This window comes from Streptomyces sp. NPDC001828 (assembly GCF_042892175.1).
In the GTDB taxonomy this organism is placed as follows: Bacteria; Actinomycetota; Actinomycetes; order Streptomycetales; family Streptomycetaceae; genus Streptomyces.
On record NZ_JBIATV010000012.1, the window covers coordinates 56,387 to 111,752 of the forward strand.

Genomic DNA, 55,366 nt, shown 5'->3' on the forward strand with positions numbered 1-55,366 from the left:
TCAACCAGAGTTGACAGATTCCGCGCGCGAAAGGCCGTTGTCCCGCGCGGCCCTGCGCGCGGGACAACGGCCCCGAAGCTCAGCGGAAGCGGACGCGCCGCCTCATCCCACCGTGAGGACCACCTTCCCGAACAGGTCGCCCGACGCCACCTTCTCGAAGCCCTCGCGCGCCCGGTCGAGCGGGAGCACCTCGTCGATGACGGGGCGTACGCCGGTCGCCGAGCAGAACGCCAGCAGGTCCTCCAGCTCGTCCTTCGTGCCCATCGTCGAGCCCACGACCTTGAGTTCGAGGAAGAAGATGCGGGTCAGTTCGGCGTGCGCGGGGCGGTCGCCGCTGGTCGCGCCGGAGATGACCAAAGTGCCGCCCGGGCGAAGGGACTTGACCGAGTGGGACCAGGTCGCGGCGCCCACTGTCTCGATCACCGCGTCCACCCGCTGCGGCAGCCGCGCCCCGGGCTCGTACGCCTCGACCGCACCCAGTTCCACCGCCCGCACGCGCTTGTGCTCGTCGCGGCTGGTCGCGAAGACCCGCAGGCCCGCGGCCTTGCCCAGCACGATCGCGGCAGTGGCGACGCCGCCTCCCGCGCCCTGCACCAGGACCGAATCCCCGGGCCGCACACCGGCGTTGGTGAACAGCATCCGGTACGCCGTCAGCCACGCGGTCGGCAGGCAAGCGGCCTCCGCGAAGCTCAGGTCCTTGGGCTTGGGCAGCACGTTCCAGGTCGGCACGGCGACCTGTTCGGCGAAGGTGCCCTGGTACTTCTCGGTGAGGATCGAGCGGCCCTCGGCGGGGCCGACGCCGTGGCCGGTCTGGCCGATCACCGAGTGCAGGACGACCTCGTTGCCGTCCTGGTCCACTCCGGCCGCGTCGCAGCCGAGGATCATCGGCAGCTTGTCCTCGGAGAGCCCGACCCCGCGCAGCGACCAGACGTCATGGTGATTGAGGGAGGCGGCCCGTACGTCGACGAGGGTCCAGCCGGGGCGTACCTCGGGGGCCGGCCGCTCCCCCAACTCGAGGCCGCTGAGCGGCTGGTCACGGTCGATGCGGGCGGCGTATGCGGCGAACATGGCCCTGACCCTAGGGCGCCCGGCCCGGCCGCCGGAACCTCCCACGGCTGTGACGCCCCGCACGCCGCGAGGAGCGGGCGGAAAGCAGTCGTGCCGGGCTCCCCCGAAGGGGAGCCCGGCACGTCGGCGAGAAGAAGCCGGCCGGTCAGCGGCGGGCCACGCCCTCGGCGCGGGCGGCGGCCGCCACCGCCGCCGTGACGGCGGGGGCGACCCGCTCGTCGAACGGGGACGGGATGACGTAGTCGGCGGCGAGCTGGTCGCCCACGACGTCGGCCAGCGCGTTCGCCGCGGCGATCTTCATGCCCTCGGTGATCCGGGAGGCCCGGACCTGGAGGGCGCCCGCGAAGATGCCGGGGAAGGCGAGCACGTTGTTGATCTGGTTCGGGTAGTCCGAGCGGCCGGTGGCCACGACGGCCGCGTACTTGTGCGCGATGTCGGGGTGCACCTCGGGGTTCGGGTTGGCCATCGCGAAGACGAAGGCGCCCGGCGCCATGGAGGCGACCGCGGGCTCGGGGACCGTACCGCCGGAGACGCCGATGAAGACGTCGGCGCCGGCGAGCGCGGTCTCCAGGGAGCCGGAGAGGCCCGCCTTGTTGGTGAGCTCGGCGAGCTCGCGCTTGACGTCCGTCAGGTCCGTGCGGTCGCTGCTGACGATGCCCTTGCGGTCCGCGACCGCCACATCGCCGAGGCCCGCTTCGAGCAGGAACTTGGCGATGGCGACACCGGCCGCGCCGGCGCCGGAGATGACCGCGCGCAGGTCGCCCAGGGTGCGTCCGGTGAGCTTCGCGGCGTTGCGCAGGGCGGCCAGGGTGACCACGGCCGTGCCGTGCTGGTCGTCGTGGAAGACCGGAATGTCCAGGGCCTCCTGGAGCCGGCGCTCGATCTCGAAGCAGCGGGGGGCGGAGATGTCCTCCAGGTTCACCCCGCCGAAGGACGGGGCGAGCCGGACCACGGTCTCGATGATCTCGTCCGTGTCCGTGGTCGCGAGCGCGATCGGAACCGCGTCGACGCCGCCGAACTGCTTGAAGAGGATGGCCTTCCCCTCCATGACCGGGAGGGACGCCTCCGGGCCGATGTCACCGAGCCCGAGCACCGCCGTACCGTCCGTCACGACGGCGACCACCTGTGACTTCCAGGTGTAGTCGTGGACCAGCTCCGGGTTCTCCGCGATCGCGCTGCACACCTTCGCGACGCCGGGCGTGTACGCGAGGGACAGGTCGTCCCGGTCCCGGATCGGCACGGTGGCCTGCACGGCCATCTTGCCGCCGCGGTGGAGCGCGAAGGCCGGGTCGAAGGGCTCGTCCGAACCCTCCGTGCTGCTGTCGCTGCGAGGATTGACGATCTCCGCTGCCATTGTGTTTTACCCCTTAAGTCTTCATCAGTTGAGGGTGGCCACTCCTTGTTGAGGAGGGGTGGGCGGACCCGCGTACGTTCCCCGCTGAGGGCGGTTGGCCCGCCCCGCGGGGAGGAGGTACGTACGCGCGGGCGCGCCGCACACGCGCCCTGAGCCCCGGATGAGGGGTGTAAGGATCCTTCTTACCGGACAGAAGCGTCCGCCGACGAGTCCATATTGGCTCAGCGCCGACGCTGCGTCGCAAGCGGCCTCCGTACCGTGACACGACTCTTGGTGGGATGTCACGACAAGTCGGCTACGCGGCACGAAACATGTCCACAACGCGAGATGAACCGGAGGATCTCCGGCCTGCGCAGACGCATTCCGCACATGGTCCGGCCGGGTGTGCCTTGGTGTACCGGCCTTGTCGGCTTCGGGGGGTGACCCGTTATCCGATTTTGACATGGCTGCGACCCTGATTTCCGGGGTCCGAATGGCAAGATGCGACTTCACACGCGGTTCACACCGCGGTCGCGACACCCGAGGATGCGTGCACGACCACCGCCCAGGACCTGTGCGTTCGTTGTCCGTACGCACTCCATGGCCACTCCACTCAACACCTGCCGGAGGAACCCGACCATGACCGCAAGCACCACCCGCCGTACGACCGCCTCCAAGTCCCGGATTGCCGCGGTCGGCGCGATCGCGGTCGCGGGCGCCCTGCTGGTGACCGGCTGCGGTGACCAGACGAAGAAGGGCTCGGCCCCCGAGTCCTCGGGCTCCAGCTCCGCCCCGCTCTTCTCCAAGCTCCCCGCGAACATCCAGAAGGCCGGCGTCATCAAGGTCGGTACGGACGCCACGTACGCGCCCATGGAGTTCAAGCAGGGCGAGACCATCGTCGGCATCGACCCGGACATCGCCGCGGCCCTCGGCAAGCAGCTCGGCGTGAAGTTCGAGTTCACCAGCGGCACCTTCGACACCCTCCTGGGCGCCCTGCCGACCGGCCGCTACGACGCGGTCATGTCCTCGGTGAGCGACACCAAGGCCCGCCAGGAAGGCCTTGACAAGGACGGCAAGAAGACCGGTACGGGCGTCGACTTCGTCGACTACTACACGGCCAGCACCGGCATCCTGGTCAAGAAGGGCAACCCGCAGGGCATCAAGTCCACCGACGACCTGTGCGGCAAGACCATCGCCGTGCAGCGCGGCACCACCTACGAGCAGGCCGCCAAGGACCTCGCCGCCAAGTGCGAGAAGGACGGCAAGGGCAAGCTGGCCTTCGAGCCCTTCGCCACCGACGCCGAGGCGCAGACCCGCGTCAAGGCCGGCGGCGCCGTGGCCGACCTGAACGACTCCCCCGTCGCCGCGTACATCGCGAAGACCGCTGGCGGCGGCGCCGACTTCGAGTCGGTCGCCAACCCCTCGGACGCGGGCCCGTTCGGCATCGCGGTGGACAAGAAGAACACCCAGCTGCGCGACGCCCTCTCGGCCGCACTGGACGCGATCATCAAGGACGGCTCGTACAAGACGGCCATCGACAAGTGGGGCGGCGCACAGGGCGCCGTCACCAAGGCAGCCATCAACGGCGGCTCCTGACCCGCGCACCACTGAAGGGCAGTCGCTGTGACTGACAAGCTCGACAAGACTCCGGGCCCGGCGGAAGCCGCCCCGGAGCAGGTCCCGCCGGACATCATCCGCGCCATCCCGGTGCGCCACTACGGCCGCTGGATCAGCGCCGTGGCCGTCGTCGCCGTGCTCGGCGCGCTCGGGTACGCGTTCGCCCAGGGCAACGTGCGCTGGGCGACCGTCACGGACAAGCTGTTCGACTCCAGCATCCTGGCCGGCCTGTGGCACACCGTGCTGATCAGCGTCGTCTCGATGGCGGTGGGTCTGATCCTCGGCGTGCTGTTCGCCGTGATGCGGCTCTCGAAGAACCCGGTGACCAGCTCGGTCGCCTGGCTGTACATCTGGTTCTTCCGCGGCACCCCGGTCTACGTGCAGCTGTTGATCTGGTTCAACCTGGCGCTGATCTTCCCGATCCTCAACCTCGGGTTCTACAAGGACTACATGACCGCGGTCATGACTCCGTTCCTCGCCGCGCTGCTCGGCCTCGGCCTCAACGAGGGCGCGTACATGGCGGAGATCGTCCGGGCCGGCATCCAGTCGGTGGACGAGGGCCAGACCGAGGCCTCGCACGCGCTCGGCATGACCCAGATGCAGACGATGCGCCGCGTGGTGCTCCCCCAGTCGATGCGGGTGATCATCCCGCCGACGGGCAACGAGTTCATCAACATGCTGAAGACCTCGTCCCTGGTCGTCGCCGTCCAGTACCAGGATCTGCTGCGCAGCGCCCAGGACGTGGCCGCGACGTCGTTCGCGGTGATGGAGATGCTCTTCGTCGCCTCGATCTGGTACCTGGCCCTGACCAGCGTGTTCAGCGTCGGCCAGTACTACCTGGAGCGCCGCTTCGCCCGAGGTTCGCTGCGCGCCCTGCCGCCCACGCCGCTGGAGCGCATCAAGTCGAACCTGCTGTCCCTCTCCCACTGGCGGCGGTGACCCCATGACTGCACAACCGATGGTCAAGGCGGAGGGCGTCCACAAGTCGTTCGGCCCCGCCCACATCCTCAAGGGCATCGACCTGGAGGTGGCCGAGGGCGAGGTGTTCTGCCTCATCGGGCCCTCCGGCTCCGGCAAGTCGACGTTCCTGCGGTGCATCAACCACCTGGAACAGATCAACGCCGGGCGTCTTTACGTCGACGGCGAGCTGGTCGGGTACCGCCAGAAGGGCGACAAGCTCTACGAGCTGAAGGACAGCGAAGTCGCCCTGAAGCGGCGGGACATCGGCATGGTCTTCCAGCGCTTCAACCTGTTCCCGCACATGACGGCGGCCGAAAACGTCATGGAGGCGCCGGTCCAGGTCAAGCGGGAGTCCAAGGCGGTGGCCCGCGAGCGGGCCCTGAAGCTGCTCGACCGGGTCGGCCTCGCCGACAAGGCGGGCAACTACCCCTCGCAGCTCTCCGGCGGCCAGCAGCAGCGCGTGGCGATCGCCCGGGCGCTGGCGATGGAGCCGAAGCTGATGCTCTTCGACGAGCCGACGTCCGCGCTCGACCCCGAGCTGGTGGGCGACGTCCTGGACGTCATGCGCGGTCTCGCGGAGGACGGCATGACGATGATCGTGGTCACCCACGAGATGGGCTTCGCCCGCGAGGTCGGCGACTCGCTGGTCTTCATGGACGACGGCGTGGTGGTCGAAGCGGGCCACCCGCGCGATGTTCTGACGAACCCTCAGCACGACCGGACGAAGTCGTTCCTGTCGAAGGTGCTGTAAGCAGGCATACGCGGAAGGGGGGTTACGGGCACCAGCCCGTAACCCCCCTTCCGCGTGCGCCGGTTGACGCGCTACTTGAGCGCGAGCAGCAGCGTGTCGGAGGGCGAGGCCCAGACGGGCCGGGCCTCGGCGAAGCCGGCCGCGCGCAGGGTCTCGGCGTGCCAGCTCGCGGCGGGCATGTCGCCGTCGGCGTGCTCGCCGTAGATCTCGTACCGCTTCGCGGTGGGCCCGGCGAGCACCGGGTCCTGGGCGGCCAGCGCCCACCAGTCGGCCCAGTCGAGGGCGCCGTTGGCCTTGGCGCGGTCCATCTGGGCGTGCCGGTGGGCGCGTTCGGCGGCGTTGATGCGCGGGGTGGCGGGGTCGATCATGTGGTCGGCGTTCATGAACACGCCCCCGTCCCGGACCAGCCCGGCGACCTGCCCGTAGAGCGCGGCGAGCGGTTCGGCGTGCAGCCAGTGCAGGGCGGTCGCCGTGAGCACCGCGTCGTAGGTGTCGTACGGGAGCGGCTCGGCCCAGTGCGGGTCCTTCAGGTCGGCGGACACGAAGCTCACGCGCTCGTCCCCGGCGAAGGTGCCCTCGGCGATGGCGAGGAGCGCGGGGTCGAGATCCACCCCGGTACTGACCGCGTCCGGGAACCTCTTGAGGAGCCGGTCCGTAATACTCCCCGTACCGCACGCGAGGTCCAGCACGCGCGGCGCGGGACCGACGCAGGCCTCGACCATGTCGAGCATGACCCGGAAGCGCTCCTCGCGGTCCGGCATGTACCACTCCTGCTGCCGGTCCCAGCTGTCCTGCCAGCCCCGCCAGTCGGTGCCCGTACCGGCCCCAGTGACAGTCTCCGACACCGCGATCCCTCCTACACAGCCAGTCTGTAATACCCTCGATGGGTATCCAGCCGTTACTTGTGAACACCTCAGACCATAGACCGCCGCCGTAAGGACTACAAGTGGAACTGGCCTATTACTCGGACTACGCCGTGCGCCTGGTCAACACCGAGGAGCCGGCCCGCAACAAGGACGCCCTGACGTCGGTCGACGCGGTCCGGGACCTGTTCGGCGGGAACCAGTCGGCGGCCCGCCGGGCGACGGACGCGGACGTGACGCGCTTCCGTTCGGTACGGGCCCGGCTGCGGGCGGTCTTCGAGGCGGCGGACCGGGGCGAAGAGGTCCAGGCGGTGGACCTGCTCAACTCGCTGCTGCTCGAATTCCCGGTCAGCCCGCAGGTGTCGGGCCATGAGCACCGCGACGAGGACGACCGCCCGCTGTGGCACATGCACCTCGCCGACCACCCCTCGAACGCGACGGCGGGCTATGCCGCGATCGCCTCCATGGGGCTCGCCTTCCACCTCACGGAGTACGGCGTCGACCGGCTCGGCCTGTGCCAGGCGGCGCCCTGCCGCAACGCCTACCTGGACACCTCGACCAACCGCTCGCGCCGCTACTGCTCGGACCGCTGCGCGACCCGCGCCAACGTGGCCGCCTACCGGGCCCGCAAGCGTCTGGAGACCGAGCGGTCGGACAGCACCGGCCGCACCGAGGAGACGGCCCAGGACGCCAGGTAGCCGACCGTGCGCCGGCGCCCCGCCGTCATCGGCCGGTAGCGCCCGCGCACCCGGCCGAGCACGAGGTCGACCGGCACCGCGCCGAAGGCCCGGCTGTCCACGACCTCGTCGTCCGTGTTGTCGCCGAGCACCCACCAGCCGCTCTCGCGCAGCTCCATGAGCCGCTTGACGATCAGCAGGTCCTGCTGCAAGGGGTGCCGCAGCACGGCCACATCGCCGGTCCGCAGCTCCGCGCCGTAGTGCACGAGCAGCTGATCCCCGTGCAGCAGCGTGGGAACCATCGAGGTCCCGAGCACCTCGGCGATCCCCAACGGAACCCTCGGCTCCCGCCCCTCATCCGTCATACGTCACCCACCTCCCGGCCACCGGCACCCCGCCGCCACTCCCACGGTACGTTCCGCCACGAGTCCCGGGGTGCCCCTGGACTTTTGACCTAAGCCCATGGGGGCACCCGCGAAATCCCGTCTCTCACCGAGTAATGTCCCACCTGAGAAGACGATCACGAGGAAGGACAGCTCAATGCTTTCCCGCCTGTTTGCCCCCAAGGTGAAGGTCAGCGCGCACTGCGACCTGCCCTGCGGTGTGTACGACCCGGCCCAGGCCCGCATCGAGGCGGAGTCGGTCAAGGCCGTACAGGAGAAGTTCCAGGCCAACGAGGACGCGCACTTCCGTGCCCGTGCCGTGGTCATCAAGGAGCAGCGCGCCGAGCTCGCGAAGCACCACGTTTCGGTGCTGTGGAGCGACTACTTCAAGCCGCCGCACTTCGAGAAGTACCCGGAGCTGCACCAGCTGGTCAACGACACCCTGAAGGCCCTCTCGGCCGCCAAGGCGTCGACCGACCCGGCGACCGGCCAGAAGGCGCTCGACCTCATCGCCGAGATCGACCGCATCTTCTGGGAGACCAAGAAGGCCTGATCCAGGCCGAGTTCGCGGGCCGGGCGCTTTCGGGCGTCCGAACACCGGCGAATCGAGAAGGGCCCGTCCGGGGTTGCCCGGCCGGGCCCTTTCGGTGTCTGCCGCCCGGTGGGGGGGCGCTGTGTGAAGGGGCGGGGCGGCCGGATTCGAACCGGCGTCCTCCTCCATGTTGTGTAGGCGCACTACCTCTGTGCTACGACCCCGCCTTGATCGGCATCGTAGGCGACACGCGGCGGCACGCCTAGCGGTTTTCGAGCGTCCGCAGCCACCTCCGGGCCTCGCGCGGCGCCGTGAAGCGCAGGGTGCGCAGCGGGGCGTGCGCGGGGTCGGCGGTGAGGGCGGTGAGCGCCGCCCGGCGCGGGGCGTACTGGGACCAGGCCCAGCGGGCCGGGTGGTCGCGGCGGAACCACTCCGTCAGGGTCTCGCGGTTGCCGTTGAAGATCCGCTCGCGCAGCACGGTCCTGCGCAGCGAGCGGCGCAGCACGCGGGGCATGACGACGCGCCTGGGGTAGTCCAGCCAGACCACGGTGTCGGCACGCCGCCACAGCAGGGGCCGGACGTCGGGCGAACCGTACGAATCGAGGACCCACGCGGGCGTGGCCGCGATCTCGGCCACCCGGGCGGCGAAGTCCGGATCCTCCGCCCAGCCCGGGCCCGCGAAGTGCAGGGCGTCCAGCTCGTGGTACGGCACCCCGAGCCGCTCGCCCAGTGCGCGCGCCAGGGTGGACTTCCCGGCTCCGGTACTGCCGACCACGAGAACGCGCTTCATCGGGGCAGGTTATCCCGCGCGGAATTCGGTTGGCCGGGCAAGAGCCGGCGCCTACCGTGGCGCGCGTGACGGATCAGACGCGTACGCCCCGGTGTCAGGTGATCGTGCTCAACGGCGGGTCCAGCTCCGGCAAGTCCGGCATCGTCCGGTGCCTCCAGGCCGTGCTGCCCGGGGCCTGGCTCGCCTTCGGGGTCGACTCGTTGGACGCGGCCATGCCCGCCTCCCTCCGGGGCGGCGAGGGCGGCCTCGAACTCGGGGCGGACGGGACGGTGACCGTGGGACCGGAGTACCGGCGGCTCTCGGACGCCTGGGCGCGCGGAGTGGCCGCGATGGTGCGGGCCGGCGCCCAGGTGGTGCTCGACGAGGTGTTCCTTGACGGCGCCGACGGCCAGAAGCGCTGGCAGCACGCCCTCGACGGGCTCGACGTCCTCTGGGTCGGGGTGCGCTGCGACCCCGACACGGCCGCGGGCCGCGAGACGGCCCGTGGCGACCGGATCCCCGGCATGGCCCGCGCCCAGGCCGAGTCCGTACACCGGGGGATGCGGTACGACGTCGAGGTGGACTCGGCGGGTACGGAGTCCATGGCCTGCGCCCTGCTGATCGCCGAGCGGTACGCATCGCGGACCTGAGGCGCGGCACGGGAACGGCCCCCCCGGCGGAAGGTCATCTTCCGGGTCAGGTTCGAGGGCCTTCCGGGTTAGATTCGACGGCATGGAACCTCTGGAGCCTCCGTACCCCCGGCTTCTCGTCGACCGCTACGAACCGGCGTTCCGCTTCTACGACGCCGTGCTGCCGGACCTCACCGGCTGCACCCTCGCGCGCGGCAACTCCTCTTCGGGATACGCCAGTTGGGACACATCTGACGGCCGGACCGCGCTCGCGCTGTTCGCCCGGTCCGCGATGGTCGCCGCGCTCGGTGAGGACCGGGTGCCGAGCGGGGGCGCGTCCCTGGTGATCCACGTGGCCACCCGCGACGCCCTCGACGCCGCGGTCTCCCTGTGCGCGAAGGCGGGCGGCACGGTGGCCGCGCCCGCGCGGGACCTGCCGGAGTGGGGGCCGGGGATGCGGGCCGCACACGTCCTGGACCCGGCCGGGAACCTGGTCGAGCTCCAGACGTACTGACGGCCGACGGGCCCTCTCGCGACGCAGAGCGGCCGCCGTGCACCGGGGAGTCGGACGGACTCCCCGATGCGCGACGGCCGCGGGGTGGACGAGCGAGCAGGGAGCTAGATGGCGTCCAGGGCGGACGGCTGGAGGCTTGAGCCGGAGGGGAGTTGGCGCCGGATGTCGGCCAGCACCGAGCCGAAGTCGAGTTCGGCCCGCCCGCTGGCGTACACCGCTCCCCCGAAGTGCAGGGCGACCCCGAGATCGGGCTCCGGCGGTTTCAGGGAGAGCAGGCAGCTGAGGGTGGCCTCCTGGACGGCGCCGTCGTCCGAGGCGATGGGCACGGGCATGTCCCATTCGAGTACGAAGTCACGGAGGTTCCCGCCGTCGAGCGCGAACGAGCCGCTCTCCGTCGGTATCCCCGGTACCGGGCCGAGCGAGTCGAAGTTCGCTCCGGCGAAGTCGACCCCCCTGATCCGGGTCCGCAGTTGCGTCCCGTCAGTGGTGATCGTCAGCGCTTCTGATCCTAGGCGGTCTCGATACCAACCCGCCCATGACTGTGGTGTCATGGGCGGAGATTAGCGGCGCACCCTGCCGTTCGTCACAGGGGGTGACCGAAATGGGTGTTACCGCTTCCTTGCGCGCTTCGGCACGACCGCCCCGATGTCGAACGATCGGCGCCCCTCAACTCGACGCGGCCAAGGGCGAATTCACCACCGGTACGGAGCGGGACCGCTCGGCCCGACGGACCGCCGGCCCGAGTGCGAGGCCGGCGCCCAGGAAGAGGGCGCCGAGCAGCAGCCAGCCGGGCACTCCCCAGTCGATGACGAGCGCGGTGAGCAGCAGCGGTCCGAGCATCCTGGCCAGCGGCACGCCCATGCCGAAGAAGCCCTGGTACTGTCCCTGTTGGTCGGCCGGTGCCAGATCGAAGGCGATCTGCCAGGCGCCCGCGGACTGCATCATCTCGCCCGCCACCTGGAGCCCGCCCGCGACGAGCAGCACGGCCACGGAGACCCAGGCGGACGCCCCGGCGGCGCTGAGCGCGAACACCGCGCAGGAGGCCAGCATCAGGACCCCGCCGCGCGCCACGGTCCGCCGGGCGCCGGCCAGGTCGCGGACGGCGGAGGCGGTACGGACCTGGAAGAGCATCACGGCGCCGGTGTTGAGCACGAGCAGCGCGGACACCAGCCAGCCCGGGGCGTCGGTGCGGGTGACGGTCCACAGCGGTACGGCGAGGCTGATGAGCGGCATCCGCAGCAGGAGCAGGGTGTTGAGGAGGGTGATCACGGCGTAGGGGCGGTCGCGCAGCACGGCGAACCGCGGGCCCGCGCCGGGCGCGACGGCTCTGGGCGGCACCTGGGGCAGCCGGAGCAGGGCGAGCGCGCAGAGCAGGAAGGCCGCCGCGTCCAGGGCGAACACGGCGAGGTAGGCGGTGCGGGTGCCGTAGTGCAGGGCGACCCCGCCGAACGCCGCGCCGACGGCGAGCCCGGCGTTCAGCGTGGACTGGAGGTGCGCGAGGACGTGGGTGCGGTCCCGGCGGTCGACGAGCGCGGACAGGAGCGCCTGGCGGGCGGCGGAGAGCCCGGTCTGCGCGGTCGCGTAGCAGCAGGCGGCGAGGACGAAGGGGAGGAAGCCGCGGACGAACAGGAAGGACGCGACGGAGGCGCCCGTGGCCGCGGCGAGCAGGACGGCCACGGTGCGCGGGCCGCGCCGGTCGGCGAGCTGTCCGAGCGGGACCCCCGCCAGCGCGCCGACCGCCCAGGCGAGGGTCAGGCCGAGGCCGATGCGGGTGGCCGGCAGGCCGACGACGCGGCTGAAGTACAGCGCCGAGGTGACCAGGAAGGCCCCGTCGCCAAGGGAGTTGACGAGCTGGGCGGCGGCGAGTCCGCGAGCGGGGCCGGCGGGCGGCAGGAGGCGGGAGGTCATGTGCCCATCCAACCAAGCCGAATGGCCCAGGACTGGGGCCACTTGGACTCCCATTCGCTGGGCCACTTCGGGGTCCGTTCGGCGCTGCCGCCCGGCCCCTCGGCGGGCAGGCACGACCAGCCGCACTCGCCCGCCCTGCGCCTCTGCGGGCAGGCACGACCAGCCACGCGGCGTACCCACACCTCGGCGGGTACGGCTCAGCGGTTCCGGCGGGTCACGAACTCGGCCAGGGCGAGCAGTTCGCCCGCCGCTGCGAGGTCGGGCACGGCCCGCGAGAGGTGGTCGACGGCACGGGCCATCCGGTCCGCCGCGTGCATCTGGGCCCAGTCGCGGCCGCCCGCACGCTCCACCGCGTCCGCCGCCCTGCGGACCGCGTCGGCCCCCATCGGGCCCCGGTACAGCTCGGCCAGCTCGGTCGCCGCCGGGGTGCCCGAGTTGAGGGCGGCGACGACGGGCAGCGACTTCTTGTGCGCGGCGAGATCGGCGCCGGCGGGTTTGCCGGTGCGTCCCGGGTCGCCCCAGATCCCGATGAGGTCGTCGATGAGCTGGAAGGCGAGCCCGGCCTCCCGGCCGAACGCGTCCATCGCGGCCACCTCCTCCGGCCCCGCGCCCGCGTACAGCGCGCCGAGCGCGCAGGCGCAGCCCAGCAGGGCGCCGGTCTTCGCCATCGCCATGGCGAGGCACTCGTCGAGCGAGACGTCCTCGGGGCCGCGCCGCTCGAAGGCACAGTCGGCCTGCTGGCCCGCGCAGAGCTCGATGACACAGGCAGCGAGCCGGGCGGAGGCCGCGCCCGACGCCCGGTGGCCGTCCTCGGCGATCAGCCGCAGGGCGAGGGCGAACAGCGCGTCGCCGACGATGATGGCGTCCGGGGTGCCGAAGACGGTCCAGGCGGTCGGCCGGTGCCGCCGCGTGGCGTCCTCGTCGATGACGTCGTCGTGCAACAGCGTGAAGTTGTGGACGAGTTCGACGGCCGAGGCCGCCCGCACCGCGGCCTCCGGCCGGCCCCCGAGCGCCGTGCTGGCGGCGAGGACGAGGGCGGGGCGGATCGCCTTGCCCGACTGTCCGCCGGCCGGGGTCCCGTCCGCGTGCTCCCAGCCGAAGTGGTACATCGCCACCCGCCGCATGGACCCGGGCAACGACTCGACTGTGGAGCGTAGTTGGGGGTTGACGACGGTACGCGCCCGCTCAAGGAGGTCGCCGGCCTCGCGGCCCTCCATGGCTTCCGGCATGGCCAACTAGGGTGCCTTTCCTGAGAGTTGACGGCGGCTCCGGACGCGCCGGAAGGGGCGCGCCCGGACCGGAAGCTCACCGCCAGCGGCTGACCTCGACGTTCTCCAGGACGCCGAGCGCGTCGGGTACCAGGATCGCGGCCGAGTAGTAGGCCGTGACCAGGTACGAGATGATCGCCTGCTCGTCGATCCCCATGAAGCGGACCGACAGGCTCGGCTCGATCTCGTCCGGGATGCCGGACTGCTGGAGCCCGATCACACCCTGCTCGGCCTCGCCGGTACGCATGCAGATGATCGAGGTCGTCCGGGCGTCGCTGACCGGGATCTTGTTGCACGGGAAGATCGGCACCCCGCGCCAGGCGGGCACGTGGTGTCCGGCGACCTCCACCGACTCGGGCACCAGACCGCGCTTGTTGCACTCGCGCCCGAACGCGGCGATGGCGCGCGGGTGGGCGAGGAAGAGCTTGGAGCCGCGCCGCCGCGAGAGCAGCTCGTCCATGTCGTCGGGGCTCGGCACGCCGTCGTGCGGCTGGAGCCGCTGCTCGTAGTCGCAGTTGGTCAGGAGGCCGAACTCCCGGTTGTTGACGAGCTCGTGCTCCTGGCGCTCGCGCAGCGCCTCGACCGTGAGCCGCAACTGCTGCTCGGTCTGGTTCATCGGCTGGTTGTAGAGGTCGGCGACGCGGCTGTGGACCTTCAGGACGGTCTGCGCGACCGAGAGTTCGTACTCGCGGGGCGAGCCCTCGTAGTCGACGTAGGTGTGCGGGATGATCGCTTCGCCGACGTGGCCGGCGGAGAGGTCGATCGCGGCCTCACCGTAGTTGTTGGTGCGCTGCTCGGGCAGCAGCGAGACCGCCGCGAGGTGGTCGTGCAGCGACTCGGAGCGCTCGGCGAGGTTGAGCACGTCGGCCCGGCTCAGGGTCAGCACCGTGCACCCGGTGGTGGCGCGGAAGGTGCACTCCCAGACCGCGTCGCCGGAGACGAGCGCCTGCTCGCCGAAGTGCGCCCCGTCCGCGAGGAACCCGAGCTCCGTCTCGTCGCCGTACTGGCCGGTGCCGATCTTCTCGACGCGGCCGTGCGCGAGCAGGAACACCCGGTCGGTCACGTCGCCCGCGGTGGCGATGACCTCGCCGGCCGCGTATTCGCGCTGTTCGCATCGGTTGGCGAGCTCGCCGAGCGCCGCCTCGTCCTCGTAGTCCCGCAGCGCGGGCAGTTCGCCCAGCTCGGCGGGGATGACGGCGACCCGCTCACCGGTCTGGACGAAGGTGATCCTGCCGTCCCCCACCGAGTAGCTGAGGCGTCGGTTGACCCGGTACGTACCGCCCTGCACCTGCACCCAGGGCAGCATCCGCAGCAGCCACCGGGAGGTGATCTCCTGCATCTGCGGGGCGGACTTGGTGGTGGTCGCCAAGTTCCGCGCGGCGGCTGTGCCGAGACTCTGCTGGGTGCGGTTCTCGGGACCTGCCTCGACCGACATGTGACTCCTTCTGAGCGCTCTCACGATCTTCAAGCTGACTGCGCTGAGAACACTTCCAGCACGGAGAGTCCCCGCGCCATTACTCAAATGAGTGGGATTAGAACACCAGCTGGCCGGGCAGCCGCCACGAAGCGCTCGAACAGTCCCCGCGCGCCCCCTCGTTTCCGGCCGCGCACCGACGGGCCGACAACCGGCCCGCGACCGGATTCTTAATTTGCACCCTTGATGCACATTATCTACGCTGCCGCCATGCGGCTCACCCGATTCACCGACCTGGCCCTGCGGGTGCTGATGCGCCTCGCGGTCATCGAGAACGCGGCCGACCAGGCCCCGCCCACCACGCGGGAGGTGGCGGACGCGATGCGCATCCCGTACACGCACACCGCGAAGGTCGTCGCACGGCTCCAGCACCTGGGCCTCGTCGAGGCGCGGCGCGGCCGGGGCGGCGGGCTCGCGGTCACCGCGGCGGGCCATCTCGCCTCCGTGGGAAGCCTGGTGCGCGAGCTCGAAGGACCGGGCGACGTCGTGGAGTGCGAAGGGGCCACGCCCTGCCCGCTGGCCGCGGCCTGCCGTCTGCGCCGGGCCCTGCGCCGCGCGCAGGAGGCGTTCTACGACTCCCTCGACGAGCTCACCGTGGACGACCTGGTGACCGCGCCGACCGGCCCCCTCCTGCTCGGCATCACCAGCCGCTGACACTCCGTCACATACACGGCCGCGTCAGCCTTCCCTTTGACTTTAAATAAGCATCCATCATTCCAATTCAACAACCGCAGCCGCACCACGACCAGAGATATCGACCCAGAGGAGCCACTCGATGCTGTCCGAGAAGTCGACCGCGACCGTACGCGCCACCCTGCCCGCCGTCGGGGCGGCCATCGGCACCATCACCGAGCGGTTCTACGAGCGCCTCTTCGCGGCTCGTCCCGACCTCCTGCGCGACCTGTTCAACCGCGGCAACCAGGCGGCCGGCCTCCAGAAGCAGGCGCTCGCCGGCTCCATAGCGGCGTTCGCGACGCATCTGGTCGACCACCCCGACGACCGCCCCGACGTGATGCTGAACCGCATCGCCCACAAGCACGCCTCGCTCGGCGTCACCGCCGGCCAGTACGAGACCGTCCACCGGCACCTGTTCGCCGCGATCGCCGAGGTGCTCGGCGACGGGGTCACCGCCGAGGTCGCCGAGGCATGGGACGAGGTGTACTGGCTGATGGCGAACGCGCTGATCGCCATCGAGGCCCGGCTCTACGCGGAACGCGGCGTGCTCGCCGGGGACGTCTGGCGGGAGTGGACGGTGGCGGGCCGCACCGAGGAGACCGCCACCTGCGCCACCTTCCGGCTGCGCCCCGCCGACGGCGCCCCCGCCCCCGCCTTCCGGGCCGGCCAGTACGTCTCCGTCCAGGTCCAACTGCCCGACGGAGCACGCCAGATACGCCAGTACAGCCTGAGCTCGGCGCCCGGCGGCGAGCTCCGCTCGATCACCGTCAAGCGCGTCCAGGGCGAACCCGACGGCGAGGTTTCCGGCCACCTGCACACCCACCTGCGCGAAGGGGACCGGCTGCGCGTCTCGGCGCCGTACGGCGATCTCGTCCTCGACACGGGCGAGGCCCCGCTGCTGCTCGCGTCGGCCGGGATCGGCTGCACGCCGATGGTGTCGATGCTGGGGCAGCTGGCGGCCGCCGGGCACCGCGCCCCGGTGACCGTGGTGCACGCCGACCGCTCCCCCGGCGAGCACGCGCTGCGTGAGGCCCACACGGCCCTCACCGCCGAACTCCCGGACGCGGCAGCGCACTTCTGGTACGAGACGCCCGAGGCCGGCCACCCGGCCGAGCGCACGGGCCTGGTCGATCTCACGCACGTTCCGGTCGCTTCCGGCACCCGCGCCTACCTCTGCGGCCCGCTCCCGTTCATGCGCGCGGTCCGCACCCAGCTCCTCGCCAAGGGCGTCCGGGCGGCCGACGTCCACTACGAGGTGTTCGGCCCGGATCTGTGGCTGGCCCAGGACTGAGACGACCGGGCCGACCGGGCCGCGCTGTCCGGATCCACTCGCACGGCAAACCGAACAGATCGCCCCATAGCGGGAGTTGGGGTACAAGCGGTACGAGATATTCCGCACCGCTCTGGAAGGAGGCGGCCATGGCCCCACCCATGTCCGCAGACCAATTCCTCGCCGCCCTGCGCGCCGAGGGCCTCCGCGTCGTCGAGGTCGGCCAGTGGCGCACCCACAACCGGGCCGGCCACGGCGGCTGGGGCCCGGTCAACGGCGTCGTCATCCACCACACCGCCACCCGCGGCACCGACGCCACGGTCCGCCTCTGCTACGACGGCTACGACTCCCTGCCCGGCCCGCTCTGCCACGGGGTGATCGCCAAGGACGGCACGGTGCACCTCGTCGGCAACGGCCGCGCCAACCACGCCGGCGCGGGCGACGGCAACGTACTGCGCGCCGTGATCGCCGAGAAGCGGCTCCCGCCGCCGCTGACCAACGACACCGACGGGAACACCCACTTCTACGGCTTCGAGTGCGAGAACCTGGGCGACGGCAAGGACCCCTGGCCCGAGGCCCAGCTCGAAGCCGTCGAGAAGGCGGCCGCGGCCGTGTGCCGCCACTACGGCTGGACCGAACGCTCGGTCATCGGCCACAAGGAGTGGCAGGTCGGCAAGGTTGACCCGCGCGGCTTCACGATGGACTGGCTGCGGGAACGCGTGCACGAGCGACTGAAGTGACAATGGGCGCATGACCCCCGAAGCGCTCGCCCCCCGCCTCCCCTCGCCGCTGGAGGAGGTGGCGGACGAGCGCTTCGCGCGGTACGGGGTGCGGCTGCTGCTCAAACGGGACGACCTGATCCACCCCGATCTGGTCGGCAACAAATGGCGCAAGCTGGTGCCGAACCTGCGGGCCGCCGCCGGCCGCCCCGTCCTCACCTTCGGCGGCGCCTACTCCAACCACCTCCGCGCGACGGCGGCGGCGGGGCGGCTCCTCGGCCTCCCCACGATCGGCGTCGTACGGGGCGACGAACTGGCCGGCCGCCCGCTCAACGCGTCGCTCGCGCGGTGTGCGGCGGACGGCATGCGGCTCCACTTCGTCGACCGCGCGACCTACCGCCGCAAGTCCGACCCGGACGTCCTGGCGGACCTCCTGGCCCTCCTCTCCCCCCGCGCCTACGTCGTGCCGGAGGGGGGCAGCAACTCCCTTGCGGTACGGGGCTGTACGGAGCTGGGCGCGGAGCTGCGGGGCCGTACGGACGTGGCCGGGGTGGCCTGCGGAACCGGCGGCACCCTGGCGGGCCTGGCCGCCGGCCTCGCCCCCGGCCAGCGGGCGATCGGGGTGCCGGTCCTGAAGGGCGGCTTCCTCGACGCGGAGGTCCGCGCGCTCCAGCACTCCGCGTTCGGCGGCCCCCGGGGCGTCTGGGCCCTGGAGGACCGCTTCCACTTCGGCGGGTACGCGCGGGTTCCCCCCGAACTGGAGGCGTTCGCGCGGGACTTCGAGGACCGGCACGGGGTGGGGGTGGAGCGGGTGTATGTGGCGAAGGTGCTGTTCGCGCTGCGCGCGCTGGCGGAGGAGCGCGCGTTCGCGCCAGGCACGACCGTGACGGCGGTCATCACGGGGCGCCCGTAAGCTCCGCCGGGGCTCCGCCCCCGACCCCGCTTGATGGCCCCACCCCGCTGCTTTCGTCTGCGGACCGTGCGTGGCTGGTCGCGCAGTTCCCCGCGCCCCTAAATGCCTGGTGCGGGCCAGCACCGGAGCATTTCAGCCCGTCCGGCGTTTGAGGACGAGCGCCGTTCAGGCGCGAACGGGGGTGTGGGGGCGGAGCCCCCGCAGGGGGTCTGGGGCGGAGCCCCAGGGGGAGGGGGCTACGGTTCCGTGTCGCGGTAGGCCGCCGCTTCCTCCAGATCCAGCCTGCGCAGCAACGTCCGCATCATCTCGTCGTCAATACGGCGAGCATCCCGCAGGGACACGAACACCTTCCGCTCCGCCTCGATCATCTCCCGCGACAGCCGCCGGTACGTCGCGTCCGCCGACTCCCCCGTCACCTCGTTGACCGCCCCGAGCCGCTCCCACACCGCGTTCCGGCGCCGCTCCAGGACCGTCCGCAGCCGGTCCGCGAGCGGTGGCGGCAGCGTGCTGCGGGGGTCGGCGAGCAGCTCGTCGAGACGCGCCTCGGCCGCCTGGGACGCCTCGCTCTGGGCCTGCGCCTCGGCCAGCGTCTCGGCCTGTGTGTCCCGCCCGGGCAGCTTGAGCAGCCGGATCAGCGGCGGCAGGGTCAGCCCCTGCACGACCAGCGTGCCGATGACCGTGGTGAAGGTCAGGAACAGGACCAGGTTGCGCGCCGGGAAGGCCGAACCGTCCGCCGTCGTCAGCGGGATCGAGAAGGCGATGGCCAGCGAGACCACCCCGCGCATCCCGGCCCACCCCACGATCACCGGCGCCGTCCAGTCGGTGTCCGGCTCGCGCCGGCGGATCCGCTCGGACAGCACGCGCGGCAGGAACGTCGCCGGGAAGACCCAGACGAAGCGGGCCGCCACCACCAGCACGAACACCCCCAGCGCGTACCCGACCGCCTCGCCGACCCCGTACTCCCCAAGTCCCTTGAGAACCACCGGCATTTGCAGTCCGATCAGCGCGAACACCGCCGATTCGAGGAGGAAGGCGACCACCTTCCAGACCGCCTCCTCCTGGAGCCGGGTCGCGAAGTCCACCTGCCAGGAGCGGTGGCCGAGGTAGAGGGCCACGACCACCACGGCCAGCACCCCGGACGCCCCGACCTGCTCCGCCGCCGCGTACGCGACGAACGGGATGAGCAGCGACAACGTGTTCTGCAGCAGCGCCTCGTGGAGGTGGCGGCGCAGCCAGTGGATCGGCAGCATCAGGACGAGCCCCACCCCGACCCCGCCGATCGAGGCGAGCGCGAACTCCTCGACCCCGCCGGCCCAGGTGGCCCCCGCCCCGACGGCGGCCGCGAGCGCCACCTTGTACGCGGTGATCGCGGTCGCGTCGTTCACGAGCGACTCGCCCTGCAGGATCGTGGTGATGCGGCTGGGCAGCCGCAGCCGGCGCGCGATGGCGGTGGCGGCGACCGCGTCCGGCGGCGCGATCACCGCGCCGAGCACGAGAGCCGCCGTCAGCGGCAGGTCGGGCACCAGGAGGTAGGCGAGGTAGCCCACGGCCACCGTCGCGAACAGCGTGTACCCGACCGAAAGCAGCGCCACCGGGCGCAGGTTGGCCCGCAGGTCGAGGTAGGAGCTCTCCAGGGCGGCCGTGTGCAGCAGCGGCGGCAGCACGAGGGGCAGCACGATGTGCGGGTCGAGGGTGTAGGCGGGCACCCCGGGCACGTACGCCCCGATCAGGCCGACCGCCACCAGGAGCAGCGGCGCGGGCACCGGCGTCCTGCGGGCGGCCCCCGCGACCGCGGCACTCGCCGCGATCAGCGCCACCAGCGGCAATGCGTCCATCAGATCCGCCCGTCCCCGTCCACCAGCGCCCCGCGCTCCGTCGTAACCTGGCCATCATGAGCGAGTGCCCGCACGTTGCAGAACTGCCGCGCCCCGAGCCGGCCCCGCTGAACGACACCTGTCCGGAGTGTCTCAAGGACGGTACGCACCCCGTACAACTGCGTCTGTGTCTGGTCTGCGGTCACGTGGGCTGCTGCGACTCCTCGCCGCACCAGCACGCCACGGGCCACTTCAAGGAGACCGGCCACGCGGTGATGCGGACCTTCGAGCCCGGCGAGAGCTGGCGCTGGTGTTTCGTGGACGGCCTGCTGGTGTGAGAGTGACCTCCCGCACTCCACGTCCGATGCGTACGGGACGCACGGGAAGGTTCGAAGCCCTCGGCACCTGGGTACGTCAACCCGGTCCCGCTTCACAGCAATTGGGCACTGCAAACCTCTAGCCACTGTCCGTACTCATAGGCTTACCATGAGTGACAGCCGCCGGGAGAGCTTCCGGCGACAGGGCACCATGGATCGCGATAGCGTCGCCAGTCCAGGTACGGACCCCGTACCCACGGCCCCGGGACCTCCCCCCTCCTCGGGCCTCGATAGAGCTTGTGCCACCTTGGAGGTGAGGGTGTCCCAGATCGCAGGCGAGCCCGGGAATCAGGACTTCGTGGAAGTCCGGCTGCCGGCCGCGGGTGCCTACCTGTCGGTGCTGCGTACGGCCACGGCCGGACTCGCGGCACGTTTGGACTTCACCCTCGACGAGATCGAGGACCTGCGCATCGCGGTCGACGAGGCCTGCGCGATCCTGCTCCAGCAGGCCGTTCCAGGTTCCGTACTGAGCTGCGTCTTCCGCCTCGTGGACGACTCGCTGGAGGTCACCGTCTCGGCGCCGACCACCGACGGGCGGGCCCCGGAGCGCGACACCTTCGCGTGGACGGTGCTCTCCGCCCTGGCCGGAAAGGTGGAATCCACCGTGGCCGAGGACCGTACGGTCTCCATCAGCCTGTACAAACAGCGCGGCGCGGGACCCGGACCGGCGTGAGCGGGGAGGGTCCGGTGCGGGACGACGAGCGCACTCCGGAAGCGGTACGCCCGGTGGGCATCCCGGAGCAGCAGGCCCGGCCGCACCCGGTGGACAGCCCTGTGGATGGCCCAGATGGCGTTTTGTACGCGGCGGAGCAGGCAGAGCGGGCGGCCCTTATGAGCGAGCACATCGAGCACAGGCATCACGATCCACACGATCGCAGCGGGGCGCGGGCGATGTTCATCGAGCTGCGCAAGCTGCCCGACGGCTCGTCCGAGAAGGCCGAGCTGCGCAATCAGCTGGTACGGATGCACCTGCCGCTGGTCGAGCACCTGGCCCGGCGCTTCCGCAACCGTGGCGAGCCCCTCGACGACCTGACCCAGGTCGCCACGATCGGCCTGATCAAGTCGGTGGACCGGTTCGACCCCGAGCGGGGCGTGGAGTTCTCGACGTACGCGACGCCCACCGTGGTCGGCGAGATCAAGCGGCACTTCCGCGACAAGGGCTGGGCGGTGCGGGTGCCGCGCCGGCTCCAGGAGCTGCGCCTCGCGCTCACCACGGCGACGGCGGAGCTGTCCCAGCAGCACGGCCGCTCGCCGACGGTGCACGAACTGGCGGAGCGGCTCGGCATCTCGGAGGAAGAGGTCCTGGAGGGCCTGGAGTCGGCCAACGCCTATTCCACGCTGTCCCTGGACGTGCCGGACACGGACGACGAGTCGCCGGCGGTCGCGGACACCCTGGGCTCCGAGGACGAGGCGCTCGAAGGCGTCGAGTACCGCGAGTCCCTCAAGCCGCTGCTCGAGGACCTGCCGCCACGGGAGAAGCGGATCCTGTTGCTCCGGTTCTTCGGGAACATGACCCAGTCGCAGATCGCGCAGGAGGTCGGCATCTCGCAGATGCACGTCTCGCGGCTGCTCGCCCGCACGCTGGCGCAGCTGCGGGAGAAGCTCCTCGTGGAGGAGTAGCCGGGGTCCGGGGCGCGTCCTGGGACCCTTCCCCGGTTACGCGTCCCGCATCGGCCCGCGGATGCCCAGCGCCTCAGTGGTGGCGGGGTTCACCAGGAGCACGAGACCGGTGATGGCGACCGCGGCGAGCGCGATGCCGGCCGGGATCCAGGGGGCGCCGTCGGAGTTGAGGAACATCCAGGCCACCGGCAGCGCCATGATCTGGGTGATCATCGCGGGGCCCCGGCTCCAGCTGCGGCGGCGCAGCAGTCCGCGGGCGGCGATCAGCGGGATCAGGCCGAGGACCACCAGGGTCAGGCCGCCCATTTCGGCCTGGGTGGGCTTGTCGGGCTTGCCGGTCAGGCCCATCACGAGCATGAAGAGGCCACCGGCGACCAGGGCGAGGCCTTCCAGCGCGGACAGCGCCGCCGCGGCGGTCAGCCGGCCGGGGCGCGGTTCGGCGGGGGCTTCGGGGGTCTGCTCAGTACTCACCCGGCCAGGGTAGCCCGGGCGCGGGGGCCCGCCCCGGGCTGGGCGGTCCGGCCCAGGTGCGCCTCGGTACCCCCCGGTAGGTAGTCTGGCGCCCATGCGTGCACTTCTCGTGGTCAATCCGGCGGCTACCACCACCAGTGCGCGCACGCGTGACGTCCTCATCCACGCGCTGGCCAGCGAGATGAAGCTGGAGGCGGTCACCACCGAGTACCGCGGTCACGCGAAGGATCTCGGCCGGCGGGCCGCCGAGAGCAGTGACATCGATCTCGTGGTGGCGCTCGGCGGCGACGGCACGGTCAACGAGGTCGTGAACGGTCTGCTGCACAACGGGCCGAGCCCCGAACTCCCCGAATTCGCCGTGGTTCCCGGCGGTTCGACGAATGTGTTCGCGCGGGCCCTCGGACTGCCCAATGACGCTGTGGAGTCGACCGGTGTCATTCTCGACGCGCTGCGCGAGAACCGGAGCCGGACGGTGAGCCTGGGTCTCGCCTCCGGGGTGCCGGGCAGCGTCGACGAGGGCGTGCCGGAACGCTGGTTCACTTTCTGTGCCGGGTTCGGATTCGACGCGGGTGTGGTCGGCCGGGTCGAACAGCAGCGGGAGCGCGGAAAGCGCTCCACGCACGCGCTCTATTTGCGCCAGGTGGCGCGCCAGTTCTTCGGCGAGCCCCACCGCAGACACGGCCAGATCACGCTGGAGCGGCCGGGCGCCGACCCCGTCGAGGATCTGGTGCTCTCGATAGTCTGCAACACCTCCCCCTATACCTACCTGGGCAATCGTCCGCTGTACGCGTCCCCCGAGGCCTCCTTCGAGGCGGCCCTCGACGTCCTCGCCCTGACGAAGATGACCACGCCGTCGGCGACCCGTTACGCGACCCAGCTGCTCACTTCGACCCCCGACCGGGGTCCGCACGGCAAGCACGCCGTATCACTGCACGACCTGACGGACTTCACCTTGCATTCCAAGGCCCCGCTCCCCTTCCAGATGGACGGCGACCACCTGGGTCTGCGTACGAGCGTGGCGTTCACAGGCGTACGCCGTGCACTGCGTGTGATTGTGTGAGTGGAAGGGCCTAAAGTCCTTTCACTCGAACGTTTAGGCTGGCATCCACCCCATGGAAGTACGACTGTGACCCAGTCGACACCGAGGAATCCAAAAAAACTTTCCTGAAGGGGTTGTATCCGCCGCCGAGGTTTGCGAATCTCTACATGGCGATCGGGACGGCCCGCAACACCGGCCTCCACTGAAAGCCAGAACCCCTCCTCAATCAAGGACCACCACCAGTCCAACTGGAAGATGGCCCTTCCCTTGTTGAGGGATTCGTGAAAGCGTTCACATTCACAAGCACCCCCCTGCACGTAACACCAAGAGAGGTAGCAGCCATGGACTGGCGTCACAACGCCGTTTGTCGTGAGGAAGACCCCGAGCTGTTCTTCCCCATCGGCAACACCGGTCCTGCGCTGCTGCAGATCGAGGAAGCCAAGGCCGTCTGCCGCCGCTGCCCCGTCATGGAGCAGTGCCTGCAGTGGGCGCTCGAGTCCGGCCAGGACTCCGGCGTCTGGGGTGGCCTCAGCGAGGACGAGCGCCGCGCGATGAAGCGCCGCGCCGCTCGCAACCGGGCGCGCAACGCGACCGCCTGAGCCCCCACTTCCCGCCTTAGCAACGCGCGGCGCGTACAGAGCGTACGCACTCACCGCCCCCCGAGCCGCAGCGCGCAGCAGTAACCCACACAGCATTCGAGCCCCGAACCGTGTCTCATGGTTCGGGGCTCGCTGCTGTCCGCACGCCGTCGGCGTGTACGCCCCCGGGTGCGGGGTAACCGCTACTTCTCGGGGCCCACCGGGATGTCGAGCACGACCTTCGTGCCGCGGTCGGGCGCCGGGACCATGTCGAAGCCTCCGCCCAACTCGCCTTCCACCAGCGTCCGTACGATCTGCAGACCCAGGTTGCCGGTGCGCTGGGCGTCGAATCCCTCGGGCAGTCCCCGGCCGTCGTCCCGCACGGTGATCAGCAGCCGGGACTCCTCGCGGGTGCCGCCGCGCAGCGCCGACACCTCCACCGAACCCTGCTCCCCCGGCGCGAACGCGTGCTCAAGGGCGTTCTGCAAGACCTCGGTCAGGACCATGGCCAGCGGGGTGGCGACCTCGGCGTCGAGTATGCCGAAGCGGCCGGTGCGGCGGCAGTTGACCTTGCCGGGCGAGATCTCGGCCACCATGGCGAGGACCCGGTCGGCGATCTCGTCGAACTCGACGCGCTCGTCCAGGTTCTGGGAGAGCGTCTCGTGCACGATGGCGATCGAACCGACGCGCCGCACCGCCTCGTTGAGGGCCTCGCGGCCCTGGTCGGAGTCCATCCGGCGGGCCTGGAGGCGGAGCAGGGCGGCGACCGTCTGGAGGTTGTTCTTCACCCGGTGGTGGATCTCCCGGATGGTGGCGTCCTTGGTGATCAACTCCCGCTCGCGGCGGCGCAGTTCGGTCACATCGCGAAGCAGTACGAGCGAGCCGATGCGCGTTCCCTTGGGCTTCAGCGGGATGGCGCGCAGCTGGATCACCCCGTCGTTGCCCTCGACCTCGGCCTCCCTCGGCGCGTATCCGCTGGCGAGTTTGACGATGGCCTCGTCGACCGGGCCACGGGCCGGCGCGAGGTCGGAGGTCAGCTGGCCGAGGTGCTGGCCGACGAGGTCGGAGGCGAGACCGAGCCGGTGGTAGGCGGAGAGCGCGTTGGGCGAGGCGTACTGGACGATGCCGTCCGCGTCCAGCCTGAGCAGACCGTCACCGGCGCGCGGCGAGGCGTCCATGTCGACCTGCTGACCGGGGAACGGGAAGGACCCGGCGGCGATCATCTGCGCGAGGTCGGACGCGGACTGGAGGTAGGTCAGCTCCAGGCGCGAGGGCGTACGGACCGTGAGCAGGTTGGTGTTGCGGGCGATGACGCCGAGGACGCGCCCTTCCCGGCGGACCGGGATCGACTCGACGCGGACCGGGACCTCCTCGCGCCACTCCGGGTCGCCCTCGCGCACGATGCGGCCCTCGTCGAGCGCGGCGTCGAGCAGCGGCCGCCGGCCGCGCGGCACCAGGTGGCCGACCATGTCGTCCTGGTAGGAGGTGGGGCCGGTGTTGGGCCGCATCTGCGCGACCGACACATAGCGCGTGCCGTCCAGGGTGGGCACCCACAGGACCAGGTCGGCGAAGGAGAGGTCGGAGAGCAGCTGCCACTCCGAGACCAGCAGATGGAGCCACTCGAGGTCGGACTCACTCAGAGCGGTGTGCTGGCGTACGAGGTCGTTCATGGAGGGCACGCTGTGAGCGTACCTGCGTACAAGGGCAAAAAATGACTGCGGGCCGCGGCGCCAGGACGGGACCCTCAGCCCGTCCGGGCACCGCAGCCCGGTTGCCGGCCGGCGGGTGTGCGGTCCCTCCGGCCTTCAAGAGAGGTCACGGCGCGGTCAGGGCAGAGAGCGCCGGGGCCTCGGTCCCGCCCGCCTGTGCGGGGTGGGCGGAAGCTCGGTGTGTTCATTGTGGACTAGACCATTCTGCCATGTCCATCCATCTGCACCCCGCAATATTCCGCGCCCGCCGGGCTCCCGCAACCCTCAGCGCCGCCCGGTCCGCTCCACGGGCCAGGCCAGCATGGCGGCCTCGGCGACGGCTTCGAGCTCGGCACGGCCGGCCCCGTCGCGCGCCTGCTGGGACATGCCCTGGAAGACGGCCCCGCTGAAGCGGGCGAGCGCGCGGGCATCGGTGCCTTCGGGCAGGTGCCCGGCGGCGATGTCCGCGGCGATCCGGCTCTCGATCGCGGCCAGATTCGCGTTCCGCTGCTCGCGCAGGCCGTCGCTGACGGCCTCGGTGGTGCAGTTGGCCGCCGCGCTGATGACCAGGCAGCCGTAGGGGTGGGCGGGGTCGGTGAACTCGGCGGCGGCCTCGCGCAGCAGGCGGGCGACGGCCCGGCGCGCGGTCGGCTCCTCGGTGAGGGCCCGGGTCGCGAAGGCGCCGTGGGTCGCTCCGTAGGCGCTCAGGACCTCCTCGAACAGGGCCCGCTTGTCGCCGAAGGCGGCGTAGAGGCTGGGCGCGCCGATGCCCATGGCCCGGGTCAGATCGGCGACGGACGTCACCTCGTAGCCGTGCCGCCAGAACTCCATCGTGGCCTGCTCCAGGGCCTTGTCCCGGTCGAAGGAGCGGGGGCGCCCGCGCTGTTTCGTCGCCATGTCCGGATCCTATCGCGTTTCTGTAGCGCCCACTAAAGAATGTGCTACGTTTCTTTCCGTAGCGACCGCTACAGAAATCTTCGGGGTGGAAGGGGCGCGGCCATGGGCTCGCTCGACGGAAAGACGGCACTGGTCACGGGCGGCAGCAGGGGCATAGGGCGAGCCATCGCCGAGCGGCTCGGCCGGGACGGGGCGCGGGTGGCCGTGCACTACGGAACGAACGAGGCGGCCGCCAAGGAGACGGTCGGGGCCATCGAGGCGGCGGGCGGCTCGGCCTTCGCGGTCGGCCAGGAACTGGGGGTACCGGGCGACGCGGCCGCCCTGTGGGAGGCCTTCGACCGGCAGGCCGACGGGGTCGACATCCTGGTGAACAACGCCGGGATCGGGCAGCCCCTGCCGTTCGGCGAGGTCACCGAGGAGGCGTACGACCGCATCTTCGGCGTCAACGCCAAGGCGCCGTTCTTCGTGGCCCAGCTCGGTCTGGCCCGGCTGCGCGACAACGGGCGGATCGTCAACATCTCCAGCGGGCTCTCCCGGGCCGCGATGATGCCGGACCAGATCACCTACGCCATGACCAAGGGCTCGCTCGACGTGCTCACCCGCTATCTGTCCAAGGTCGTCGGGGCACGGGGAATCACGGTCAACGCGGTCGCGCCCGGCATCATCGACACGGACATCAACGCGCACTGGCTGCGCGCCGACGAAGAGGCCCGGGCGCAGGCGGCCGCGTACTCGGTGTTCGGCCGGGTCGGCGAGGGGTCCGACATCGCGGACGTCGTGGCGTTCCTCGCCTCGGACGACGGGCGCTGGATCACCGGCCAGTGGCTGGACGCGACCGGAGGCTCGCTCGCCTAGGACCCGCTCGCCCGGGTTCCGGCACCGCGGCGGGGACGCGGCGGGGACATGTTCCATGCCTCCGAATGGCCGTCTTCGTATGCGTTCCGGCAACCCGGGCGGTCGACGATGGGAGCGGGCGCGAGCCTGCGCCTCGGGGCCACCACTCTGCTAGATTGGTCTATACCACGCCCGTTGTAGTTTCACGTCTCCAGATCGGCAGGCCCACGTGGAAGTTGTCATCGTCCCGGACGCCAAGGCAGGCGGCGAGCTCATCGCGGAGTCGATCGCCGCCCTGTGGCGCCGCAAGCCCGACGCGCTGCTCGGCGTGGCCACCGGCTCCACCCCGATTCCGATCTACGACGCCCTGACCGCGAAGGTCACCGCCGGTGACGTGGATGTCTCGCGGGCCCGTGTGTGCCAGCTCGACGAATACGTCGGGCTGCCCGCCGGGCACCCCGAGTCCTACCGCGCCACCGTCATCCGCCAGGTCGTCGAGCCGCTCGGGCTCGGTGCGGACTCCTTCATCGGGCCGGACGGTTCGGCCGAGGACGTCCAGGCCGCGTGCGAGGCGTACGACCTGGCGCTGGCCTCGGCCGGCGGCGTCGACCTCCAGATCCTGGGCATCGGCACCGACGGGCACATCGGCTTCAACGAGCCCTGCTCCTCGATCGCCTCGCGCACCCGGATCAAGACGCTGACCGAGCAGACCCGGGTCGACAACGCGCGCTTCTTCGACGACGACATCGACCAGGTGCCGCACCACGTGATCACCCAGGGCATCGGCACGATCCTGGAGGCCCGGCACCTGGTGCTGCTCGCCACCGGCGAGGGCAAGGCCGAGGCGGTCGCGCAGACCGTCGAGGGGCCCATCGCCGCAGTGGTGCCCGCGTCGGCGCTCCAGCTGCACCAGCACGCGACGGTCGTCGTGGACGAGGCGGCGGCGTCGAAGCTGAAGCTTGCCCCGTACTTCCGGCACACCTTCGCGAACAAGCCGGTGTGGCAGGGCCTCTAGCCCCCGGGCGCGGGCCCGCGTGCCGGCCGGCGGGTAGCCGTCTGCGCAGTTCCCCGCGCCCCTGAAACCGCACGCGCTACGCGCGGAGTCCGATGTCGACTGCGGGCCGCAGGGGGCTGGTCGCGCAGTTCCCCGCGCCCCTAGGGGTTTGCGGCGAGCCCCTCGAAGAGGTGCGAGGAACTGCCCGACCGGCCCACGAAGTGACGCCCCCCAGGGGACGCGGGCAACTGCGCCACCAGCCCAGGACGGGCCGCGGCCAAACCACAAACCCGGCCCACCTCCAAGGGGCGCGACCAGCCCACGACAGGCCGCAGCCAAACCACAGCAGAACGACCCCCAGGGGCGCGGGGAACGGCGCGACCAGCCCACGACAGGCCGCAGCCAAACCTCAAACCCGACCCACCCCCCAGGGGCGCGGGGAACTGCGCGACCAGCCCGCGACGGGCCGCTGCCGGGCCGTTCCCAGGGGGCCGGGGGCCTGGCAGGCCCACCGAGGCCCGGTCGGCGGGGCGGGAGTGGGCGTGCCCCGGGTACGCCCGCCGGGCCGGGCGTGCCCGGGACCGCAGACCGGCGGAGCCGCTACGCGTCGGTCAGTACCGGGAAGCGGATCCGGGTGCTGCACACCGCGACGACCAGGGCCGAGACGGCCACCGCCCCCATCCCCCACGCCAAACTCGTGCCGTTCGCGATGAAGCCGATCACCGCGGGCCCCGCCAGCAGACCCGTCGTGCCCATCGCCGCGACCAGGGCCAGCGCGTCCGAGCCCTGGCGGGCCGCCGCCACGTACACGCACGGCGTCACCGCCGCGATGCCGAGCCCGACGCAGGCGAAGCCGAGCAGCGCCGGGACCACCCCGCCGGCCAGCAGGGCCAGCGCCAGGCCCGTGCCGGCCAGCACGCTGCCGACCCGCACGATCCGGTCGTCGCCCCACTTGGTGCGCCAGCCGTCGGCGAAGAGGCGGGCGAGCACCATCATCACGGACACCACGGCGATGCCCAGCGGCGCCAGTTCCGCCGCCGCGCCCGCCGTGTCCTTCAGGTAGAGCGCCGACCAGTCGTTCATGGCGCCCTCGGTCACCGTGCCGAACGCCATCGCGAGACCCATCCAGATCGTCACCCGGGTCGGCAGGGTCAACCCCTTCCGCTTTGGCGCCGCGTCCGCCAACTCATCGACAGAGGAGGCACTTTGATCCTCCGTCAGCAACCCCCCGCTCGCCCCCAGGACCAGCACCGCGAGCAGCGCCGTGGCCGTGACGAAGTGGGCCGGCAGGGCCGAGGACAGGGAGGTCACGCCCGAAGCGAGCAGCGCGGCGAACAGCGAACCCGCGCTGAACGTCGCGTGCATCCTGGCCATCGTGGTCCGCTGGTACTTCACCTCCAGCGCGGCCGCCTGCGCGTTCATCGCGACGTTCAGACACCCGACCGCGATCCCGTCGCAGCAGACGATGAGCAGGGTGACCGGATAGTTCGGCGTGACCGACAGAGCGAGCAGGACCACGCCGAGCCCGAGGGCGGACAGGATCGCGAGCCGGCGCGAGCCGAGCCGCCGGGTGAGGACCGCCACCAGTGGGAACGAGATGGCGGCCCCCGCCCCGCAGACCATGAGGAGCAGGCCGAGCTCCGCCTCGGACAGGTCGAGCCTCGTCTTCAGCGCGGGAATCCGCGAGACCCAGGTGGCGTACTGGAATCCGAGGCAGCAGAACAGCGCCGCGATCGCCACCTGTGACCGCCGGTATTCATCGCGAAGGCGATACATGCGAATTTCAGCCTACTTCCATGGACATGTACATCGCGTTCGTGCCGTAGCTCTCCGGCAGTTCGACCTCGGGGTGGGCGTGGTAGCCCAGTCGCGCCCAGAGGACATGGGCGCCCCTGACGGCCACCAGGGAGATGCGCTCGTAGCCCAACTCCCTGGCGGTGTCCAGGAGATGGGTGAGCAGCCGGGGCCCGAGGCCCCGGCCGCGCAGGTCCTCGGCGACGACCAGGTCGTGCGCGTGGAGGTTGCGGGAGGGGTGGCCCGACTCCTCGGCGCGGCTCAGGTCCGGGCTGGCGAAGGGCGGGTAGGGCAGGGCGAGCAGATAGCCGCCGACTCGGCCCGCCTCTTCGATGACGAAGCAAGTCCCCTCGAAATAGCGGGACTTGAGGGCCTCGCGGCCCTCCGACAGGCCGTCGTCGGTGTAGGCGCCCGCCTCCAGGGCCACGATGGCGTCCCAGTCGTGCTCGGCCAGCGGCCGGATGAGCACGTCCGTGTCCGGCCGGAGCCGGGTGTCCGACGCAGGCGTCCGCTCCGCACCTCCGACGCAGGTGTACGGCAGCGGGTCGAAGCCGTTGAAGCCCTGGGTGGTGTAGCCGACGGCGTACGCGCCGCAGGAGTGGATCCAGACCGGATCGCCGGAGGCCGCCCGGGCGGGGACCCGGACGAACCCGGACTCGTGGTCGTAGGAGTCGTCGCTGTCGCAGGTCGGACCCGCGATCACGGCCGGGACGTGGCGGTCCTCGGCGTGGCCCGGGAACTCCAGGCGGTACTGCAACTCGTCCATCTCGTACAGGCCGTTGAACTTGCCGCAGCTCAGGTACAGCCAGTTCTGCCGCTCGCCGTCGCGCTGGCGGCGGGTGGAGAGGCGGGAGACGCGGGCGCGGATCGCGCCGTGGTCGGCGACCAGGTGGCGGCCGGGCTCCATGAGGAACGTCAGCGGCGAGGCCGACTCCTCGCGCAGGCGCTGCATGCCCTCGCGGAGCACGGCGAACATCTTGTCCAGCGGCGGCTCCAGCGGCCGGCCCCGCTTGTCGAGGCAGCCGAGGGCGGGCAGGCCGCCGCCGAGGTTGATGTGATCGAGCAGGATGCCGCGCCCGTTGAGGACGCCCACCAGGTCCGCGAGCTCGTCGAGCGCGCCCTGCCAGGCCTCCGAGGTCATCTGCTGCGAGCCGACGTGCACGGAGAGCCCCGAGGGGGTCAGGCCCGCGTCGCGCGCGGCTTCCAGGACGCGTACGGCGTCGTCGGCCGAGCAGCCGAACTTCTGGCTGAGGCCCCACAGAGCCCCCTCGCCGCTGGTGGCGAGACGGCAGAACACCCGTGATCCCGGGGCGTGTTGGGCGATGGCCGCGACGTCTTCGACGCTGTCGGTCGCGAAGTCGCGGATGCCCATCCGGTAGGCGTCGGCGATGTTCTCGTCCGACTTGATCGTGTTGCCGTAGTGGATCCGGCCGGCCGGCACGCCCGTCCCCAGGGCCTGCTCGATCTCGCGGGGGCTGGCCGCGTCGAAGCCCGCGCCCTGTCGGGCCAGGGCGTCGAGCACCTCGTCCACCGGGCACGCCTTCATGGCGAAGCGGACCGCGATGCCGGGGAGTTCGCGCAGCAGCGCCGCGTACTGGGCCTCGATCCCGCCGAGGTCGAAGAAGATCCGGTCGTCGGTGGCGGCGGCCAGGGCCGCTCGCAGGGCCGCGCTCTCAGGCATCGTCGACACCCCGGGCCGGGCTCTCGGATCTGCTGGCCGTCACCAGCGCGCCCCATTCCTCGATGAGCAGCGCGAAGTCCTCGATGTCGGCCTGCGCCTCGTCGAGCAGCCGCTCGCGCAGCGGCGCGATGTGGTCGGCGAACTCCGCGTATTTGCCGCCCAGTTGGCGATAACAGCGGTCGAGGACGTCGAGCCTGCGGACGTTCTCGGCCCGGTCCGCGCCCGCGCTGCGCCCGGCGAGCTCGGCGATGGCGGCCGCGCGTACGTGGTGGTTCTCGTCGAGCAGCGCTCCGCGCGCCTCCTCCATCGCCGTGTAGACGGGGTAGAGGTAGAGCATCGACAGGAGGAACTTGGTGAACCGCAGCTGGTAGGCGGTGAACCCGGATCCCGTGCGGCGCTCCGGGGTGTAGTAGTTCACGATGTTCCGGTTGTGCACCACGCCGGGCAGCGTCGCGTCGCGGACCAGGTGCAGCAGGAAGTAGTCGCTGCCGATGGTGCTGGTCGCGGGCGGCAGCGGCACGCGTTCGTAGACCTCGTGGTCGAGGCCTATGTTGCACATGTCGATGCGCCAGATGTCGGGGGCGCCGAGCGTGGACTCGTCGTGGGTGAACGGGTCGGTGCCGGCCCCGACGAACGACTCGTCGACCAGCTCGCGCCGCTCGTCGGAGGTGGCCCCGGCCTCGGCCCACAGGCCGACGACCTCGTAGTAGACCGCCGGGTCCAGGTCGCGTATCTCGCCGATGTCCACCGACAGCTCGCCCACGAAGGAACTGCCCACCAGGGAGACGGGCTTGTAGACGTCGGCCGGGTCGAGCCGGGTGCGGGTGACGTCGGGCACCGCGTCCACCGCGCGCTTGCCGAGCGAGAGGAGCTCGTGGTGAACGGGGTAGACGGGTTCGCCGTCCAGGACCTGGTAGTCGCTGTCGGAGTCCCGGCGGTGCACGGACGCGCAGCCGAGCGCGCTCGCGATCAGGAAGGCCCGGTTGGTGCAGGCCCCGTACGACACGTCGGCCGGCAGCATCAGGTCGAGCATCAGCTCGGGCTTGGTGACCCCGGCGCGCTCGATGACGCGCTGAAGGAAGTCCCGCTGCCGCGCCTCGTCGAGGTGGTGCACGAAGATGCGCTCGTTGGGCTCCAACTGGCTCATCGCCAAGGCGTGTTCGGCACGTATGGACTCCGCGCAGGAGTCCAGGATCAGCAGATGCACCTCGACGTCGAAGTGCTGGACGGCGTACGCGGCCTCTGCGCCGAGCGCCGTGATCGTGGCGGCGCAGGGCCGGTTGGTGGGCAGGGTCAGGCAGATTTTGCGCATGACTGATCTCCGGTCGGCCGCTCGGTGTCCTGCCCGGCCGCGTCCTGTCCGCTCCAGGATTCGAGGCCGAGCAGTTTCGCGCCGAGGTCGTTCAGGGTGGCGGTGGGATACCTGAGGGACTCGTGCCGCCGGGCGTCGCCGACCAGCGTCTTGTTCCAGTCCGGGGTGCTGAGGCTGCGCCAGGATTCGACGCGGGACTTGCGCACCTCCTGGTCCGACTCCAGGGCGGGCATCATCGAGAGGTACTGGACCGCGCGGACACCGTTGTCAGAGGTGTTCCGGGCCACGCCGTGCGCGAGCAGGCCGTTCCAGATCAGCAGGTCACCGGCCTTGAGCTGGGGCCGGATGACGGGGAACTCGGAGCGGTCGGCGTTGGGCCTGATGGGGTCCCGGTCGGCGGGCTGAGCGGTCTTCCACTCCTCGAAGCGGCGGAACAGCTCGGGCGAACACTGGAAGCCGCCGTGGTCGTCCTGGGTGTCGTTGAGCGCGATGATCCCCTGCACGCGCTGCGGCAGCACGCCGAGGGTGGTGTCGACGTCCCAGTGCAGCTCGATGTCGAAGCCCTTGTCGGTGGGCTCGATCAGCGCGCGGTCGCGGTCCTTGATGTTGGGCGGGTTCAGGTTGAGCCGGTCGAGGGTGACCCAGAGCTCCTCGCAGTCCCAGACGTCGGCGAACGCGTCGTAGACCCGCTGCGCCTGGCGGCTGTCCCACAGGAGCTGGTGGTGGTAGGCCTCGACGAAGCCGTAGACGTGCAGGTGCTGTTCGAGCTCGGTGGCGAACTCGCGGTCATCGGAGTACCAGGTCTCGGGCCGTTCGGGGTCCAGGCCCTGGAAGTCCCAGGTGAAGTCGAGCAGGCGCCGGGCGGCGTCCGCCGGGATCGCCTCCTTCACGACGACGTAGCCGTACGTCTGCCAGAACGCGAAGTCCTCCTCGGACAGGACGCGCAGCGGACGCGACTTCTCGATGTCCCGCAGCGGGGTGCGGGCGAGGTAGGTCTCGCCGCCGTCCGAGCTGAAGTAGGGGACGTCCGAGGCGGCTCGGTAGAGATATCGGTCGGGGGCCGGCATGCGATCGCTCCAGGGTCGGGATGGTCGGTGGCTGAGCGGGTCCCCCGGCCGGCACAGGGAGGCGGCCCGGGCGCGGGCGTGCCGAGGGCGGGGGCGGGAAGGGGGCGGCCGCCGGAGCGGATCGCGCGGGCCGGGTGAGGTCACGGTCGGCGGCGAAGCGCTGCGGCGGATGGGTTCGGCAGGCGGGGTGCTCGCTCCGGCACGCGCCTCGCGGCCGTCCGGGGCCGGGGATGAGCGGGGTGCCGGGCGATGCGGGCGCCCTCGGCTCGGTGCTGCGCCGACCGGTTCTCGGCTGGCATTGCGAGGGCAAATAGGCGCGGAAGCAAGGGAGTTGGCGGGATCGGCGCCTCGTCGCGCCGGCCGGTCAACCGGTGGAGTGCGTACGTCTCCACGAAGACTGAGCCGGGGTTGCCACCTCCTCGTACCCGGTGCCGCCCGTGAGCCGAGGACACCTGCACCGATCTTGCGTACCTCCAAGGTGGACTAGACCAACTTCCGGTGTCAAGCCCCAAGTTGACGGGCCGCGCGACGCAAATGGGGCGGGTTCACGCACCGGACACGCGGGGGATACGTACTGTCAAGTAGAGCTCTCCACGGCCGAGTTGAAAGCCTCCGCGAGAGCCAAACGGAGTTCCCGCTTCCGGGGCCCGGCGCAAGTCGGCCCTCCCGGACATCGGAATTCGGCCCCTTCGTACAGCTTCTCCACGTCGCCTTGGCTATACCCGCACATGCAAACGTGGCGGGGTGACGGCCCGCCGGCCGACACCCCGCCACGTGATCGAGGGGGTGCCTCAGACTCCCGCGATGGCCTCCGCCGCCGCCCTGCCGCACACCCGCGCCGCGCCGTGCGTGGCGATGTGCAGCGCGCCGCGCGGGGTCGCCCGCGGCACGCCCATCTCGACCACGACCGTGTCCGGGCGCGCCGCGAGCAGCGCGTCCAGGGCCGCCGCCATCCACGGGTGGCGGTGCTCGTCGCGCACCACCGCGACGATGCGGCGCTCCCCCGCGTCCGCGAGCACCTCGGCCGCGGCGGCGTCCGTGCCGTAGGTGCCGCTCCGGGTGCCGGGCAGCAGCCCGTCGAGTTCGGCGCCGATGCTCCAGGGGGTCTCGCTGCTCACCGCGATGTTCATGACGGGCGTGAACGTGGCCACGTACGGGGCCTGTTCCAGCGGACGCCACGACGGCGACGCGGTGATCCGGGCGGCCCGGCGCGCGGCCACCAGGCCGATGTCGCTGCCGATGCCGGTGCCGGGCGCGGTCCCCTCCTGCACCGCCGCGCCCGGCGCCGTCACGTCCCCCCTGGCCCGCTGGGCCCACGCGGCGAGCGCACGGACCCGTGCGGCGGCGTCGGCCAGGCGTTCCTCGGCCAGCTCGCCGTCCCGTACCGCCGCGACCAGCGCGTCGCGCAGTCGCAGTACGGTGCCCTCGTCGGCCAGGCCGCCGCCGACGCACAGGGCGTCGGCGCCCGCCGCGATCGCGAGGACGGAGCCTCGCTCGATGCCGACCGTCCCCGCGATGGCCTGCATCTCCACCGCGTCCGAGACGATCAGCCCGTCGAAGCCGAGCTCCTCGCGCAGCAGTCCGGTGAGGATGCGCGGGCTGAGCGTGGCGGGACGGGCGGGGTCGAGCGCGGGAAGAAGGATATGCGCACTCATGACCGACTTGGAACCCGCGGCGATCGCGGCACGGAAAGGCACCAGCTCACGAGCGTGCAGCGTGTCGAGGTCGACGTCGATGCGGGGCATCGCGTGGTGCGAGTCGACGTTGGTGTCGCCGTGGCCGGGGAAGTGCTTGGTGCAGGCGGCCACTCCGGACGCCTGGAGGCCCTCGATGTAGGCGGCGGTGTGCCGGGCCACCAGCTCGGTGTCGGCCCCGAAGGCCCGTACGCCGATGATCGGGTTGTCCGGGTTGGAGTTCACGTCCGCGGACGGCGCCCAGTTCAGGTTGACGCCGCACTCGGCGAGCCGGCGGCCCAGTTCGCGGGCGACCTCACGGGTCAGCTCCAGGTCGTCGACCGCGCCGAGCGCCAGGTTGCCGGGGAAGGACGAGCCGGTGCGCACCTCTATGCGGGTGACGTCGCCGCCCTCCTCGTCGATGGCCACCAGGAGGTCGTCCCGCTCGGCCCTCAACTGGGCGGTCAGCGCGGCGACTTGGGGGGCCGAGACGATGTTGCGGCCGAACAGGCCGACGGAGGCCAGGCCTTCGTCGATGCGGCGCAGCAGCCAGTCCGGGGCGGTGGTGCCGACGAACCCGGGCTGGAGCACGGCGAGGGCGTCGCGGGTCAGAGTGTCGGAACCCGTGGTCATAGTCGTCATGGGGCGGGGTTATCCCTTCACTGCGCCGGCCGTCAGACCCGCGGCCATCTTGCGCTGGACGAGGAGGAAGAGAATCACGATGGGGACCGCCATCATGGTCGATCCGGCCATCATCGGGGCGTACTCGGTGCCGTGCTGGGTGGTGAAGTTGGACAGCCACACGGTGGCCGTCTGGTGGTTCTGGCTCATCAGCATGAGGGCGTAGAGGTACTCGTTCCAGGCCTGGATGAAACCGTAGACCGAGGTGGCCACCATGCCGGGGGCGAGCAGCGGGAAGACCACGCGGATGAAGGCGCCGGTGCGGGTGCACCCGTCGACCATGGCCGCCTCCTCCAGCTCCTTGGGGACGTTGACGATGAAACCGCGCAGCGTCCACACCGTGAAGGGGAGGATGAAGGTCAGGTACGTGATGATCAGGCCCGAGAGCTTGTCGTACTGACCGAGGTCGTTGAGCAGCAGGAAGACCGGGATGATCATGGCGACCAGCGGGACCATCTGGACCGCGAGGATGCCGATGATGACGATCTTGCGGCCGCGGAAGGCGAACCGGGAGATCGCCAGCGCCGCGAGCAGGCCGACCGCGATGCCGATGAGGACCACGACGACCGAGACGATCAGGGACCGGCCGATCGATCCCCAGAAGTCGCCGATCTGGAGCGCCCGCTTGAAGTTGTCGAGCGTGAAGTGGGTGGGGAACAGGTGCGGATCGGGGTCGATCGCGTCCTTGGCCGGCTTGAACGCGGTGTTCAGCATCCAGTAGACCGGGAAGCCGGCGGTGACGAAGACGAGCAGGCCGAGCAGGTTCCAGCCGAGCTTGGTCTTCTTGCGGGCGGGCTTGGCGCGCAGGGCGGCGGGCGCCGTGGCGGTCGAGGCAGCCATCGTTACTCCGTCTTGTCGGTTCGCGATGCTCACTCGACGTCCCCGATCTTGAGCATCTGGCGCATGTACACCGCGATCACACCGAGCAGCAGGAGCACGGTGAGCAGGGCGATCGCGGAGCCCTGCGAGTAGTCGTTGACGACGAAGGCCTTGTCGTACGAGTACGTGGTGAGGAGCTGGTACTCCGGCTCGGGGTGGCCGCCGCGCATCACGAAGACCTGCGGGAAGACGCCCATGTCCCAGATCACCGAGAGCGTCGCGAGCATCACGATGATGGGCTTGAGGATCGGCAGGGTCACGTGCCGGAACACGCCCCAGGAGCCGGCCCCGTCGAGCCGCGCGGCCTCTTCCAGTTCCTTGGGGACCTGGGTGAGACCGGCGCTGAGGGTGATGACCACGAACGGCACCGCGCCCCAGACCACGAGCAGCATGATCACGGCGAGGCCCTGGGTGCTGCTGATGAACCAGTTGTGTCCGGTGACGTCGACCCCGGGCAGCTGGCTGAGCAGCCAGTTCAGCACGCCGTAGTCGCTGTCGAACATCCACTTGAAGATGGTGATCGCCACGACGATGGGCATGCCCCAACTCGCCACCAGGGCAATGTTGATGAGGGTCTTGACCCAGCCCGAGACCCGCTGGAGCAGCAGGGCTATGAGCATGCCGATGACCATGGTCAGGATGACCGCGGTGGCGGCGAAGACGATGGTGCGCACGACGACGCGCCAGAACTCGCCGTCGCCGAGGACGTTGGTGAAGTTGTCGAGGCCGACCGACTCGGCGGCCTGGAAGCCCCACAGCTGCGGCTGCCCGAACTTCTCGAAGGACAGGGTGACGAGCCGTACCAGCGGATAGCCGAGGACGATCGCGAGGACGATCAGACAGGGCGCGAGCAGTGCCCAGGGCACCGCCGCTCCCCCGCCCGTGCCACGCTTCTTCCCCGGCTTGCCGGGATGACCGGATCCAGCACCCGGTAGTGGGTCGCGCCGCGCCGGCGGCACCTTGGCGGTGGTTGTCTCTGCGGCACTCATCGCGCGCTCCTGGTGATCCCTCTCTGGAACTGGCCAGGCAGGGCCCCGTCACCGTGACGGGGCCCTGCCCAAAGGTCACTTGGTGTTGATGACCTTGTCGATCGCGGCGTCCGCGTCCTTCGCGGCGGCCTCGACCGTCTTCTTACCGGTGCCGATGGCCTGGAGCATGTCCTGGAGGGTCTTGGCCTTCTCGACCTGGCCCCAGCCCGGCGCCATCGGGACGAACCAGCTGGACTCGGCCGCGATGGCCGGGACGGCCGTCTTCGGGTCCGACTTCAGCGGTGCGAGGTCCGTCTTGTTGTTGGGCAGGTTGCCCTTGGCGACCAGGCCCTTCTGGCCCTGCGTGCCGGTGAACGCGTTGATCCACTCGGCGGCGAGCGCCTGCGCCTTGGACTTGACCGGGACCACGAGGTCCGAACCGCCGAGGAAGACCGGCATGGCCTTGCCGGACGGGGCCGGCAGGACGAAGCTCTCGATCTTGTCGGCGAGCTTGCCGACCTTGTCGTTCTCCGGCAGGGCGGCGTTGGCGCCCTCCCATGCCGGGCTGAACACGAGGGCCGACTTGCCCTGGCCGTAGACGATCGGGCGGTCCGCCTCGTCCTTGGTCTTGTCGCCCTTCATGTACTTGTCGATGACGTTCTTGAACTCGGTGAGGCCCTTGATGGACTCCGGCGAGGACAGGTTGGCCTTGAACTTGTCGCCGTCCTGCTTGGCGATGGAGCCGCCGGCGTCGTACACGAAGGACATGGCCGCGTACCAGTCACGGGTGGGCTGGTACCAGGCGCTGAACTTGTCGCCCTGCTTGGCCTGGATCTTGTCCAGGTCGGCGGTCAGCTCGGCGTACGTCTTCGGCGTCGCGGTGATGCCCGCGTCCGCGGCGATGTCCTTGCGCCAGGTCGCCGTGCGGCCACCCGCGTAGTAGGGGACGCCGTAGGTCTTGCCGTTGTACGTGACCGACTGCTTGAGCGCGTCGAGCCAGGCGGCGGAGTTGTCGAACTTCGACGGGTCGACCTCGGCGAACGCGCCCTTGACCGCGTAGGGCAGCACCTCGGAGTTGCCCATCTCCACGACGTCCGGCGCCTTGTCGGTGGCGAGGACGGCGTCGAGCTTGGCGTTCTTGTCCGGCCAGCCGTAGTACTCGTGGTTGATCTTCAGGCCCGGGTGCTTGGCGACGATCGCGTCGTCCGCCGCCTTCACCAGCTCGGGCCAGTTCTTCTGGGCGTCGACCGTGAGCCAGACCGTCAGCTCCTTGGCGTCGCCCCCCGCGGCGCCGTCCTTCTTGTCACTGCCGCCGCATGCCGCGGCACCGATCATGATGCCGGCGACGCCGATCGCCGCGATGAGCTTGCGCTTCACGCCACTCTCCTCAGGGATGACTGAAACCCCCCGCCCACCGCGATGCCACATACGACGAGTACTGCCCGTGGGGCTGGGATCTGGTCTTTAATGGTTTAGACCAGTACCGGGAGCTTGGCCTAGACCTATTGGGGTGTCAAGAGTCGATAAGAACGCTGAGACCGTCCGTTATCGGACCGACACCTCACCGCCCCGGACACCCCTCAACTCCGTCCCCACGCGCCCGTTCGGCACCACCGCGGGCTGCCCCGAAGAGCCGGCTGGGCTTTAATGGTTTAGACCAACTTGCACACTTCCCCGCACGTCCGCCGCGCGGCGGTGTATAAGAAGGGCTTGTCGATCGCGTTCCCGGACCGACACCCTGACGGAGGGCGACGACCCGTGACCGGTCCGTGCCACCATGTGAGCCGCGACAGACGGAGGAGCCGGTGACGGCAGCAGCGCAGCACTCGGGAAGGCAGACCATGGCCGCCGACGCGGGCGGGAGCGAGACGGAGGCGGGCGCCGGCGCCCGGACCGCTCGCGTGCCCAAGTACTACCGCCTCAAGCGCCACTTGCTGGAGATGACGGAAACACTTCCGCCCGGCACCCCGGTGCCGCCCGAGCGGACGCTCGCCGCGGAGTTCGACACCTCCCGCACCACCGTGCGCCAGGCCCTGCAGGAACTGGTCGTCGAGGGCCGCCTCGAACGCATCCAGGGCAAGGGCACCTTCGTCGCCAAGCCCAAGGTCTCCCAGCCGCTGCAACTCTCCTCGTACACCGAGGACATGCGGGCCCAGGGCCTGGAGCCCACCTCCCAGCTCCTGGACATCGGGTACGTCACCGCCGACGACACCCTCGCCGGGCTGCTCGACATCGGCGCCGGCGGCCGGGTGCTGCGCATCGAGCGGCTGCGCCTCGCCAGCGGCGAGCCGATGGCGATCGAGACCACGCACCTGTCCGCCAAGCGCTTCCCGGCTCTCCGCCGCTCCCTGGTGAAGTACACCTCCCTCTACACCGCGCTCGCCGAGGTGTACGGGGTGCACCTGGCGGAGGCCGAGGAGACCATCGAGACCTCGCTCGCCACCCCGCGCGAGGCCGGCCTGCTCGGCACCGACGTGGGCCTGCCGATGCTGATGCTGTCGCGGCACTCGCTCGACGGCCAGGGCGAGCCGGTGGAGTGGGTGCGCTCGGTCTACCGGGGCGACCGGTACAAGTTCGTCGCCCGCCTCAAGCGCCCGACCGACTGAGCCGGTCCGCCCGGCACCGCAGGAAAACGGCCACGCCCCTCGGGGCGTGGCCGTTTCGCGTTCCGGAACCCTCAGCTCCAACTCCAGCCGGACTCAGGCACGTTGTGCCTGGCAGCAAGGTGCCCGCGCGCACAGAACCCCTGCTGGGCCCGGGGGCGGCGGCGCCGGGCGGCGTGGACGGGGGTGGCACCGTCCTGCCGCGCGGTTGTGGCCACCCGTTGTCCGATGACACCCGGGCCGCCGTCGGCCAGTCTTGAACTCGCCAAAGGAAATCCCGCTCCTCACAAAAGACTCCTGACGAAAAGGTGGCTCTCATGCGTGCCAGGTTCCGTTCGATCGCGGCTCTTCTCCTTCCGGTCGCCGCCTCGATCGCATTCGTACTGACCGCACAGGGAAACACCGCCGCACCGGCCCACCAGATCGCCGACTCGGCCACCACCACCGTTCCGTCCGGTGGCTCCGGCGACGGATTCTCCTGGGGCTGACCCATCTATCTCGTCGGCATTTCGATGACCGCCGCTCCCGGGGACGACGCGGAACCCCCGACGAAGTCACAGGTGATCGAGACGCTCCGGCGCATCGACGAACCCCGAGGCCATGAGGGGCCGGCCCGCGCGCTGGTCCTCGGGCAGTCGATCCGGCTGGCCCTCTACCTCCAGAGTCCGGACGAGAGCGAGGCCGTGAGCCGCGCCCTGGACATCTGCGTACGACTGCTCGCCGCGTCGCCGGAGCTCGCCCGCTTCCGCATCACGGACTTCCGGCTCCTCTGACACCGCCGAATTCACCGGCCCTTCAGAATCCCCGTACCCCGGTACTCCTCAACTCCAGTGCTCCCGAAATGGAATCGCCATGCCCAGGGCCCGCCCGAGCGTGTCCGTCATCATCCCCAACTTCAATTACGAGAAGACCCTGCGGGCCTGTCTGGAATCGGTGTTCGCCCAGACCCGCACGCCGCTCGACGTCATTGTCGTCGACGACGCGAGCACCGACCGTTCACGGGACATCGCGCGGGAATTCCCCTGCGTCCTCATCGCGAGTCCGCGCAACGGGGGCGTGTCCGCAGCCCGCAACCTCGGCGCCGCGGCGGCCCGCGGCGAGATCCTGTTCTTCCTCGACTCCGACACCGCGCTCGCCCCGGACGCCCTGGCGAACGCCGTCGACCAGCTCCTGGACGACCCCGGGCTCGGCTGTGTCCACGGCGTGCTCGACCCCGAACCGCTCTTCGACGACGGGCCCGTCGAGCGCTACCACGCCCTGCACGCCCACTTCTGGCGCCGGCGCGGCGCCGGTGAGGTGCGTACCGCGTTCTTCGCGCTCGGCGCGATCTGGAAGCGCGTCTTCGAGGAGATCGGCCCCTTCGACGAGAACCTCCGCGACTCCGAGGACGTCGAGTACAGCGGCCGGCTCGTGCAGAAGTACCGCATCCGCATGTCGGAGACCGTCACCGGGCGCCACGACGACGTCGACCGGCTGCTGCCCATGCTGCGCGAGCAGTACCGGCGCTCCCAGCTCCTGATCGCGGCGGTCGGCCAGATGCGGGCGGGCGGGCTCAGCGCGAACCGGCCGCTCGGCGTGCTCGCCGCGGCCCTCGCCCCGCCCGCGCTGCTGCTCGGCCTCCTGTCGCCGTGGCTGCTGCTCGTGCCCGCCCTGTGCGTCCTGGTCTTCGCCTGCGCCGACCCGGGGCTCAGCCGCTTCGTCCTGCGCACCAAGGGGCCCGGGTTCCTCCTGTGGTTCACCGGCGTGCACTTCGTGCTGCACCTCGCGCTGGTGCTCGGCGCGGCACGCGGTGTCGTGCGCTGGCTCACCGAACCGGACTTCGGGCCCACCGTCCGCCGCCGCGCCCCGGTCCCCGCCACCGGCCGGAGGTGACCCACCGCCCCACGCGTCACGTTCGCCTCCCCACCCGGTGTCCCCCGCCACCGCCCGTCAGCAACTGGAGCCTGTCCATGGCCACTCTCGGCCCCACGCTCGCCCAGCAGCCGGCCCGCACCCAGCAGGCCCGGCCCCCCAGCCTCCTCCGTGACCTCCTCTCCCTCGTCCGGCCCGGCCAGTGGTCCAAGAACCTGGTGGTGGTGCCGTTCGGACTGCTCGGCGCCCAGCGCCCCGGCGGTCAGCTGCTCGGCGGCGCGGCCGCGGCCGTCGTCGCCTTCACCCTGGCCTCCGCGCTCGTCTACCTGGTCAACGACATCAGCGACCGCGACCGGGACCGCAGCCACCCGCAGAAGCGCAACCGCCCCATCGCCGCGGGCCGGGTCGGGGTGGGCACCGCCATCGCCTTCGCCGCGGTCCTCGTCGTGCTGCTCGGCGCGGCCGTGACCGGCTGCGCGCTGCTCGGCGTCACCCCGGTCGCCGCCTGGTGGCCGGTCGTCGCCTACCTCGGCCTCAACGTGGCCTACAGCAGAGGCCTCAAGCACGTCCCGCTGCTCGACGTCTTCATCGTCGCGCTCGGCTTCGTCCTCAGACTCGTGCAGGGCGCGCTCGCCGCGTCCTCGCCCGTGCCGGACTGGCTGGTGCTGTGCGTGTTCTCGCTGTGCCTGATGCTGATCCTCGGCAAGCGGCGCCACGAGATGACCGTGGGCGGTGTCCTGCACCGGCCCGCGCTGCGCGGCTACACGGTCGGATTCCTCGACCAACTCCTCGTGTTCGCGGCCGTGTTGACCGCCATCAGCTATGTCCTCCAGGTGCAGGGCAGCGCCCTGTTCGGCGCCCACGGCACCGCCGTCGCGATGCTCACCGCGCCGTTCGCCCTGTTCGGGCTCGCCCGCTACCTCCAGCTGCTCGTGGTCGACTCCGGGGGCGGCAACCCGTCCCGGGCCCTGTTCCGGGACCGCGTGACGGTGTCCAACGCGCTGCTGTGGTCCTGCCTGGTCGGCGGCTCCGCGCTGTTCGTCCACACGGCGTCATGACGGCCGCCGAACTCGCCCCGGCCGCCCCTCGGGGCCCGCTGCGCCGGGCCGTGCCCGTCCTGTTCCCGCTCGCCGTCGCCACCGGCATCGGCTTCGCCCTGCACGACCGGATCGGCGACCTGGCCGATCTGGTCGTACGCCCCGGAGCCGTGCCCTACCTGCTGGGCGCGCTCGCCGCCAACGCGGGCGCCGTACTCCTGTCCATGGCCACCTGGCGCACCCTGCTCGGCGACCTGGGCCCCAGGGTGCCCGGCGCGGTCGCCACCCGGATCTTCTTCACGTCGTTCCTCAGCAAGTACCTGCCCGGCGCGGTGTGGGGAGTGCTCGCCCAGGTCAGGATGGGCCGCGCGGTGGGCGTGCCGGGCCCGGTGGTGGTCGCCGTGTTCCTGCTCAACCTGATGGCCGCCGTCCTCACCGGACTCACCATCGGCCCGATCGCGGCGCCCTGGACGCTGGGCGGCGACGCCTGGTGGCTGCTGCTCCCGGTCGCGGTCACCGTCGCCTGCGCCGCCCGGCCCGGCCTCATCAACTCCCTTGCCGCGCTGGGCGCCAGGCTCGCCCGGCGCCCCGCCCCGACCGCCACCGCGAGCGATGCCGGGATGCGCCGGGCGATGGCCTCGGCGGCCGCGTCCTGGGCGGTGTCCGGCCTCCACCTGTGGGCGCTCGCCGTGATGCTCGGGGCGCCCGCCGCCAAGGCGCTGCCGGTGTGCGTGGGCGGGTTCGCGCTCGCCACCGCCGCCGCCAGCCTGGTGGTCGTCCTGCCGGACGGCTGGGGCGCCCGCGAGGCCGTCCTGATGCTCGCGCTGTCCGCGGTGCTGCCCTGGCAGGCCGCCGCCGCGGCGGCCGTCGCGAGCCGGGTCGTCTGCACCCTGAGCGAAGTCCTGGTCGGCGGGGCCGCGCTGCTCCTCACCAGGACCTCCGGCCGGCTCGTCCCGGCCCCGGCCTCCTGACCGTACGTCTCCACGAAGCCTCACGAAGAGGGATCGATCCCATGCCACAGCTGTACTCCGTCGACGACTGCGAGTCGCTGACCACCAAGCAGGTCCACGGTCTGTACAAGGACCACGTCAACCGCAGCCAGGTCTCGCTCATGACGTCCTTCGGCTTCGGCCAGGAACTCGTCGAGCGCGCCGAGGGCGCCTACCTCCACCAGCGCGACGGCCGCCGCATCCTGGACTTCACCGGCGGGGTCGGGGTGCTCAACCACGGCCACAACCACCCCCGCATCCTCGCGGCCCGCCGCCGCTTCCAGGACGAGCGGCGGATGGAGGTCCACAAGACCTACTTCTCGCCCTACATCGCCGCCCTCGGCCACAACCTGGCCGAGCTGCTGCCCGGCGACCTGAACATGTCGTTCTTCCCCAACTCCGGTGCGGAGGCGGTCGAGGGCGCGGTCAAGCTGGCGTACAAGTACCACGGCGGACGCCGCTCGCGGGTGCTGCGGGCCGACATCAGCTTCCACGGCAAGCTGCTCGGCTCGGGCAGTCTGACCGGGCAGAACCAGGCGACCTTCCAGTTCCCCGGCATTCCCGGCGTCGGCGTCTTCCCGTACGGGGACCTGGCGGCCGTCGAGCGCGAGGTCGCCAAGTCCCGTACGGCGAAGGGCGATTCGGACGTCTACTGCATCCTGATCGAGCCGCTCAGCGCCTCCACCATGAACGCCTGCTCGGAGGAGTTCCTGCGCGGACTGCGGGAGCTGTGCACCCGCGAGGACATCGTGCTGCTCTTCGACGAGATCTACACCGGCTGGGGCAAGACCGGCAGCCTCTTCTACTTCATGCGGTACGAGGGCCTGGTCCCCGACATCCTCACCACCTCCAAGTCGTTCGGCGGCGGCAAGTCCTCCATCTCGGCGTTCATCGCCAGGGAGCCGGTCTTCCGCAAGGCGTACGACAACCTCACCGACGCCCTGCTCCAGTCGACCAGCACCACCTACTACGGGTTCGGCGAGGAGGCGATCACCGCCATCGAGGCGGTCAACATCGCCGTGGAGGACGACTATCCGGCCCGGGCCCGCGCCATCGAGCGCATCCTCGGCCCCGGCCTGGAACGGATCGCCAAGGAGCACCCGGACGTGGTGTCCGAGGTGCGCGGCGCGGGCGCGCTGCACGGGGTGTTCCTGCACAAGGGCCCCAAGATCCTGGAGCTGGCGACCAAGCTGGTGCCGGGCGCGATGACCAAGGACCCGCGCTTCCGCACCAAGCTGATCACCTCCTCGGTGGTGAACGCCCTCTACCGCGACCACGGCGTCTACGCCTACTACACGCTGAACGGCGACAACCCGCTGATGGCGGCCCCCTCGCTGATCACCGAGGACCACGAGGTCGAGTACTTCCTCGAATCCCTCGACGCCACCCTCGCGCAGGGCCTGCCGCGTCTGCTCACCCGTTTCGTCAAGGAGAAGGTGTCGTCGCTGTGGTAGCCAGGACGGTTGTGACCGGCGGTGCCGGAATGCTCGGTTCGACGCTCGTACGCCGGCTGCTCGCCGACGGCCACGAGGTGCACTGTGTGGACCTGCGGGCGCCGGGCACCACACACGAACGCCTCACCCACACCGTCTCGGACGTCCGGGACGCCGTCGCCATGAAGCGTGCGACGGCCGAGGCGGACGTGGTGGTGCACTGCGCGGCCGCGCTGCCCAGTTACCCGGCCGACCAGATCCGCTCGGTGATAGTCGGCGGCACCGAGGCGGTGCTCGGCGCGGCCGAGGCCAACGGCGTGCCGCGCTTCGTGCACATATCGTCGACGGCCGTGTACGGGCTCCCCAAGGTGGTCCCCACCCCGGAGGAGTATCCGCGCGAGCCCGTCGACACCTACAGCGCCGCGAAGGCCGAGGCCGAGGAGGTGGCCGAGCGGTTCCGGGGCAAGGAGATGTGCCTGCCGATCCTGCGGCCCAAGACGTTCCTCGGGCCCGGCCGCATGGGCCTGTTCGCGATGCTCTTCGAATGGGCCGAGGAGGGGCGGCACTTCCCCGTGCTCGGCAAGGGCGACGTCCGCATCCAGATGTTCGACGTGGACGACCTGGTGGACGCGGTCGTCACCGCGATGGAGGCGCCGGCCGAGCGTGCGGACGGCACCTTCAACCTGGGCGCGACCCGGTTCGGCACCCTGCGCGAGGACTTCCAGGCCGTGCTCGACGCCGCCGGGCACGGCAAGCGGGTCCGCTCGCTGCCCGCGAAGCCCGCGCTCGCCGCGCTCAGCGCCCTCCAGCGCACCCGCCTCTCGCCGGTCTACGGGCGCCTGCTGCACAAGCTGCTCGACGACTCGTACGTGAGCACCGAGCGGGCCCGCGAGCAGCTCGGCTTCAGCCCGCGCCACTCCAACCAGGACGCGATCCTGCGCACCTACGCCTGGTGGCGCGAGCAGCGGCGGACGAAGAGCGCCCCGGCCAAGGGGCAGGGCGTCACCAGTGTCGAGCCGTGGCGGCAGGGAGCCCTCTCCCTGGCCAAGGTGCTGTTCTAAAGCGATCCGAGGAGTGAAGACCGTGTCCAGCGACCACAAGCCCCTGGTCTCCGTGATCATCCCCAACTACAACTACGGCCGCTCGATCGGCCTGTGCGTCGAGGCCGCGCAGAACCAGACGTACCCGCACACCGAGATCATCGTCGTCGACGACTGCAGCACCGACGACTCCGCCGCGACCGCCGCCGCCCTCGGCGCCCGGGTGGTGAGCACCGGCCGCAACAGCGGGGTCGCGGTGGCCCGCAACCTCGGGGCCGAACTGGCCCGGGGCGAGGTCCTCGTCTTCCTGGACTCCGACGTGGCGATGCACCCGGACGCGATCGAGCGGTCGGTGGCCCTGCTCGCCGAGGGCGTCGACGGCGTCAAGTACGGCGCGGTGTGCGGGACTTACGAGCCCGAGCCGCTGATCCGGGACAGCCTGATCGAGGAGTACCGCTCGCTCCAGCAGTACTACCTGCTGCTGAAGTCCGAGGGCGTCATCGACACCGTGCACACCGCGATCCTGGCGATACCGCGTGCGGTCTACGACGAGGTCGGCCCGTTCAACCCGCTGCTGCGGCACACCGAGGACCAGGACTACGGGCGCCGCATCTCGGAGCACCACAAGGTCCTCAGCTCCCTCGAAGTGCGCGGCCGGCACGACCACGACGACACCGTACGGATCGTCCTGGACAAGGTGTTCAGCCGCGCCCGGCTCGCGGTGCCGCTGATCCTGAGCCGCCGCGCCCTGCAAGGCGGCTTCGTGACCGGGCCGCGCGCGGGGGCCAGTCTCGCGGCGCCGCTCGCCGTGGCCGCCCTGGCCGCGCCCCTGCTGTGGGGCGCGGTGTGGTTCCTGCTCCCGGCGGCCCTGTTCGTCCTGTCCGTCCTGGGCGACCTCGACATGTACCGGGTGGTCCGCAGACACCGGGGGCGCCTGTTCCTCGGGTACTTCGTGGCCGTCAACTTCCTGGTGAACCTGACGGTGTTCGCGGCCATCGGGGTCGCGGGGACGCAGTGGCTGTTCTCGTCCCGCTTCCGGCGGCTCTACGATCCCCAGCCCCGCCCCTCCCAGAGCGCGGCGCTCGGCTCGGCGGTCGGTGTCCCCGGTGTCTGACCTGCGGACCCCGCCCGCCGAGGCTCTCGCCGAGCCGGCCCCCGCCGGGCCGCCCGTGCGGCGCGCCCGGCGCCGGGCGGGGCGCCTGGTGTGCTGGGCGGCGCCGGCCTGGCTGGTGTACCTGGCGGTGGAGTGGTGCGTCGACGGCCGGTACTGGATCGGTGAACTGGCCGGTGCCGTACCGCCGTTCCTCTTCGTGGTGCTTCCGCTGCTGTTCGCCGCGCTGATCCCGCTGGCGCGCGGGGCCGGGCGGTGGCGTACGGCGGCCGCGGTGGCCGTGGCGCTCGTGCTCGGCGCCGGGCAGTCGGGGATCAACTTCGGCGCGCTGTGGTCCTCGGACCACACGGCCGGACCCGACTCGGTGCGGGTGGTCGCCTGGAACACCAACTCGTGGAACCAACTGCTGGGCACCCAGGACCACTTCTACGCCTTCCTGAAGTCGAAGAAAGCGGATGTGTACCTCCTGCACGAGTACCAGCACGTGACCCCGGACCGTAAGGGCCGCCTGCCCATCGACGATCTGGCCCGGCTGCGCGCGGAGTTCCCCGGGTACGAGGTCACCGTCCAGGGCGAGCTGGTCACGGTGTCCCGCTTCCCCGTGGTCGCGACGCCCGCGGTCGGCCCGGCCCGGGACGTCGCGGCGGACGCCGACTGGAACACGCGCTACCGGCAGGCCAAGGTGCTGCGGACCGATCTGCTGATCAGGGGGCGGACGGTGTCGTTCTACAACCTGCACATGCCGGTCTGGAACAGCATGACCGACGGCCCGCTCTCGGGCGCCTTCTACACCCACATGCGGGACAGCTTCGGCCCGCGCGCGGCTCAGTACGCCGGCCTCCAGGACGATGTGGACCACAACCCCAACCCGGTGGTGGTGGCGGGGGACTTCAACACCACGGCCGCCATGTCGGAGCTCGACGGGATCCGCTCGCGGCTCACCGACGCGGTGGGCGCGAGCGACGACCTCTACCCGACGAGCTGGGAGGAGGGCGGCTGGAAGCCCTTCTGGCGCACGGACTGGGCGTTCACCGGCCATGGCGTGAGGGCGGACGAGTACCGCTTCGACTCGCCGGAGAAGCTGTCCGACCACGCGGTGCAGGACCTGTGGGTGACCGTGCCGCCCGCATCGCGGCCGAAGGACGACTCGCGGCCGGAGAACGAGTCACGGCCCAGGAACGAAAGGTAAGCCCACCGTGTCCCCCGCTACCGCCGTCGCCCTCTGCGCTCTCGCGTGGGCCGTCTTCCTCGGCGCGCACCTGGTCCTCAACGGCCGCTGGTGGCCCTGGCTCGCCGTGTCCCTGCTGCCTCCGCCGCTCTTCGCCGCCGCGCCACTCGCCCTGCTCGCGGCGGCCGCGGCCGCGGGGAGCGTGCCGGGCGCGGCGCTCGCGGCCGGATGCCTGCTCGCGGGGTGGCGGGAGAGCGGCGTCAACTGGCGAGCCTTGCGCCGGAGTTCGGCTCCCGGAGCGCGGCGCGAGGGAGTCCGGGTGGTGTCGTGGAACACCCAGCACTGGAACCAGGGCCGCGAGCCCGACCGGTTCTACGCCTTCCTGCACACCGTGTCCGCCGATGTCTATCTGCTCCAGGAGTACCTGAACGGGTTCGAGGGCGGCGAGGTGTGGGACATCGACGACGAGGAGCGGCTGCGCGACGAGTTCCCGGGTCACCACCTGTCGGTCGACAACAACTCGGTGACCCTGTCCCGGTTCCCGCCCGCCGGGCCCCCCGTGCCGGTCGGCGCCTGCTCGCTGCGGGTCGACCTGCGCACCCCGGACGGCGTCCTGTCGACGTACAACGTGCACATCCCGGTCCAGCTGACGGTGATGAACCCGCTGAGCCGGGCCTTCTTCCGGGACATGCGGCGCCGGCACGAGGCGCGGCGGCGCGAGTACGACGCGCTGGTCGCCGATCTGCTGGCCAACCCCCACCCGTTCCTGGTGTCCGGGGACTTCAACACCAGCGCGGCGATCGGCGACATCCGCCGGATGCCGAGGGCCGCGCGCGACGCCATCGGGGCCAACCGCTCGCTGTTCCCGGCGAGTTGGCATGCTCGATGGAAACTGCGGCTCTGGCGCATCGACTGGGTGTTCACCAGCACCGGGGTCCGCGTGGAGCGGTACGCGTTCCGTGACCCGGGCGGTCTCTCCGACCACCTGGCACAGGACGTCACGATCACCACCACCGATATCGAGGAGATGAACGGTTGATGCAGTACCGACAGCTGGGCGGCAAGGACGGCCTGCGGGTGAGCACCCTGTGCCTGGGCACGCTCCCCTTCGGCACCCGGATCGACGAGGCGACCGCCTTCTCCGTCCTTGACCGCTTCTACGAGGCGGGCGGCACCTTCCTGGACACCGCGAACACGTACGCCTTCTGGGAGCCGGGCGCGACCGGCGCCGAGAGCGAGCTCGTCATCGGCAAGTGGCTGGCCAGCCGGGGCGTCCGGGACGAGATCGTGCTCGCCACGAAGGTAGGCGCGCTGCCCGAGCCGCTGGACGCGCCGTGGCCGGAGGCCGCCGAGGGCCTGTCCGCGCCGGTGCTGCGCCGCCAGGTGGAAGCCAGCCTGCGCAATCTGGGCACCGACCGGATCGACCTCTACTACGCGCACATCGACGACCGGAAGACGCCCGTCGAGGAGACCATGGGCGCGTTCGCCGAACTCGCCGACGCCGGGAAGATCTCGCTCTTCGGGTGCAGCAACTTCGCGGCCTGGCGCGTCGAGGAGTCGCGGGCCGCCGCCGAGCGCGCGGGCGGCCCTGCGTATGCGGCGGTGCAGCAGCGCTACACCTACCTCCAGCCGCGCCCCGGCGCCGCCTTCGGGGTGAACCCGCATGCCTCCGAGGAGCTCCTCGACTACCTGGCCACCCGGCCCGACCTCGCCTTCGTCGCCTATACGACCCAGCTGACCGGGGCGTACAACAACCCCGCGAAGGAGATTCCCGAGCAGTACCGGCACGCGGGTTCCACCCGGCGGCTCGCGGTGCTCGGCGAGGTCGCCAAGGAGCTCGGGGTCACCCCCGGCCAGGTCGTACTCGCGTGGGCGCTCGGCGGAGCGCTGCCCGTCCTGCCAGTGATCGGGGCGAGTTCGGTGGGCCAGCTGGACGAGTCGCTGGACGCGGTGGCCCTCGTCCTGTCCGACGAGGTCCGGGCCCGGCTCGACGCGGCGGGTGCCGATGCGGCGAGTTTCGATGCGGCGAGCTGAGCGGTACGCGGCCGGGCTCGTCCGCCTCTCCGTCGGCCACCGCGGGCTCGTGTGCCTGCTGTGGCTGGCGGTGCTCCTGGCGGGCGGCCTCGCGTCGGCGGCGAACCTGGGCCGCCTGGACCAGAGCTTCACGGCCTCGGGCCAGGACGGCTCCCGGGCCAACGCCGCGATCACCGAGCGGTACGGGGCCGGCGCGGGCGTCGCCCCGCTGGTCGCCGTGGTCACCTGGCCGGACGGCACCGACGCCCGGTCGCCCGGCACGGTGGGCCGCCTGAGGTCCGGTCTCGCCGGGGCGACGGATCCCGGCACCCGGGTCCTCTCGTACGCCGGCACCGGCGACGGGGCGTTCCTCTCGCAGGACGGCCGCACCACGTACGCCCTGGTGTATCCGCACTCCGGGAAGCCGGACCTGGCCGGGCTCACGGCGGTGCGGGACGCCACCGAGCGGCTGCGGACCGGGCTGCGCGCGGCGCTACCCGACGCCCGGGTGAACGTGACGGGCGTGCTCCCGCTCCAGGAGGACAGCGCCACCACCCGCCCCGGACTCGGACTCCAACTGGCCAAGTACGGCTGCGCGTTGGGGGCACTCGTGCTGCTCCTGCGGCGGTTCCGGCCGCTGCTCTCGCTCCTCCCGCTCCTCCTGGCGGCGGTGTCGTCGGTGGCGGCCCTCGTGGTGGTCCTCGCCCTCGCGTGCGCCATGGAGCTGAGCTTCGTCGTGGTGTATCTGATCCCGGTCGCGGCCCTCGCCCTCTCGCTGCGGCGCTCGGCGGGCCTGGTGACGGCCTGGCGGGCGGAGCTCGCGCGCGGCCGCGACGCGCGGCGGGCCGCGCTGCGCGCGGGATCCCTACTGGCGGGCCCGGCGGCGACCGGCACCTCGGCCGGAGCAGTGGCCCTGGCGTCGCTCGCCCTGTTCCCCGCCCCCTTCCTGCGCTCGATCGGCATCGCGGGAGCCACGGCCTGCCTCACCACCGGCCTGGCCGCCCTGACCCTGGGCCCGGCCCTGCTGTCGTGGCTGCCGGGTCGGGTGCGGGAGCGGAGTGGGGCCGGGTCGCGACGGATGGGGCAACTACCGCTCGCGGAGGGCGCGTTGAGGACGACCGGCGGAGTTCGGCGCGCTTCGCGGCCGCTCGCCGTCGCCACCCTCGTCGCCCTCGCCCTGCTCACCGGCGCGGCAGGGTTCCTGACGGCCGGGAACCCACGGGCCGAGGCGCTGGTGCGCGGTGGCCCCGGACGGGACGGGCTCGACCAGCTGACGGCGGCCGGGATGCCGACCGGTGTCCTCAACCCCCTTGAGGTGCTTGCCCCTTCGGCTGCCGGCCCCGGCCGGTTGGCGGCGATGGCGGCCCGGATTCCGGGCGTCCTGACGGCCGTGGCGCCCGGTGACGCGGCTTGGCGCCGCGATGGATCCGCGCTGGTCGCCGTCATCCCGTCCGGTGAGCCGATGACGGCCCCCGGCCGGCGCGCGATGGCCGAGGTGCGGGCCGCGACGGCCGGCACGGGGGCGCGGGTCGGCGGTTCGGGGGTGCCCGAACTCGACCTGGTGCGGGGCGTGTACCGCCTGGTCCCGCTCGCGCTCGCGGTCATGGCGCTGCTCGGCTTCGCCGTGATCGCCCGGCTGCGGTCCGCCCGGGCGGCCGTGCGGGCGGTGCTGTGCGGGGTGGTGTCGGCGCTCGCGGTGAGCGGGCTCCTGGTTCTCGTCTGGCAGTACGGCCCCGGCGCCCGGCTGCTCGGCGGGGTCGCGGCGACGGGGGCGGTCACCGGGTGGATCCCGCTGGTGGCGGGCGCCCTGGCCTTCCTCCTCGCGCTGGACCTGGCCGTGCCGGGCGGCTCGGCGCCGCGCGGCCGGGCGGGCGTCGGGCTCGCGGGAGCCCTGCCGCTTTTGGCCATCGGGCTCGGCCCGCAAGTGGAACTGGCCATTCTGGTCACGGCACTTGGCGGTGCGGTGCTGCTCGGCCCGGCGCTGCTCCGGGCCCTCTCCGTGTTGCCCGGACGGTCACGGCCCGGCCCACACGAAAGGGCCGCGAAATCCCCCGCAAGTGCCCTTCCGGCCACCCCCGCGTCATCTTATTGGTCTAGACCTAGATCGCCGCTCGGCCATACGATCCCCCTGGCCGAACCATCGGACCACGCACAGTGACATCACGGCATACGCGAACCTGGGGGAACCCGCATGCTCGAGGCACTCGGAATCCAGCAGTCCACCGAAACCGTCTACCGGCTCCTGCTTGAGCAACCGAGTTATGGCGTACCGGAGTTGGCCGAACAGCTGGGGTGGCCCGAGAGCGAGGTCAGGTCGGCGCTCGCCCATCTCGCCGACCTGCGGCTCGTCCTCATGGACGACGCTTCGGACCCGATCGCACCGTTCAACCCGGATGTCGGGTTCGCGTTCCTGCTCTCGCGCGCCGAGGCCGAACTGACCAAACGCAGACGCCAGGTCGAGCGGGCCCAGCAGGCGGTGGCGGCGATCCTCGCCAAGTTCAGCGAGAGCGGCACCTTCCGGCACGACGTGGTCGACCGCATCCAGGGCGTGGACGCGGTGCGCGAACGCCTGGAGGACCTGGCCTCCAGCGCCCGCGCCGAGTGCCTCTCCCTGCTGCCCGGCGGCGCCCAACTCCCCGACACCATGGACGCGAGCCAGCCCCTCGACGAGCTGGCCCTGGAGCGCGGGGTGCGGATCCGCAGCGTTTACCAGGAGAGCTTCCGCAATGACGCCGCCACCCTGGAGTACGTGCGCTGGTACTCCGACCTGGGCGGCGAGGCGCGCACAGTGCCGATCGTCCCGATGCTGATGGTGATCGTCGACCGCAGCGCCGCGCTGGTCCCGGTGGACCCGGAGGACGCGCGGGCCGGCGCCCTCGAAGTGCGCAGCCGGGGCCTGGTCAACGCCCTGGTCGTGCTGTTCGACCACCTGTGGGAGTCGGGCACCCCTTTCGGGGAGGCCCCGCGCCGCAACGAGCACGATCTCTCGCCGCAGGAAAGGGAGTTGCTGCTGCTCCTCGGCATCGGGTGCACGGACGACATCGCCGCGCGGCGGCTCGGGATCTCCCTGCGCACCGTGCGCCGGATGAGCTCGGAACTCATGTCCCGCCTGGGTGCGCGCAGCCGCTTCGAGGCGGGGGTGCGGGCGGCCAAGGAGGGCTGGCTCTGAGTCCACGAAAGGGGAGTTGGCCGAACTCGTGACCCGTCCGGAATCCGGACGGGGGTTCCCTTGACCGAATCTCTCCCCTAGATTTCCTGCGCATTACCAAGTGATCCAACGCACAGGTGATCGTGAGGGGACGGAACCACCCAATGCCGGAATCGACGGAAGTGAAGAGACCGGTGATCACGCCCTCGCGCGTGGTCATCGCGCTCTGCCTGATCGCGCCCTTCGTGGCGATGCTGTGGGTGAGCTCGTACGCCAAGACGGA

54 protein-coding genes, 1 tRNA gene and 1 pseudogene (1 of these 56 only partly in view) are annotated in these 55,366 nt (G+C 71.2%); 33 read left to right on the plus strand and 23 right to left on the minus strand.

Annotated elements, in window-relative coordinates:
- Positions 1-102: 102 nt before the first annotated feature.
- Together ACFYZA_RS29040 and ACFYZA_RS29045 are read right to left on the minus strand one after the other, a co-directional pair.
- Positions 103-1,068 carry a zinc-binding dehydrogenase gene (locus ACFYZA_RS29040; RefSeq protein WP_382594205.1) on the minus strand — a complete coding sequence of 322 codons (966 nt, stop codon included), beginning with the start codon at positions 1,066-1,068 and terminating at the stop codon, positions 103-105.
- A gap of 145 nt (positions 1,069-1,213) precedes the next feature.
- Complete coding sequence (locus ACFYZA_RS29045) at positions 1,214-2,422, minus strand: NADP-dependent malic enzyme (protein WP_161253341.1); 1,209 nt, start codon at positions 2,420-2,422, stop codon at positions 1,214-1,216.
- Between the two features lie 618 nt (positions 2,423-3,040).
- Between ACFYZA_RS29045 and ACFYZA_RS29050 the strand changes: the two genes are divergently transcribed.
- Genes ACFYZA_RS29050 through ACFYZA_RS29060 form a run of 3 tightly spaced genes read left to right on the plus strand, consistent with a single transcriptional unit; the run spans position 3,041 to position 5,729 of the window.
- Entirely contained in the window at positions 3,041-3,997 is a 957-nt protein-coding gene (locus tag ACFYZA_RS29050) for an ABC transporter substrate-binding protein (protein WP_382594201.1), read from the plus strand.
- A 27-nt stretch (positions 3,998-4,024) separates the two neighbouring features.
- Positions 4,025-4,957 (plus strand): amino acid ABC transporter permease, encoded by a 933-nt coding sequence (locus ACFYZA_RS29055; RefSeq protein WP_382594197.1) that lies wholly within the window; start codon positions 4,025-4,027, stop codon positions 4,955-4,957.
- A 4-nt stretch (positions 4,958-4,961) separates the two neighbouring features.
- The gene (locus ACFYZA_RS29060; protein WP_382594194.1) at positions 4,962-5,729 is read left to right on the plus strand and encodes an amino acid ABC transporter ATP-binding protein; all 768 of its coding nucleotides are present in this window, start codon (positions 4,962-4,964) and stop codon (positions 5,727-5,729) included.
- A gap of 71 nt (positions 5,730-5,800) precedes the next feature.
- On the opposite strand, the gene ACFYZA_RS29065 is transcribed toward ACFYZA_RS29060, so the two are convergent.
- Positions 5,801-6,490: a class I SAM-dependent methyltransferase gene (locus ACFYZA_RS29065; protein WP_382594343.1), complete on the minus strand. Its 690-nt coding sequence runs from the start codon at positions 6,488-6,490 to the stop codon at positions 5,801-5,803.
- Positions 6,491-6,675: 185 nt separating this feature from the next.
- On the opposite strand from ACFYZA_RS29065, the gene ACFYZA_RS29070 reads away from it, so the two are divergent.
- Complete coding sequence (locus tag ACFYZA_RS29070) at positions 6,676-7,290, plus strand: CGNR zinc finger domain-containing protein (RefSeq protein ID WP_382594191.1); 615 nt, start codon at positions 6,676-6,678, stop codon at positions 7,288-7,290.
- On the opposite strand, the gene sodX is transcribed toward ACFYZA_RS29070, so the two are convergent.
- Positions 7,209-7,634 carry a nickel-type superoxide dismutase maturation protease gene (gene sodX, locus ACFYZA_RS29075; RefSeq protein ID WP_382594188.1) on the minus strand — a complete coding sequence of 142 codons (426 nt, stop codon included), beginning with the start codon at positions 7,632-7,634 and terminating at the stop codon, positions 7,209-7,211. The two genes, ACFYZA_RS29070 and sodX, sit on opposite strands and share 82 nt — an antisense overlap.
- A 175-nt stretch (positions 7,635-7,809) precedes the next feature.
- Here sodX and sodN point away from each other — a divergent pair, with 175 nt between their 5' ends.
- Positions 7,810-8,205 carry a superoxide dismutase, Ni gene (sodN, locus tag ACFYZA_RS29080; RefSeq protein WP_053730656.1) on the plus strand — a complete coding sequence of 132 codons (396 nt, stop codon included), beginning with the start codon at positions 7,810-7,812 and terminating at the stop codon, positions 8,203-8,205.
- A 130-nt stretch (positions 8,206-8,335) separates the two neighbouring features.
- Here the strand turns inward: sodN and ACFYZA_RS29085 are convergent.
- Together ACFYZA_RS29085 and ACFYZA_RS29090 are read right to left on the minus strand one after the other, a co-directional pair.
- A tRNA-OTHER gene (locus tag ACFYZA_RS29085) sits at positions 8,336-8,410 on the minus strand.
- Between the two features lie 36 nt (positions 8,411-8,446).
- On the minus strand, positions 8,447-8,974 hold the full coding sequence (locus ACFYZA_RS29090; RefSeq protein ID WP_382594185.1) for an AAA family ATPase: 528 nt from the start codon (positions 8,972-8,974) through the stop codon (positions 8,447-8,449).
- Positions 8,975-9,072: 98 nt separating this feature from the next.
- Here ACFYZA_RS29090 and cpt point away from each other — a divergent pair, with 98 nt between their 5' ends.
- On the plus strand, positions 9,073-9,603 hold the full coding sequence (gene cpt / locus ACFYZA_RS29095) for a chloramphenicol phosphotransferase CPT (RefSeq protein WP_388493781.1): 531 nt from the start codon (positions 9,073-9,075) through the stop codon (positions 9,601-9,603).
- A gap of 82 nt (positions 9,604-9,685) precedes the next feature.
- Complete coding sequence (locus ACFYZA_RS29100; RefSeq protein WP_388493587.1) at positions 9,686-10,096, plus strand: glyoxalase/bleomycin resistance/extradiol dioxygenase family protein; 411 nt, start codon at positions 9,686-9,688, stop codon at positions 10,094-10,096.
- Between the two features lie 104 nt (positions 10,097-10,200).
- Here ACFYZA_RS29100 and ACFYZA_RS29105 read toward each other — a convergent pair whose 3' ends face one another.
- The 4 genes from ACFYZA_RS29105 to ACFYZA_RS29120 form a co-directional block, all read right to left on the minus strand.
- Positions 10,201-10,647: a DUF6304 family protein gene (locus tag ACFYZA_RS29105; protein ID WP_382594179.1), complete on the minus strand. Its 447-nt coding sequence runs from the start codon at positions 10,645-10,647 to the stop codon at positions 10,201-10,203.
- A 115-nt stretch (positions 10,648-10,762) separates the two neighbouring features.
- A complete protein-coding gene (locus ACFYZA_RS29110; RefSeq protein WP_382594176.1) occupies positions 10,763-12,004 on the minus strand; it encodes an MFS transporter in 1,242 nt (413 codons plus the stop codon).
- A gap of 197 nt (positions 12,005-12,201) precedes the next feature.
- Positions 12,202-13,233, minus strand: a complete 1,032-nt coding sequence (locus ACFYZA_RS29115) for a family 2 encapsulin nanocompartment cargo protein polyprenyl transferase (protein ID WP_388493589.1) — start codon at positions 13,231-13,233, stop codon at positions 12,202-12,204.
- Positions 13,234-13,309: 76 nt separating this feature from the next.
- Positions 13,310-14,707, minus strand: coding sequence for a family 2B encapsulin nanocompartment shell protein (locus ACFYZA_RS29120; protein ID WP_382594170.1), 1,398 nt, complete (start codon positions 14,705-14,707; stop codon positions 13,310-13,312).
- A 249-nt stretch (positions 14,708-14,956) separates the two neighbouring features.
- On the opposite strand from ACFYZA_RS29120, the gene ACFYZA_RS29125 reads away from it, so the two are divergent.
- The 4 genes from ACFYZA_RS29125 to ACFYZA_RS29140 all read left to right on the plus strand — a co-directional run bounded on the left by ACFYZA_RS29125 (position 14,957) and on the right by ACFYZA_RS29140 (position 18,323).
- The gene (locus ACFYZA_RS29125; protein ID WP_382594167.1) at positions 14,957-15,400 is read left to right on the plus strand and encodes an RrF2 family transcriptional regulator; all 444 of its coding nucleotides are present in this window, start codon (positions 14,957-14,959) and stop codon (positions 15,398-15,400) included.
- Between the two features lie 121 nt (positions 15,401-15,521).
- A complete protein-coding gene (locus ACFYZA_RS29130; protein ID WP_388493592.1) occupies positions 15,522-16,712 on the plus strand; it encodes a globin domain-containing protein in 1,191 nt (396 codons plus the stop codon).
- 128 nt (positions 16,713-16,840) lie between these two features.
- A complete protein-coding gene (locus ACFYZA_RS29135; protein WP_388493594.1) occupies positions 16,841-17,431 on the plus strand; it encodes an N-acetylmuramoyl-L-alanine amidase in 591 nt (196 codons plus the stop codon).
- Positions 17,432-17,441: 10 nt separating this feature from the next.
- Entirely contained in the window at positions 17,442-18,323 is an 882-nt protein-coding gene (locus ACFYZA_RS29140) for a 1-aminocyclopropane-1-carboxylate deaminase/D-cysteine desulfhydrase (RefSeq protein ID WP_388493596.1), read from the plus strand.
- Between the two features lie 236 nt (positions 18,324-18,559).
- On the opposite strand, the gene ACFYZA_RS29145 is transcribed toward ACFYZA_RS29140, so the two are convergent.
- Positions 18,560-20,158, minus strand: coding sequence for a Na+/H+ antiporter (locus tag ACFYZA_RS29145; protein ID WP_382594155.1), 1,599 nt, complete (start codon positions 20,156-20,158; stop codon positions 18,560-18,562).
- A 56-nt stretch (positions 20,159-20,214) separates the two neighbouring features.
- On the opposite strand from ACFYZA_RS29145, the gene ACFYZA_RS29150 reads away from it, so the two are divergent.
- The 3 genes from ACFYZA_RS29150 to ACFYZA_RS29160 all read left to right on the plus strand — a co-directional run bounded on the left by ACFYZA_RS29150 (position 20,215) and on the right by ACFYZA_RS29160 (position 22,134).
- Positions 20,215-20,475 carry a UBP-type zinc finger domain-containing protein gene (locus ACFYZA_RS29150; RefSeq protein ID WP_100575047.1) on the plus strand — a complete coding sequence of 87 codons (261 nt, stop codon included), beginning with the start codon at positions 20,215-20,217 and terminating at the stop codon, positions 20,473-20,475.
- A gap of 298 nt (positions 20,476-20,773) precedes the next feature.
- On the plus strand, positions 20,774-21,187 hold the full coding sequence (locus tag ACFYZA_RS29155; protein ID WP_161258184.1) for an anti-sigma regulatory factor: 414 nt from the start codon (positions 20,774-20,776) through the stop codon (positions 21,185-21,187).
- Positions 21,188-21,201: 14 nt separating this feature from the next.
- Positions 21,202-22,134, plus strand: coding sequence for an RNA polymerase sigma factor SigF (locus tag ACFYZA_RS29160; RefSeq protein ID WP_382594151.1), 933 nt, complete (start codon positions 21,202-21,204; stop codon positions 22,132-22,134).
- A 36-nt stretch (positions 22,135-22,170) separates the two neighbouring features.
- On the opposite strand, the gene ACFYZA_RS29165 is transcribed toward ACFYZA_RS29160, so the two are convergent.
- Positions 22,171-22,605 carry a hypothetical protein gene (locus ACFYZA_RS29165; protein WP_161258178.1) on the minus strand — a complete coding sequence of 145 codons (435 nt, stop codon included), beginning with the start codon at positions 22,603-22,605 and terminating at the stop codon, positions 22,171-22,173.
- Positions 22,606-22,699: 94 nt separating this feature from the next.
- On the opposite strand from ACFYZA_RS29165, the gene ACFYZA_RS29170 reads away from it, so the two are divergent.
- Both ACFYZA_RS29170 and ACFYZA_RS29175 read left to right on the plus strand, forming a co-directional pair.
- A complete protein-coding gene (locus tag ACFYZA_RS29170; RefSeq protein WP_382594147.1) occupies positions 22,700-23,665 on the plus strand; it encodes a diacylglycerol/lipid kinase family protein in 966 nt (321 codons plus the stop codon).
- A 320-nt stretch (positions 23,666-23,985) separates the two neighbouring features.
- Positions 23,986-24,243: a WhiB family transcriptional regulator gene (locus ACFYZA_RS29175; protein WP_004937597.1), complete on the plus strand. Its 258-nt coding sequence runs from the start codon at positions 23,986-23,988 to the stop codon at positions 24,241-24,243.
- A 182-nt stretch (positions 24,244-24,425) separates the two neighbouring features.
- Here the strand turns inward: ACFYZA_RS29175 and ACFYZA_RS29180 are convergent, their stop codons facing one another.
- Both ACFYZA_RS29180 and ACFYZA_RS29185 read right to left on the minus strand, forming a co-directional pair.
- On the minus strand, positions 24,426-25,892 hold the full coding sequence (locus ACFYZA_RS29180; RefSeq protein WP_382594337.1) for a sensor histidine kinase: 1,467 nt from the start codon (positions 25,890-25,892) through the stop codon (positions 24,426-24,428).
- Positions 25,893-26,195: 303 nt separating this feature from the next.
- Positions 26,196-26,807 carry a TetR/AcrR family transcriptional regulator gene (locus ACFYZA_RS29185; protein ID WP_388493599.1) on the minus strand — a complete coding sequence of 204 codons (612 nt, stop codon included), beginning with the start codon at positions 26,805-26,807 and terminating at the stop codon, positions 26,196-26,198.
- 102 nt (positions 26,808-26,909) lie between these two features.
- On the opposite strand from ACFYZA_RS29185, the gene ACFYZA_RS29190 reads away from it, so the two are divergent.
- Positions 26,910-27,662: an SDR family oxidoreductase gene (locus ACFYZA_RS29190; RefSeq protein WP_388493601.1), complete on the plus strand. Its 753-nt coding sequence runs from the start codon at positions 26,910-26,912 to the stop codon at positions 27,660-27,662.
- Between the two features lie 208 nt (positions 27,663-27,870).
- Positions 27,871-28,656, plus strand: coding sequence for a glucosamine-6-phosphate deaminase (gene nagB / locus ACFYZA_RS29195; protein WP_382594138.1), 786 nt, complete (start codon positions 27,871-27,873; stop codon positions 28,654-28,656).
- Between the two features lie 579 nt (positions 28,657-29,235).
- On the opposite strand, the gene ACFYZA_RS29200 is transcribed toward nagB, so the two are convergent.
- The 9 genes and pseudogenes from ACFYZA_RS29200 to ACFYZA_RS29240 form a co-directional block, all read right to left on the minus strand.
- On the minus strand, positions 29,236-30,411 hold the full coding sequence (locus ACFYZA_RS29200) for an MFS transporter (RefSeq protein ID WP_388493603.1): 1,176 nt from the start codon (positions 30,409-30,411) through the stop codon (positions 29,236-29,238).
- A 7-nt stretch (positions 30,412-30,418) separates the two neighbouring features.
- Positions 30,419-30,898 carry a GNAT family N-acetyltransferase gene (locus ACFYZA_RS29205; protein WP_388493783.1) on the minus strand — a complete coding sequence of 160 codons (480 nt, stop codon included), beginning with the start codon at positions 30,896-30,898 and terminating at the stop codon, positions 30,419-30,421.
- A 30-nt stretch (positions 30,899-30,928) separates the two neighbouring features.
- Positions 30,929-32,110: pseudogene (locus tag ACFYZA_RS29210) on the minus strand (type III PLP-dependent enzyme); the annotation flags it as partial.
- Complete coding sequence (locus tag ACFYZA_RS29215; RefSeq protein ID WP_388493605.1) at positions 32,103-33,422, minus strand: DUF6271 family protein; 1,320 nt, start codon at positions 33,420-33,422, stop codon at positions 32,103-32,105. The pseudogene ACFYZA_RS29210 and the gene ACFYZA_RS29215, both read right to left, overlap by 8 nt.
- Complete coding sequence (locus ACFYZA_RS29220; protein ID WP_388493606.1) at positions 33,404-34,489, minus strand: phytanoyl-CoA dioxygenase family protein; 1,086 nt, start codon at positions 34,487-34,489, stop codon at positions 33,404-33,406. The genes ACFYZA_RS29215 and ACFYZA_RS29220 overlap by 19 nt, the downstream gene beginning before the upstream one ends.
- 791 nt (positions 34,490-35,280) lie before the next feature.
- Positions 35,281-36,804 carry a glycoside hydrolase family 3 protein gene (locus ACFYZA_RS29225; protein ID WP_382598721.1) on the minus strand — a complete coding sequence of 508 codons (1,524 nt, stop codon included), beginning with the start codon at positions 36,802-36,804 and terminating at the stop codon, positions 35,281-35,283.
- 9 nt (positions 36,805-36,813) lie between these two features.
- The gene (locus tag ACFYZA_RS29230) at positions 36,814-37,683 is read right to left on the minus strand and encodes a carbohydrate ABC transporter permease (RefSeq protein ID WP_382598719.1); all 870 of its coding nucleotides are present in this window, start codon (positions 37,681-37,683) and stop codon (positions 36,814-36,816) included.
- A gap of 29 nt (positions 37,684-37,712) precedes the next feature.
- Positions 37,713-38,711 carry a carbohydrate ABC transporter permease gene (locus ACFYZA_RS29235; RefSeq protein ID WP_382598717.1) on the minus strand — a complete coding sequence of 333 codons (999 nt, stop codon included), beginning with the start codon at positions 38,709-38,711 and terminating at the stop codon, positions 37,713-37,715.
- A 75-nt stretch (positions 38,712-38,786) separates the two neighbouring features.
- Positions 38,787-40,067, minus strand: a complete 1,281-nt coding sequence (locus ACFYZA_RS29240) for an extracellular solute-binding protein (protein WP_382598715.1) — start codon at positions 40,065-40,067, stop codon at positions 38,787-38,789.
- 464 nt (positions 40,068-40,531) lie between these two features.
- Between ACFYZA_RS29240 and ACFYZA_RS29245 the strand changes: the two genes are divergently transcribed.
- From ACFYZA_RS29245 to ACFYZA_RS29315, 15 genes are all read left to right on the plus strand, one after another.
- Positions 40,532-41,296, plus strand: coding sequence for a GntR family transcriptional regulator (locus tag ACFYZA_RS29245; RefSeq protein WP_161255071.1), 765 nt, complete (start codon positions 40,532-40,534; stop codon positions 41,294-41,296).
- A 314-nt stretch (positions 41,297-41,610) separates the two neighbouring features.
- Positions 41,611-41,781: a hypothetical protein gene (locus ACFYZA_RS29250; protein WP_382598713.1), complete on the plus strand. Its 171-nt coding sequence runs from the start codon at positions 41,611-41,613 to the stop codon at positions 41,779-41,781.
- A gap of 72 nt (positions 41,782-41,853) precedes the next feature.
- The gene (locus ACFYZA_RS29255) at positions 41,854-42,066 is read left to right on the plus strand and encodes a hypothetical protein (protein ID WP_382598711.1); all 213 of its coding nucleotides are present in this window, start codon (positions 41,854-41,856) and stop codon (positions 42,064-42,066) included.
- Between the two features lie 79 nt (positions 42,067-42,145).
- Positions 42,146-43,165, plus strand: a complete 1,020-nt coding sequence (locus tag ACFYZA_RS29260; protein WP_382598709.1) for a glycosyltransferase family 2 protein — start codon at positions 42,146-42,148, stop codon at positions 43,163-43,165.
- Positions 43,166-43,242: 77 nt separating this feature from the next.
- Complete coding sequence (locus ACFYZA_RS29265) at positions 43,243-44,202, plus strand: UbiA prenyltransferase family protein (RefSeq protein ID WP_388493609.1); 960 nt, start codon at positions 43,243-43,245, stop codon at positions 44,200-44,202.
- Positions 44,199-45,152: a lysylphosphatidylglycerol synthase domain-containing protein gene (locus ACFYZA_RS29270; protein ID WP_388493611.1), complete on the plus strand. Its 954-nt coding sequence runs from the start codon at positions 44,199-44,201 to the stop codon at positions 45,150-45,152. Before ACFYZA_RS29265 ends, ACFYZA_RS29270 begins: the two co-directional genes overlap by 4 nt.
- 41 nt (positions 45,153-45,193) lie before the next feature.
- Positions 45,194-46,624: an aspartate aminotransferase family protein gene (locus ACFYZA_RS29275; RefSeq protein ID WP_382598703.1), complete on the plus strand. Its 1,431-nt coding sequence runs from the start codon at positions 45,194-45,196 to the stop codon at positions 46,622-46,624.
- Positions 46,618-47,664, plus strand: coding sequence for an NAD-dependent epimerase/dehydratase family protein (locus tag ACFYZA_RS29280; RefSeq protein ID WP_382598701.1), 1,047 nt, complete (start codon positions 46,618-46,620; stop codon positions 47,662-47,664). The genes ACFYZA_RS29275 and ACFYZA_RS29280 overlap by 7 nt, the downstream gene beginning before the upstream one ends.
- A 22-nt stretch (positions 47,665-47,686) precedes the next feature.
- Complete coding sequence (locus ACFYZA_RS29285) at positions 47,687-48,757, plus strand: glycosyltransferase family 2 protein (RefSeq protein WP_388493613.1); 1,071 nt, start codon at positions 47,687-47,689, stop codon at positions 48,755-48,757.
- Positions 48,750-49,943, plus strand: a complete 1,194-nt coding sequence (locus tag ACFYZA_RS29290) for an endonuclease/exonuclease/phosphatase family protein (protein ID WP_388493615.1) — start codon at positions 48,750-48,752, stop codon at positions 49,941-49,943. Before ACFYZA_RS29285 ends, ACFYZA_RS29290 begins: the two co-directional genes overlap by 8 nt.
- Before the next feature lie 7 nt (positions 49,944-49,950).
- Positions 49,951-50,961, plus strand: a complete 1,011-nt coding sequence (locus ACFYZA_RS29295; protein WP_388493617.1) for an endonuclease/exonuclease/phosphatase family protein — start codon at positions 49,951-49,953, stop codon at positions 50,959-50,961.
- Positions 50,961-51,956, plus strand: a complete 996-nt coding sequence (locus tag ACFYZA_RS29300; RefSeq protein WP_388493618.1) for an aldo/keto reductase — start codon at positions 50,961-50,963, stop codon at positions 51,954-51,956. The genes ACFYZA_RS29295 and ACFYZA_RS29300 overlap by 1 nt, the downstream gene beginning before the upstream one ends.
- Positions 51,943-54,093, plus strand: a complete 2,151-nt coding sequence (locus ACFYZA_RS29305) for an MMPL family transporter (RefSeq protein WP_388493619.1) — start codon at positions 51,943-51,945, stop codon at positions 54,091-54,093. Before ACFYZA_RS29300 ends, ACFYZA_RS29305 begins: the two co-directional genes overlap by 14 nt.
- 33 nt (positions 54,094-54,126) lie before the next feature.
- Entirely contained in the window at positions 54,127-55,104 is a 978-nt protein-coding gene (locus ACFYZA_RS29310) for a LuxR C-terminal-related transcriptional regulator (protein ID WP_382598689.1), read from the plus strand.
- Between the two features lie 143 nt (positions 55,105-55,247).
- On the plus strand, positions 55,248-55,366 hold the 5' portion of the coding sequence (locus tag ACFYZA_RS29315) for a DUF3311 domain-containing protein (RefSeq protein ID WP_382598687.1). It continues 169 nt past the right edge of the window; the window shows 119 of its 288 coding nt (coding positions 1-119); it begins with the start codon at positions 55,248-55,250; its stop codon lies off the right edge, out of view.

Coding starts and splice junctions, on each gene's coding strand:
- ACFYZA_RS29040 (WP_382594205.1), bottom strand. CDS start 1,068: ATGTTCGCCGCATACGCCGCCCGCATCGACCGTGACCAGCCGCTCAGC.
- ACFYZA_RS29045 (WP_161253341.1), bottom strand. CDS start 2,422: ATGGCAGCGGAGATCGTCAATCCTCGCAGCGACAGCAGCACGGAGGGT.
- ACFYZA_RS29050 (WP_382594201.1), top strand. CDS start 3,041: ATGACCGCAAGCACCACCCGCCGTACGACCGCCTCCAAGTCCCGGATT.
- ACFYZA_RS29060 (WP_382594194.1), top strand. CDS start 4,962: ATGACTGCACAACCGATGGTCAAGGCGGAGGGCGTCCACAAGTCGTTC.
- ACFYZA_RS29065 (WP_382594343.1), bottom strand. CDS start 6,490: ATGCCGGACCGCGAGGAGCGCTTCCGGGTCATGCTCGACATGGTCGAG.
- sodX (WP_382594188.1), bottom strand. CDS start 7,634: ATGACGGATGAGGGGCGGGAGCCGAGGGTTCCGTTGGGGATCGCCGAG.
- sodN (WP_053730656.1), top strand. CDS start 7,810: ATGCTTTCCCGCCTGTTTGCCCCCAAGGTGAAGGTCAGCGCGCACTGC.
- ACFYZA_RS29090 (WP_382594185.1), bottom strand. CDS start 8,974: ATGAAGCGCGTTCTCGTGGTCGGCAGTACCGGAGCCGGGAAGTCCACC.
- ACFYZA_RS29100 (WP_388493587.1), top strand. CDS start 9,686: ATGGAACCTCTGGAGCCTCCGTACCCCCGGCTTCTCGTCGACCGCTAC.
- ACFYZA_RS29105 (WP_382594179.1), bottom strand. CDS start 10,647: ATGACACCACAGTCATGGGCGGGTTGGTATCGAGACCGCCTAGGATCA.
- ACFYZA_RS29110 (WP_382594176.1), bottom strand. CDS start 12,004: ATGACCTCCCGCCTCCTGCCGCCCGCCGGCCCCGCTCGCGGACTCGCC.
- ACFYZA_RS29115 (WP_388493589.1), bottom strand. CDS start 13,233: ATGCCGGAAGCCATGGAGGGCCGCGAGGCCGGCGACCTCCTTGAGCGG.
- ACFYZA_RS29120 (WP_382594170.1), bottom strand. CDS start 14,707: ATGTCGGTCGAGGCAGGTCCCGAGAACCGCACCCAGCAGAGTCTCGGC.
- ACFYZA_RS29125 (WP_382594167.1), top strand. CDS start 14,957: ATGCGGCTCACCCGATTCACCGACCTGGCCCTGCGGGTGCTGATGCGC.
- ACFYZA_RS29130 (WP_388493592.1), top strand. CDS start 15,522: ATGCTGTCCGAGAAGTCGACCGCGACCGTACGCGCCACCCTGCCCGCC.
- ACFYZA_RS29135 (WP_388493594.1), top strand. CDS start 16,841: ATGGCCCCACCCATGTCCGCAGACCAATTCCTCGCCGCCCTGCGCGCC.
- ACFYZA_RS29140 (WP_388493596.1), top strand. CDS start 17,442: ATGACCCCCGAAGCGCTCGCCCCCCGCCTCCCCTCGCCGCTGGAGGAG.
- ACFYZA_RS29145 (WP_382594155.1), bottom strand. CDS start 20,158: ATGGACGCATTGCCGCTGGTGGCGCTGATCGCGGCGAGTGCCGCGGTC.
- ACFYZA_RS29150 (WP_100575047.1), top strand. CDS start 20,215: ATGAGCGAGTGCCCGCACGTTGCAGAACTGCCGCGCCCCGAGCCGGCC.
- ACFYZA_RS29170 (WP_382594147.1), top strand. CDS start 22,700: ATGCGTGCACTTCTCGTGGTCAATCCGGCGGCTACCACCACCAGTGCG.
- ACFYZA_RS29175 (WP_004937597.1), top strand. CDS start 23,986: ATGGACTGGCGTCACAACGCCGTTTGTCGTGAGGAAGACCCCGAGCTG.
- ACFYZA_RS29180 (WP_382594337.1), bottom strand. CDS start 25,892: ATGAACGACCTCGTACGCCAGCACACCGCTCTGAGTGAGTCCGACCTC.
- ACFYZA_RS29185 (WP_388493599.1), bottom strand. CDS start 26,807: ATGGCGACGAAACAGCGCGGGCGCCCCCGCTCCTTCGACCGGGACAAG.
- ACFYZA_RS29190 (WP_388493601.1), top strand. CDS start 26,910: ATGGGCTCGCTCGACGGAAAGACGGCACTGGTCACGGGCGGCAGCAGG.
- ACFYZA_RS29200 (WP_388493603.1), bottom strand. CDS start 30,411: ATGTATCGCCTTCGCGATGAATACCGGCGGTCACAGGTGGCGATCGCG.
- ACFYZA_RS29215 (WP_388493605.1), bottom strand. CDS start 33,422: ATGCGCAAAATCTGCCTGACCCTGCCCACCAACCGGCCCTGCGCCGCC.
- ACFYZA_RS29220 (WP_388493606.1), bottom strand. CDS start 34,489: ATGCCGGCCCCCGACCGATATCTCTACCGAGCCGCCTCGGACGTCCCC.
- ACFYZA_RS29225 (WP_382598721.1), bottom strand. CDS start 36,804: ATGACGACTATGACCACGGGTTCCGACACTCTGACCCGCGACGCCCTC.
- ACFYZA_RS29230 (WP_382598719.1), bottom strand. CDS start 37,683: ATGGCTGCCTCGACCGCCACGGCGCCCGCCGCCCTGCGCGCCAAGCCC.
- ACFYZA_RS29235 (WP_382598717.1), bottom strand. CDS start 38,711: ATGAGTGCCGCAGAGACAACCACCGCCAAGGTGCCGCCGGCGCGGCGC.
- ACFYZA_RS29245 (WP_161255071.1), top strand. CDS start 40,532: ATGGCCGCCGACGCGGGCGGGAGCGAGACGGAGGCGGGCGCCGGCGCC.
- ACFYZA_RS29250 (WP_382598713.1), top strand. CDS start 41,611: ATGCGTGCCAGGTTCCGTTCGATCGCGGCTCTTCTCCTTCCGGTCGCC.
- ACFYZA_RS29260 (WP_382598709.1), top strand. CDS start 42,146: ATGCCCAGGGCCCGCCCGAGCGTGTCCGTCATCATCCCCAACTTCAAT.
- ACFYZA_RS29265 (WP_388493609.1), top strand. CDS start 43,243: ATGGCCACTCTCGGCCCCACGCTCGCCCAGCAGCCGGCCCGCACCCAG.
- ACFYZA_RS29270 (WP_388493611.1), top strand. CDS start 44,199: ATGACGGCCGCCGAACTCGCCCCGGCCGCCCCTCGGGGCCCGCTGCGC.
- ACFYZA_RS29275 (WP_382598703.1), top strand. CDS start 45,194: ATGCCACAGCTGTACTCCGTCGACGACTGCGAGTCGCTGACCACCAAG.
- ACFYZA_RS29300 (WP_388493618.1), top strand. CDS start 50,961: ATGCAGTACCGACAGCTGGGCGGCAAGGACGGCCTGCGGGTGAGCACC.
- ACFYZA_RS29305 (WP_388493619.1), top strand. CDS start 51,943: ATGCGGCGAGCTGAGCGGTACGCGGCCGGGCTCGTCCGCCTCTCCGTC.
- ACFYZA_RS29310 (WP_382598689.1), top strand. CDS start 54,127: ATGCTCGAGGCACTCGGAATCCAGCAGTCCACCGAAACCGTCTACCGG.